General features: G+C 42.4%; 53 protein-coding genes and 1 other RNA gene (1 of these 54 only partly in view). 46 read left to right on the top strand and 8 right to left on the bottom strand.

Translation table 11 applies throughout. The features are described from left to right. Together DW005_RS05620 and DW005_RS05615 are read left to right on the top strand one after the other, a co-directional pair. A protein-coding gene (locus DW005_RS05620; protein WP_117478514.1) for a histidine phosphatase family protein crosses the window boundary here: on the top strand, positions 1 to 5 show its final stretch. It extends 544 nt beyond the left edge of the window; 5 of the gene's 549 nt are visible here — the last part of the coding sequence; the start codon falls outside the window, past its left edge; the stop codon is at positions 3 to 5. A 117-nt stretch (positions 6 to 122) separates the two neighbouring features. After that, the gene (locus tag DW005_RS05615) at positions 123 to 1052 is read left to right on the top strand and encodes an acyl-CoA thioester hydrolase/BAAT C-terminal domain-containing protein (protein WP_117478513.1); all 930 of its coding nucleotides are present in this window, start codon (positions 123 to 125) and stop codon (positions 1050 to 1052) included. 396 nt (positions 1053 to 1448) lie between these two features. Here the strand turns inward: DW005_RS05615 and DW005_RS05610 are convergent, their stop codons facing one another. Continuing rightward, entirely contained in the window at positions 1449 to 1709 is a 261-nt protein-coding gene (locus DW005_RS05610) for an AbrB/MazE/SpoVT family DNA-binding domain-containing protein (RefSeq protein ID WP_022377665.1), read from the bottom strand. 222 nt (positions 1710 to 1931) lie between these two features. On the opposite strand from DW005_RS05610, the gene DW005_RS05605 reads away from it, so the two are divergent. Genes DW005_RS05605 through DW005_RS05575 form a run of 7 tightly spaced genes read left to right on the top strand, consistent with a single transcriptional unit; the run spans position 1932 to position 6645 of the window. Beyond that, positions 1932 to 2837, top strand: a complete 906-nt coding sequence (locus DW005_RS05605) for a transglutaminase-like domain-containing protein (RefSeq protein ID WP_117478512.1) — start codon at positions 1932 to 1934, stop codon at positions 2835 to 2837. Positions 2838 to 2852: 15 nt separating this feature from the next. Then, positions 2853 to 3899, top strand: a complete 1047-nt coding sequence (locus DW005_RS05600) for a type II secretion system F family protein (protein WP_117478511.1) — start codon at positions 2853 to 2855, stop codon at positions 3897 to 3899. Between the two features lie 11 nt (positions 3900 to 3910). Next, the gene (locus DW005_RS05595) at positions 3911 to 4237 is read left to right on the top strand and encodes a hypothetical protein (protein WP_117478510.1); all 327 of its coding nucleotides are present in this window, start codon (positions 3911 to 3913) and stop codon (positions 4235 to 4237) included. Between the two features lie 2 nt (positions 4238 to 4239). Next, positions 4240 to 4752, top strand: coding sequence for a DUF4860 domain-containing protein (locus DW005_RS05590; RefSeq protein WP_022377661.1), 513 nt, complete (start codon positions 4240 to 4242; stop codon positions 4750 to 4752). Continuing rightward, entirely contained in the window at positions 4749 to 5150 is a 402-nt protein-coding gene (locus DW005_RS05585) for a hypothetical protein (RefSeq protein ID WP_117478509.1), read from the top strand. Before DW005_RS05590 ends, DW005_RS05585 begins: the two co-directional genes overlap by 4 nt. Further along, complete coding sequence (locus tag DW005_RS05580; protein ID WP_117478508.1) at positions 5147 to 5560, top strand: hypothetical protein; 414 nt, start codon at positions 5147 to 5149, stop codon at positions 5558 to 5560. Before DW005_RS05585 ends, DW005_RS05580 begins: the two co-directional genes overlap by 4 nt. A 17-nt stretch (positions 5561 to 5577) precedes the next feature. Next, positions 5578 to 6645, top strand: coding sequence for a PilT/PilU family type 4a pilus ATPase (locus tag DW005_RS05575; RefSeq protein ID WP_117478507.1), 1068 nt, complete (start codon positions 5578 to 5580; stop codon positions 6643 to 6645). On the opposite strand, the gene DW005_RS05570 is transcribed toward DW005_RS05575, so the two are convergent. The 3 genes from DW005_RS05570 to DW005_RS05560 are packed head-to-tail and all read right to left on the bottom strand — an operon-like array spanning position 6646 to position 10789. Beyond that, positions 6646 to 8547: a GHKL domain-containing protein gene (locus tag DW005_RS05570; RefSeq protein ID WP_117478506.1), complete on the bottom strand. Its 1902-nt coding sequence runs from the start codon at positions 8545 to 8547 to the stop codon at positions 6646 to 6648. It abuts the gene before it with no gap. 1 nt (position 8548) lies between these two features. Beyond that, positions 8549 to 10057, bottom strand: a complete 1509-nt coding sequence (locus DW005_RS05565) for a hypothetical protein (protein ID WP_117478505.1) — start codon at positions 10055 to 10057, stop codon at positions 8549 to 8551. A gap of 18 nt (positions 10058 to 10075) precedes the next feature. Then, complete coding sequence (locus DW005_RS05560) at positions 10076 to 10789, bottom strand: LytTR family DNA-binding domain-containing protein (protein ID WP_117478504.1); 714 nt, start codon at positions 10787 to 10789, stop codon at positions 10076 to 10078. Positions 10790 to 10956: 167 nt separating this feature from the next. Between DW005_RS05560 and DW005_RS05555 the strand changes: the two genes are divergently transcribed. The 4 genes from DW005_RS05555 (at position 10957) to DW005_RS05540 (ending at position 15928) form a co-directional block, all read left to right on the top strand. After that, positions 10957 to 12882 carry a clostripain-related cysteine peptidase gene (locus DW005_RS05555; RefSeq protein WP_117478503.1) on the top strand — a complete coding sequence of 642 codons (1926 nt, stop codon included), beginning with the start codon at positions 10957 to 10959 and terminating at the stop codon, positions 12880 to 12882. Between the two features lie 128 nt (positions 12883 to 13010). Next, positions 13011 to 13718 carry a response regulator transcription factor gene (locus DW005_RS05550; RefSeq protein WP_117478502.1) on the top strand — a complete coding sequence of 236 codons (708 nt, stop codon included), beginning with the start codon at positions 13011 to 13013 and terminating at the stop codon, positions 13716 to 13718. 30 nt (positions 13719 to 13748) lie between these two features. Continuing rightward, the gene (locus DW005_RS05545) at positions 13749 to 14222 is read left to right on the top strand and encodes a hypothetical protein (protein ID WP_117478501.1); all 474 of its coding nucleotides are present in this window, start codon (positions 13749 to 13751) and stop codon (positions 14220 to 14222) included. A gap of 5 nt (positions 14223 to 14227) precedes the next feature. Further along, complete coding sequence (locus tag DW005_RS05540) at positions 14228 to 15928, top strand: O-antigen ligase family protein (protein WP_117478500.1); 1701 nt, start codon at positions 14228 to 14230, stop codon at positions 15926 to 15928. Between the two features lie 117 nt (positions 15929 to 16045). Here DW005_RS05540 and gltA read toward each other — a convergent pair whose 3' ends face one another. Together gltA and DW005_RS05530 are read right to left on the bottom strand one after the other, a co-directional pair. After that, the gene (gene gltA / locus DW005_RS05535) at positions 16046 to 17437 is read right to left on the bottom strand and encodes an NADPH-dependent glutamate synthase (RefSeq protein WP_022376538.1); all 1392 of its coding nucleotides are present in this window, start codon (positions 17435 to 17437) and stop codon (positions 16046 to 16048) included. Between the two features lie 2 nt (positions 17438 to 17439). Continuing rightward, the gene (locus DW005_RS05530) at positions 17440 to 18282 is read right to left on the bottom strand and encodes a sulfide/dihydroorotate dehydrogenase-like FAD/NAD-binding protein (RefSeq protein WP_117478499.1); all 843 of its coding nucleotides are present in this window, start codon (positions 18280 to 18282) and stop codon (positions 17440 to 17442) included. A 234-nt stretch (positions 18283 to 18516) separates the two neighbouring features. Here DW005_RS05530 and DW005_RS05525 point away from each other — a divergent pair, with 234 nt between their 5' ends. The 7 genes from DW005_RS05525 to DW005_RS05495 all read left to right on the top strand — a co-directional run bounded on the left by DW005_RS05525 (position 18517) and on the right by DW005_RS05495 (position 26115). Next, positions 18517 to 20205, top strand: a complete 1689-nt coding sequence (locus tag DW005_RS05525) for an AMP-binding protein (protein ID WP_022376536.1) — start codon at positions 18517 to 18519, stop codon at positions 20203 to 20205. Further along, complete coding sequence (gene fabF, locus DW005_RS05520; RefSeq protein ID WP_242989372.1) at positions 20183 to 21433, top strand: beta-ketoacyl-ACP synthase II; 1251 nt, start codon at positions 20183 to 20185, stop codon at positions 21431 to 21433. The genes DW005_RS05525 and fabF overlap by 23 nt, the downstream gene beginning before the upstream one ends. 652 nt (positions 21434 to 22085) lie before the next feature. Next, positions 22086 to 22556 carry a YwmB family TATA-box binding protein gene (locus tag DW005_RS05515; protein ID WP_117478498.1) on the top strand — a complete coding sequence of 157 codons (471 nt, stop codon included), beginning with the start codon at positions 22086 to 22088 and terminating at the stop codon, positions 22554 to 22556. Positions 22557 to 22613: 57 nt separating this feature from the next. After that, positions 22614 to 23207 (top strand): nucleoside recognition domain-containing protein, encoded by a 594-nt coding sequence (locus DW005_RS05510; RefSeq protein ID WP_022376533.1) that lies wholly within the window; start codon positions 22614 to 22616, stop codon positions 23205 to 23207. Continuing rightward, the gene (locus DW005_RS05505; protein WP_022376532.1) at positions 23208 to 23732 is read left to right on the top strand and encodes a nucleoside recognition domain-containing protein; all 525 of its coding nucleotides are present in this window, start codon (positions 23208 to 23210) and stop codon (positions 23730 to 23732) included. 102 nt (positions 23733 to 23834) lie between these two features. After that, positions 23835 to 24902: a leucine-rich repeat domain-containing protein gene (locus DW005_RS05500; protein WP_181974955.1), complete on the top strand. Its 1068-nt coding sequence runs from the start codon at positions 23835 to 23837 to the stop codon at positions 24900 to 24902. Positions 24903 to 24915: 13 nt separating this feature from the next. Then, positions 24916 to 26115, top strand: coding sequence for a hypothetical protein (locus DW005_RS05495; RefSeq protein ID WP_117478496.1), 1200 nt, complete (start codon positions 24916 to 24918; stop codon positions 26113 to 26115). Between the two features lie 176 nt (positions 26116 to 26291). Here DW005_RS05495 and DW005_RS05490 read toward each other — a convergent pair whose 3' ends face one another. Further along, positions 26292 to 27551, bottom strand: a complete 1260-nt coding sequence (locus DW005_RS05490; protein ID WP_117478495.1) for an IS110 family transposase — start codon at positions 27549 to 27551, stop codon at positions 26292 to 26294. Positions 27552 to 27884: 333 nt separating this feature from the next. On the opposite strand from DW005_RS05490, the gene DW005_RS05485 reads away from it, so the two are divergent. Further along, complete coding sequence (locus DW005_RS05485) at positions 27885 to 28436, top strand: biotin transporter BioY (RefSeq protein ID WP_022377393.1); 552 nt, start codon at positions 27885 to 27887, stop codon at positions 28434 to 28436. Positions 28437 to 28548: 112 nt separating this feature from the next. Here the strand turns inward: DW005_RS05485 and trpS are convergent, their stop codons facing one another. Next, on the bottom strand, positions 28549 to 29592 hold the full coding sequence (trpS, locus tag DW005_RS05480; protein WP_117478494.1) for a tryptophan--tRNA ligase: 1044 nt from the start codon (positions 29590 to 29592) through the stop codon (positions 28549 to 28551). Positions 29593 to 30449: 857 nt separating this feature from the next. Between trpS and DW005_RS05475 the strand changes: the two genes are divergently transcribed. The 25 genes from DW005_RS05475 to DW005_RS05350 all read left to right on the top strand — a co-directional run bounded on the left by DW005_RS05475 (position 30450) and on the right by DW005_RS05350 (position 57262). Next, on the top strand, positions 30450 to 31613 hold the full coding sequence (locus tag DW005_RS05475; RefSeq protein WP_117478493.1) for an endo-1,4-beta-xylanase: 1164 nt from the start codon (positions 30450 to 30452) through the stop codon (positions 31611 to 31613). Between the two features lie 53 nt (positions 31614 to 31666). Further along, positions 31667 to 32098, top strand: a complete 432-nt coding sequence (locus DW005_RS05470; protein ID WP_117478492.1) for a hypothetical protein — start codon at positions 31667 to 31669, stop codon at positions 32096 to 32098. A 32-nt stretch (positions 32099 to 32130) separates the two neighbouring features. After that, positions 32131 to 32595: a tRNA adenosine(34) deaminase TadA gene (gene tadA, locus DW005_RS05465; RefSeq protein WP_117478491.1), complete on the top strand. Its 465-nt coding sequence runs from the start codon at positions 32131 to 32133 to the stop codon at positions 32593 to 32595. A gap of 97 nt (positions 32596 to 32692) precedes the next feature. Beyond that, positions 32693 to 32955: signal recognition particle sRNA large type (ffs, locus tag DW005_RS05460), an RNA gene on the top strand. A 40-nt stretch (positions 32956 to 32995) separates the two neighbouring features. Continuing rightward, entirely contained in the window at positions 32996 to 35308 is a 2313-nt protein-coding gene (locus DW005_RS05455; RefSeq protein WP_147324418.1) for a hypothetical protein, read from the top strand. Between the two features lie 2 nt (positions 35309 to 35310). Next, positions 35311 to 36633 carry a hypothetical protein gene (locus DW005_RS05450; protein WP_117478489.1) on the top strand — a complete coding sequence of 441 codons (1323 nt, stop codon included), beginning with the start codon at positions 35311 to 35313 and terminating at the stop codon, positions 36631 to 36633. 98 nt (positions 36634 to 36731) lie between these two features. Further along, entirely contained in the window at positions 36732 to 37298 is a 567-nt protein-coding gene (locus tag DW005_RS05445; RefSeq protein ID WP_117478488.1) for a flavin reductase family protein, read from the top strand. A gap of 71 nt (positions 37299 to 37369) precedes the next feature. Then, positions 37370 to 38668: a UDP-N-acetylglucosamine 1-carboxyvinyltransferase gene (locus tag DW005_RS05440; protein WP_117478487.1), complete on the top strand. Its 1299-nt coding sequence runs from the start codon at positions 37370 to 37372 to the stop codon at positions 38666 to 38668. Positions 38669 to 38748: 80 nt separating this feature from the next. After that, complete coding sequence (locus tag DW005_RS05435; protein WP_022376975.1) at positions 38749 to 39675, top strand: MoxR family ATPase; 927 nt, start codon at positions 38749 to 38751, stop codon at positions 39673 to 39675. A 33-nt stretch (positions 39676 to 39708) separates the two neighbouring features. Further along, positions 39709 to 40836, top strand: a complete 1128-nt coding sequence (locus DW005_RS05430; RefSeq protein WP_117478486.1) for a DUF58 domain-containing protein — start codon at positions 39709 to 39711, stop codon at positions 40834 to 40836. Further along, positions 40820 to 43258 carry a transglutaminase domain-containing protein gene (locus tag DW005_RS05425; RefSeq protein ID WP_117478485.1) on the top strand — a complete coding sequence of 813 codons (2439 nt, stop codon included), beginning with the start codon at positions 40820 to 40822 and terminating at the stop codon, positions 43256 to 43258. The genes DW005_RS05430 and DW005_RS05425 overlap by 17 nt, the downstream gene beginning before the upstream one ends. Before the next feature lie 13 nt (positions 43259 to 43271). Continuing rightward, a complete protein-coding gene (locus DW005_RS05420) occupies positions 43272 to 43883 on the top strand; it encodes a type IV toxin-antitoxin system AbiEi family antitoxin domain-containing protein (RefSeq protein WP_117478484.1) in 612 nt (203 codons plus the stop codon). 5 nt (positions 43884 to 43888) lie between these two features. Continuing rightward, positions 43889 to 44581, top strand: coding sequence for a GTP pyrophosphokinase family protein (locus DW005_RS05415; protein ID WP_022376979.1), 693 nt, complete (start codon positions 43889 to 43891; stop codon positions 44579 to 44581). 93 nt (positions 44582 to 44674) lie between these two features. Then, positions 44675 to 45220, top strand: a complete 546-nt coding sequence (gene spoVT / locus DW005_RS05410) for a stage V sporulation protein T (protein WP_117478483.1) — start codon at positions 44675 to 44677, stop codon at positions 45218 to 45220. A gap of 119 nt (positions 45221 to 45339) precedes the next feature. Then, a complete protein-coding gene (locus tag DW005_RS05405) occupies positions 45340 to 45615 on the top strand; it encodes an HU family DNA-binding protein (RefSeq protein ID WP_022376981.1) in 276 nt (91 codons plus the stop codon). Between the two features lie 132 nt (positions 45616 to 45747). Further along, positions 45748 to 45987, top strand: a complete 240-nt coding sequence (locus tag DW005_RS05400) for an RNA-binding S4 domain-containing protein (protein WP_022376982.1) — start codon at positions 45748 to 45750, stop codon at positions 45985 to 45987. Positions 45988 to 46044: 57 nt separating this feature from the next. Continuing rightward, on the top strand, positions 46045 to 46332 hold the full coding sequence (gene yabP, locus DW005_RS05395) for a sporulation protein YabP (RefSeq protein ID WP_117478482.1): 288 nt from the start codon (positions 46045 to 46047) through the stop codon (positions 46330 to 46332). A gap of 454 nt (positions 46333 to 46786) precedes the next feature. After that, positions 46787 to 47074: a septum formation initiator family protein gene (locus DW005_RS05385; RefSeq protein WP_022376985.1), complete on the top strand. Its 288-nt coding sequence runs from the start codon at positions 46787 to 46789 to the stop codon at positions 47072 to 47074. Positions 47075 to 47210: 136 nt separating this feature from the next. Beyond that, positions 47211 to 49538: a serine/threonine-protein phosphatase gene (locus tag DW005_RS05380; protein WP_117478480.1), complete on the top strand. Its 2328-nt coding sequence runs from the start codon at positions 47211 to 47213 to the stop codon at positions 49536 to 49538. Positions 49539 to 49582: 44 nt separating this feature from the next. Next, positions 49583 to 51001: a tRNA lysidine(34) synthetase TilS gene (tilS, locus tag DW005_RS05375; RefSeq protein WP_147324417.1), complete on the top strand. Its 1419-nt coding sequence runs from the start codon at positions 49583 to 49585 to the stop codon at positions 50999 to 51001. After that, positions 50973 to 51521, top strand: coding sequence for a hypoxanthine phosphoribosyltransferase (gene hpt, locus DW005_RS05370; protein ID WP_117478478.1), 549 nt, complete (start codon positions 50973 to 50975; stop codon positions 51519 to 51521). The genes tilS and hpt overlap by 29 nt, the downstream gene beginning before the upstream one ends. A gap of 4 nt (positions 51522 to 51525) precedes the next feature. After that, a complete protein-coding gene (gene ftsH / locus DW005_RS05365) occupies positions 51526 to 53367 on the top strand; it encodes an ATP-dependent zinc metalloprotease FtsH (protein WP_117478477.1) in 1842 nt (613 codons plus the stop codon). A gap of 293 nt (positions 53368 to 53660) precedes the next feature. After that, a complete protein-coding gene (locus tag DW005_RS05360) occupies positions 53661 to 55712 on the top strand; it encodes a glycoside hydrolase family 13 protein (protein WP_117478476.1) in 2052 nt (683 codons plus the stop codon). Positions 55713 to 55723: 11 nt separating this feature from the next. After that, positions 55724 to 56590: a cation diffusion facilitator family transporter gene (locus DW005_RS05355; RefSeq protein ID WP_117478475.1), complete on the top strand. Its 867-nt coding sequence runs from the start codon at positions 55724 to 55726 to the stop codon at positions 56588 to 56590. A gap of 15 nt (positions 56591 to 56605) precedes the next feature. Beyond that, positions 56606 to 57262, top strand: coding sequence for a hypothetical protein (locus DW005_RS05350; RefSeq protein WP_117478474.1), 657 nt, complete (start codon positions 56606 to 56608; stop codon positions 57260 to 57262). Positions 57263 to 57671 lie beyond the last annotated feature (409 nt).

The raw sequence follows: 57671 nt of genomic DNA, 5'->3' as shown, positions 1-57671 counted from the left end.
TGTAAATTAAGAGAAATCAGGAAGCCGGAATTAAAAGTTGACAATGTGGTTAGTCTATACTAACTTTGAGCTGACAGAAAAGAGTGGGATTATCATTCGAATAAGATACTGGAGGAAGAGCAATGAAAAAGTTATTTTTTGAAACCGAAAAAGATGGTTTTTATGGAACTTATTATGTAAATCCCAAAGGTTCAGACTGTGCGGTTATTGGATTGTTTGGAGATGACCCCAATGATTATATGGCGAAGTGCGGGGCAAAATGGCTTCATAAAAATGGTGTCAATGTTCTTTGTATGTCGCCGGGAAAGAAAAATTACAGTCATGTAAATTTCCCACTCGAACGTATTGAGACGGCAATCCAGTGGCTGAAAAATAATGGAAATCAAAAAATCGGAATTATGGGAATGAGTACAGCGGGTATGGATGCTCTTGTTGCAGCTTCTTTATTTTCAGATATTACGCTGACATTTGCTCTTACTCCTAGTGATTTTGTATGGCAGGGATTTGAACAGGGAGAAAAGGATGGATGCAAAGAATGGCCGATTCCGGGAGCGTCCACTCTTTCCTGGAAGGGAGAGCCGCTTGCCTATATGCCGTTTATATATGAGCATCCGGTATATTGGCAGAAAATTCAGGAAGAAACAAAAGGTTCCGGTGATATTGAACGCAGCACCTGCCTGTTTATTGACTCTGAAAATGCAAGAGAACATAACGAAGAGGAAATGATTCCGGTTGAGAATATAAAGGGCAGACTGTTTCTTGTAGGAGCTGAGGATGATTCCTTCTGGGAAACAGGAAAATACATCCGCCGCATGGATGAACGGTTAAAAGAGCGCCCGCATACCTGTGAGTATGTGCCGCTCGTGTATGAACACGGAACTCACTTTGTACTGCCGGAATCCCTGCTTCGCAAGGCTTTGCCGGTGGGACTTAAATTTGTGATGCGATTTATTTTCAAAGCGGCAAAAGAATATCCAAATGAGTGTGAAAAAACGCGAAAAGATATTGACAGAAGACTTTCTTCTGCCCTAAAAGAGTGGCGGGAAGAGTAGATTATGAAACTTTTGCAGAAGATATTTGCAGTTAGTTGACCTGATTTGTCAAAAGCATAAATCCAGTCAACCACTTTATAGACAAAAGTTGACTTAAAAATCGCTTTTTGCCAAATAGGTCATCAAAAATGACTCAAGTGAATGACTGGATTTAAGATAATGCAAATTTAGGTCAACAAATATATTGTAAAAGTTGACTTAATTAGAGAAAAAGTAGAAAAAAGTCAAATGGAAGCCGAATTTTGGTTGACCGTTGTTGTAATTTTTATAAAACAGGTCAACGCAGCGTTTACATTTCTTTTTTATCATACGACGGTGCAGCTAAATTACATAATACATAAAAAAAGACGCCCGAAGTCTGGGAAAACTTCGGGCAAACACTAAAGGGATATATGATTAAATTAAACCAGCAAGCTTTGATAATTCGCGGATTGATTCTTTGGAAACTAATTTTCCTTTGTACTCAATCAAATCCTCCTCAGAACCAGTAAAGATATCCTGTTTCTGTCTTTCACATTTTCTTAAAATAATTTTGTCATCTTCAGTATATATTTCCAATAATTCGCGGTCTTTAAATCCTAAAGACTTGCGAAGTTCTTTTGGCAGAGTAATACGTCCGACTGCATCTAATTGTCTTGCAATACCTGTTTCAATCATAGGTTTACTCCTTTGAAAACTTTTTTTAACGTAGTCAACTATAGTACGTTTTTGACATTTTGTCAAGTGATTCGACGATTAAAAGAGTATAAAAAAACAATGAAAAAGAATAGACCTTTTTTATGACACACGGATGCATATAATAATAAGAAAAGGATGCTTTATTTTTTGTCCTAAAAGTGATAAAATGAAAATAATTAATCCGTGAAAGGAGTGTATTTCATGAAAAAAAGTAAAAGGGGATTATGGATTCTTGGATTTTTGTGTGTGATGGTTTCGGGGATTGTGCTGTCAAACAGCAAAAGCCGGGCAAAAATAGTTATCTATCCGACTGTTGCAAGTGGGGAACAAGTTAAGGAAAGTAATAATTGTGTGATTGACTATTCCAACACGGCAGACGGCTATGTGATGGTGAAATTTAAGAAGGCACTGGGACCTACGCTGAAATGCGTCGTTACGACTGGGGGACAGGCGCTGAATGATGGTTACAAATATACACTTTCCGTGAATAAGTATCAGGTTATTCCATTGACGGAAGGAAATACTGCCTATACGATTTATCTGCTTTATGAAGTGGGTGGTCGTTATGCGATGGAGATGACATTGAAAGTAAATGTCGAAATGACCGACCAGTTTGGACCGTATCTGCGTCCGAACCAGTTTGTAAATTACACGAAAAGCACGAAAGTTGTGAAGAAAGCAGCCTCGATTACAAAAAATTGTAAAAACGATTTGGCAAAGGTTAAAAAGGTATACAACTATGTCATTAAAAATTACAAATATGACAAAAAACTTGCCAAGACGGTAAAGCCGGGTTATGTGCCAAATCTGAATAAGATTTATAAGAAGAAAAAAGGAATCTGTTTTGATTATGCGGCTGTTATGACAGCGATGCTGCGCAGCCAGGGAGTTCCGACAAAACTTGTTGTCGGCTATACCGGAAATGCCTATCATGCATGGATTAACGTGTATTCCAAGAAAAAAGGGCGCATTTCCAAAATGATTTACTTTAACGGTAAGAAATGGAAACTGATGGACCCAACATTTGCTTCGACCAGTAAATCGAGTAAGTCCATTATGAAATACATAGGAAATGGTAGAAATTACAAAGAAAAATTGAGTTACTAATCAGGGGAGTGTGTCATGAGTAAGCAAACAGTAAGTAATGAGTATGTTTCTGCTTTTTGTCTGGAAATGTCGCTTTTACTGCATGCCGGCATTGGAATCGAAGATGGATTGTATCTTTTAATTGAGGACGAAAAGGACAAAAAAAGCAAAAAAATGCTGGAGCAGTTAGCGGATTTGGTGACGGAAGGTAAACCGTTTTCCGAAGCAGTTCGGGAGGTTGGTACGTTTCCGAAGTACGTCGGCGATATGATTGAAACCGGTGAGGAGACAGGGCGGTTGGAGCAGTCCTTTCAGGCACTGGCAGATTATTACGACAGGCAGCAGCAGTTGATGTCGCAGATTCGCAGTGCCCTTCTGTATCCGTTTATATTGATGATTTTGATGTTAGTAATTTTAGTTGTGCTGCTTGTCAAGGTGCTGCCGATTTTCAATCAGGTCTATGAGCAGCTTGGCGGTACGATGGGCGGCACGGCGAAGCTTTTACTGCGGTTTGGCGACTGGCTCGGAAGTATCATGCCGGTGTTGTGCGGTATCATATTTGTCATTGTTTTAGTGGCAGCAGTGATTGCCTGCAGCAAGAGGGCAAGAGGCTTTTTTGTGAAACTGTATAAAAAAGTTTTCGGCGGACACGGAATTGTGCGCCGGATGGGTGAAGCAAGATTTGCGTCAGCGATGGCGATGGGAATGATGAGTGGATTAAATACCGAAGATGCATTCCGTACAGCGATGCTTTTTCAGGACGTAAATCAAAAGACGAAGAAGCGTTATGAGAAATGCCTTGGGATGCTGGAAGTGGGCGAGCCAATGGCGAAGTCATTCCGAGAAAATGAAGTGTTGGAAGCGTCATTTTGCCGGATTTTAGATTTGGGTGCCAAAAGTGGTACATCTGATACGGCAATGGCAGAAATTTCACGGCGTATGGACGACAGAGTGCAGTTGGAAATTGCACGAAAAGTTGGAAAGATTGAGCCTACGATTGTCATTATTACTTCAATTCTTGTAGGAATTGTTTTGATAACCGTGATGTTACCGTTGATTCATATCATGTCTTCGATTGGATAGGATGGATGAAAATGATGAAGCAGAGAAGTTTTTTAATTATAAAAATTGTATTGCTGACAGCGGTGATTGGCGGACTGCTTTATGCGATGAACGCGGGGGCGGCAAGGCTGAATCAGGGGCAGGAGGCAGAGAGCATGAAACAACTCGAAAACTCCATTCGTAAGGCAACAATGACCTGCTATGCGACAGAAGGTGTATATCCGCCTACCCTTGAATATTTAAAGAAAAATTACGGAATCCAGATTGATGAAAGCCGTTTTACCGTCTTTTATGAAGTATTTGCCAAAAATTTGATGCCGGAAATTACAGTAATGGAAAATCAGGAGCGGGTCGATTAGCAATGAAGAGAAGCAGCCAGAGACATAGTATTGAAAATGTATTTGTTCTTGTATTGTTTGCTATCTTTGCCATGACAATTGTGGCAGTTCTAGCATTGGGAGCAAATCAATATAAAAGTTTGGTCGAGCGTGATAATAATGCATACAACAAAAGAATTATCACGTCTTATGTGTCTGCCCAGATTCGTGGTTATGACAGAGCAGATGCCGTAAAAGTGGGCGGATTTGCTTCGCCGGATGTGGATGATGAGGTAAATACGCTGCATCTTTTGGAAACAATCGATGGCATTCGGTATGATTTGAAAATTTATTATTATCAGGGTAAGGTGTATGAGTTGTTTGCCGCTGAGGAATCCGAGATGAAGCCGGAAGATGGTGTGGCGATTATGGATGCGAAAGATTTGCATTTTGAAAAGAAAGGAAGTCTCATACGAATTACATCCAAAGATAGCGAAGGACGTGAGAATGAGACAACCGTTTCTCTGCGAAGTGAAGAAAGCGGGGTGGCATTGTGAATTATGAAAGAAGCAAAGCTCCGTTAGCGCTGATGGAGCAGATTATTATGATTTTAGTGTTTGCGCTGGCGGCAGCCGTGTGTTTGCAGGCATTTGTCTATGCAAATGGGTTGTCTGGGCGTGGTGAAAAAGAAAATATTGCGGCAGCCCATGCACAGGAAGTAATAGAGATGTGCAAAGCGTGTGCCGGCGACTGGCAGAAAGTAGTAGGGGAGATGCCCGGTCAGATTGAGGGAGATACTCTGGAAATTCCTTTTGAGCAGGACCATATGACGGTCCAAATGATAAAGACGGATACAGATGAGTATTTGACAAATGCAAAGGTTACCGTTTTTGATGAAGATAAGGAAGAAATTTATCATGTTGCGGCGGCTTGGCAGAGAGGGGGCACATCATGAAAAAACGAAAGCTCTCATTCACAAGCGTTGGCGGCAGTTCGATTCTGACGATTTTTGCCGTGTTATGTTTTTTGGTATTTGCGCTTTTGTCACTGTCGACGGCAAAAGCAAACTATAACCTGTCGGAAAAATCCGTAAAAGCGGTGAGTAATTACTATGCGGCAGATACGAAAGCAGAAGAGATATATTCACAGATTCGGGCAGGTAATATGCCGGATGGTGTGAAACAGAAAGGAAATACTTATACGTACACTTGTATAATTGATGATAAACAAAAATTGTTTATTGAAATCAAAAAACAAAAAGAAAAATTTCATGTAGTAAAGTGGGAGAAGCAGTATACCGGTGAGTGGAAACCGGACGATACCATCGATGTTTGGGATGGAATGGAACAAATGCTTCCAGACTAAAGAAAGAGAGAAAAGATATGGAACGTTTAGTGGAAATATTAAGAAAAGCGGTCTCTGACGGAGCATCGGATATTTTTATTGTTGCCGGTGGTGCATTGAGTTATAAGGTGGATGGCGAAATTCGTCCAATGGAAGCTTCGGCGGAGCGTCTGATGCCGGATGACACAAAGGTGCTTTTAGATGAAATCTATGAGTGCGCCAGCCGGGAGAAAACACATTTTTTAGAAGAGGGAGATGATGATTTTTCCTTTGCCATTGAGGACTTGGCGAGATTTCGTGTCAATTCATATTTCCAACGTGGCTCACAGGCGGCGGTTATCCGTGTTGTTTCGTTCCGGATTCCGGATTACAAGGACCTGGGAATTCCGGAAGAGGTAATTGCTCTGTCGAAACTACAGCACGGCATGATTATTATTTCAGGAACGGCTGGAAGCGGGAAATCGACGACACAAGCATGTATTATCGATGCGATTAACAAAGAGCGGGAAGCACATATTATTACGTTGGAAGACCCGATTGAGTATTTGCACCGAAACCAGAAATCGTTAATTAGCCAGCGTGAAATTGCAATTGATACCGAGAATTATCTAACCGGACTTCGTGCATGTCTGCGTCAGGCGCCGGATGTCATTCTGTTAGGGGAAATGCGCGATGCGGAAACGATTCGCACGGCGATGACAGCAGCGGAAACCGGACATCTTGTTATTGCAACACTGCACACCAAGGGAGCGGTAAATACGATTGATCGAATTGTGGACTCCTTCCCGGCAGATCAGCAGGATCAGATTAAAATCCAGTTATCACTTGTGTTAGACTGCATCGTTTCCCAGCAGCTACTGCAGAGAGAAGGCGGCGGCATGATTCCTGCGGTGGAAATTATGAAAATTGTGCCGGCGATTCAGAACATGATTCGAGACAGCAAAAACTATCAGATTGATAATGTCATTCAGACGTCCGGAGAATTGGGGATGGTTTCAATGGATCAGTACATTTTGAAACTGTACCGGAAAGGCGAAATCAGCGAAGAAACCGCACTTTTATCCGCCATTAATCCGGAACAGTTAAAGAGAAAATTAAGCCGGTAATTATTTTACAGTATTTGGAAGGACGAAACGTACTACAAAGATTTCGTCCTTTGGCTCAAAGGAAATAACACCCTTTGCCTTGTCAACGATGAGGCGGGCAGACTGGGTACCGATACCCATACCGGAATGTTTTGTTGAGAAGAACCGATTCGCTTTTTGGATTGGTTCTTTTTTGCAGCTATTTTCAATCATTGCAACAATGTTGTTTTTCTGTGGCTGAATCTGGACGCGGATATACGCATTTTCCGGTGTCTGGCTTGCGGCCTCCCATGCATTTTCCAAAAGATTACCAAACAAAATCGAAAAGTCAGTGTCGGGAATCGACAGTGTTTGCGGAAGATTTGCCAGACATTCAAAAGCTACGTCGTTGTTTTTGCAGAGTGTTTGATAGTATTGTAAAATCGCATCCGCGAGCATATTACGGCATAATACGATACGTCCTTTCTGCTCCCTCTGCTCTGCGTATTGTGCCAAGTATTCCAGTGCTTTTTCGCGCTCATTATTTTGCAGATAGGTTGTGACAGTCTGCATATGGTGACGGTGGTCGTGGCGCAGGCGAATTGATTCGTCAATGCGTTCCGTAAGTTCCTGATAGTGCGCCTTCTGAATTTCAATCTGTTTTGCAAGATAATGAGTTTCTTCCTCCAACAAAAGTTTTGCGCGGTAGGTCTTCGATAAATCCTGCCACAATTCATAGCCGATAGAAATGACTAACAGAAAAGTGCCAATTTCCTGAAACCAGCCGCCGTAAATCGGTTCGTAGCCCGGATACATGCGGTCAGCAGTCAGGGAGGCGGCAAACAAAACCGTACCAATTAAGAGAATTGGTGACGTGTGTAATTCTTTCTGATACGAATAATATGCCTGAAATAAAAGCAAAAGGGCGCAGCCCGCTTTGTATAAAAACAAAAATTCAGAATATATTTTGGCAAAGTGTGTGCTGCCGTGTAAAAACAGAGTGAATACAAGCGACAAAACAACACAGCTGCCAAAGATAAGCGTTTCGTGCCGAATTAATTTCTTGGGGAGATTTAATATCGTTCCCTGCAGCAAAACCATGCATGGATACATGGCGGTTAAGCAGGCAATTTCCAGTGGATACCACGGAAAAACAGAATAACTGCCGTAAGAAAATAGAACCGGATACAAGGAGATAACAAAAAACAAACCACACAAAATAGTAAAAATCAGCGCATTTTTATGTTTTAGCCGGCAGAAAAAGAACAGTGAGCAGGCAGAAAAAAGAAAAATGGCTGCAAGCGTAATGCCAGAGATGAAAAGTCTTGTGGAAAGATATTTCTGGATGGCAGTAACTGTTCCAAAGGCCGGTGGATAGGTAATGCCACTGTAAATATGCGAATAATTGGTGGCAATAATTGTGATATGAACGGTTCCGGAGGCGGTAAAAGAAATTTCTTTATTGCCAATTAAATCTTTATAATGCGCCAGGTCTGGATTTCCCTGCGAGCAGACTTTTTCCTCGTTTAGGTAGAGTGTGTAAGCGGAAAAAATTTCCGGCAGATACAAAGAATATGTCCGTGCCGTGTCTGGGAGAGACAGTGTTAAGCGGTAGGTGGCAGTGCCATTCGATGCCTCGGAAGTACTGCCAAGACTGAAATTGCCAAATGAGCCAAGGGTTAAAAAAGTGCCTCCCGTTACTTTTTTTTCATTAAAATCGGAAGGCGTATATTGTTTGCCCGGGAAAAAATTCCACTGATGGGCAAGGAAAATTACGGAATCCCCGGATAAGTCGGAATCGGAACAAAACATGACACCGCCTATTGGGTAAACCGGATTATTTTCATATTTATTGTTGTAATAGAATAGAAAATGCGCAAGCAGCAGAAAGGAGGCAAAAGGAAGAAACAAAGCAAGAAATAGTTTGATAAAGCGAGGTTTCATCTTAATGTTTCCTTTCTTTTTTGTGGTAGACAAAGCAGCCGGTCGAAATCAGAACTAACATAATGGCGCCTATAATTACAAGACGAGGCACGCGGTTTCTTTTGACCGGAAGATTTTGTTTGGCAGAGCCCGGGGGCTTGTAAACGCCGGTTTTGTCAATGGTGCGCATTTTGTTCTCCTGCTTCCAGGTAAGCCGGCTGTTTGGAATATTCGTCAACACTTTACCTGCGGCACGAACTGCAAGAGTTACCTCTTTATCGGAACCGGGAACGATACTTACCATCAGTACTTCATTATCTTTAAGATTCAGTGATAAAAGATAATTCGTCGGAATTTCAAGCGTAATATTATCATAAGTAAACGGAACATAGTTTGGATTTGATTCCGCAATCAGACGAAGTCGTTTTCCGGATAGAGAAATACGGTTTGAGCCAACCTGTTCTATTGTCTTTTTCTCGCTGGCATGGGAAGTGGTGGCACTGTCTGCCGTATCTTTTTTCATTGATGTAGTTGTATTGGTATTTGAACCGGATTTTTCTGTACTGCTTGTAATGCCGGTAATCATTCCCTCTGATTTCTGGGCAGAGGAAGAATTCTTCTTTTTTTTCGTGCGCGTTGTTTCTTTTTTGGGAATGGAAGAAACAGACGTTGTTGGAATTATAATTGCCGCTGTGGCAGTTGGTTTTGGCACGGCTGTGTGGTGTGTAGTCTGCCCGCTGTCCGGTGTCGATACCGGTGAAGTAATTTCAAACGGGTCTTCCGAGGAAAAATCGCCACCGTCACGGTCACCCTCAATTGGTTTCGAGCGAACGAGTTCACCTTTCTGCTCCAGACAAAGAATATTGGAGGTAAGATTTTCGTTGGTTAATTTTATATATAAATAGCCATCTTCCTCAAAAAAAGCAGATGATAACATGACGCCATCCGGTGTTGTATTGAAATTTTCCGAAGATGTAATTGTTGTCCATTCGGCTTTGTTTAGTTGAGATTGAGTAAGGGCGGTTTTGGATTTTACATAGGCCCCTTCTATTGTGGAAAAATCCTTAAAATGATGCACAAAACTCAGCGTTGTGTGGTGGAACGATGTAAAGGTTGAAAAAATTTCAAACTTTTCCGGGTCAGAGATACAGACCGGAATGGTATAGGTTTCCGAATAGTTCTCTGCCAGTTGGAACATTTCTTTGTTATATTGCAAAGTCATAGTCATTTCATAGATGCCTTCTTTTTGCACATCAACCGAGTGAATGTCATAAGATGGTATCAGTTCCGTGCTCTCGTTTTCATCTTCACAGACGGCGTAGAGAGGGCAATTACTGTAAGTCTGAATGGTTTCCTGAAAATGGTGAGAGCCAACCGGAAACATGAGGGGAGCAGATGCAAGATCCAGATCATAAATTTCTGTAATAACTAATTTGTCCTGTGTGGATGCCCACGCAAAAGAGACATTCCCCAAAAGTGAACTGAGAATGCCAAGAATTAGTAAATAAACAACCATTTTCAATCTGCGCATAAAAAATATCCTTTCCCGCTACTGATTCAACGAAAAATCCAAAAAAGTCTTTTTTGCCTGCGATAGATTCCGCCGGCTAATTGGTACTTCCTCTCCATTATTGAGAACGAAGTGATCTTTTTCTAATTCACTCACATGCTGTAAATTCACGATAATGCCTTTGGAACAAAGGAAAAACCGGGAATCACTAAGGAGTGGAGCGACTGTTTTTTGAAAATTAATGGCGGAAGACTGTTTTAGCACCTTTTTTTCTAAATGAACTTCTGTCTGGCGCATCACCGATGATAAATAGTACAAATCCGAATAAGGAATGTACAGCGGTGTCCGCTCTACCATAAGTGGAAGCTTCCTTGCTTCCCCACGAAATTTGCGTAAAAAGGGATTTAATGTATCTTCCAACTTGTCGTAAGTAAGTGGCTTAAGCAAATAACGAAAAGCCCCTACTTCGTATCCTTCGAGTGCATATTCGCGGCTGGACGTTAAAAAAATAATTGTGCAGTCGCAGCCTGCTTCTAATAATTTGTGTGCCGCGTCCATACCGGTAATCTCATCCATGAAAATATCGAGAAAGACAAGGTCAAAGGAATGGTGAGAAAGCCCTGCCAAAAAAAGTTCACCCGACTGAAACGGGTAAATCGTAATACTGATTCCGCTTATATCGAAATAACGTATTAGCAATTCCTGTAGTAATTGGCGGTCGCTTTCTGAGTCATCTACAATTGCGATATTCATTGCTGCCTCCTATCATTTTGCGACATTTACCTATATAAAATTTTAACAAATTCATAAGGAAGGGTCAAGCAATTTTTCACCCTTTGCCCACAATTCTGCAAGGTTTGTTGCAGGATTTAGAAAGAGCCGATACAATGAAGAAATGAGCAGAAAGGAGAAATTTTAAGATGGAGATAAAAAAATATCAAAAATGGACGGCGCTTGTTCTGGTTTTGTGTATGTTATTTTCAATGACCGGCTGCGCGGACGAAGAGAAAGAAGCGAAACAGAGTTTCAGTAAGGAGGATACTTGGGTTGTTTATTGGTATCTGTGTGGTAGCGATTTGGAGAGCAATTACGGTGCAGCAACAGCAGATCTAAATGAAATGATGCAGGTTAAGCTTCCGGAAAACGTAAAAGTGGTAATTCAGACGGGTGGTGCGTCAAAGTGGCAGAATGATCAGGTAAAAACCGACCGGATTCAGCGTTATGAGTACAGTGGAGATACACTTACTTTAAAAGATGAAACTGAGCAGGCAAGCATGGGTGATCCGGAGACGTTAAAGGGATTCCTCAATTATGCAGAGGAAAACTATCCGGCAGACCATAAGATGTTGTTGTTCTGGAATCATGGTGGTGGAAGTGTAAGCGGTGTATCTTTTGATGAAAATTATGAAATGGATTCGTTGGTATTAGACGAACTTTCCGCTGTTATGAAAGATGTCTACGGTGACAAAAAGCCGTTTGAGGTTGTTGGTTTTGATACCTGCCTGATGGCAACGGTAGATACAGCGAATGTATTCCAGAATTATGCGTCCTACATGGTAGCGTCTGAGGAGACAGAGCCGGGAAATGGATGGCTGTACAGCGGATGGCTTTCTAAACTTGCAAAAAATCCGGCTATGAACGGTGCCGAACTTGGTAAAGAAATCTGCGACAGTTTTAAACAAGGTTGTAAACAAGCAGGAACGGATGCGGAAATTACACTTTCCGTAACCGATTTGTCCAAGACACCGGCAATAATTGAGGCCCTGCAGAATATGGGTAAGGTCGTTTTGAAAAAAGCAGAAAAAGATTCTTCTGTATGCGCGGAATTTGCCAGAAGTGCCACGAAGGCAGAAAATTATGGTGGTAACAATGACAAAGAAGGATACACAAACATGGTTGACTTAGGGCATTTGGCACAGAATGCAGAAGGGTTGATTGGTGAGAGCAAAGCGCAGATTGAAAAAGCACTTTCCGATGCGATTGTTTATAAAATAAATGGAGACTACCGCCGTCATGCAAGCGGACTTTCGGTTTATTATTCCTATGACGGCGACCAGGAATCAGCAGCCCGTTACCAGCAGATTGCCGCAGAGAATATTTATTCTTCCTTTGTCAATTATTCCATCGGTGCCAATATATCCGATGAGGCATTGAGCGAAAGTGGTGTCGGCGAAGTACAGGAAGTAAGCGGATTTGACGGTGACCTTGAGATGTCAATTAATGAAAATGATTACATCCAGTTGAACATTGACCCGGCAAAATTAGATAGTATTCAGAGCATTGCTTTCAATTTTGCTTATATCAGTGACGACGGAAAAGCAATTGTCTTTTTGGGAAAAGATAACGACTTAGAGTGCGACTGGGAAAAAGGTGTATTCCAGGATAACTTCCGTGGTGTCTGGGGCTCCATCAATGACAGAGAATGTTACATGGAGTTAGTTTATGAGGGCGATGATTATAATTTGTATACAGTTCCGATTAAATTAAATGGAGAAGACAGTTATTTAAGTGTTGCCTATGATTATGAGGCAAAAGACTTCTATATTCTTGGTGCGACTTCCGGTGTGGATGAGTCCGGACAGGCGGGAAAAGATATGCGGCCATTGGAAAAGGGCGATAAAGTAGCTATTGTCTATTACGCACAGAGCATGGAAGGAAATGATGAGGTTCAGGAAATGCCGGATGAGGAATTTAGCTGGAAAGAAAGTTACCAGTTTAAGGAAAAAGATTTGCCGGATGGAAAATATGCCTTTACTTATGAAGTAACGGATATTACCGGTAAGAGCACGATGTCGGACGTTGCCTTCCTGAATTTGAAAAATGGCGAGATTAAGCCGGAGTTATAAAAGAAATTTATAAAAAATGCAGAGACTTTACCGTTTCTGCATTTTTTTTACCGTTTTGACAGAAAGCGTAGGATTTATCCGCAAAGTATGATATTTTGGGAGCACGGAATCTTTTGAGGAGGGGTTTTATGCGAATTTATTTATGTGATGAATCCGCAAAAGAGCGGTCAGCGATAAAAAAGTGCGTAGATAAATATCTGCGTGGCAATTATCAGGTAAGCATAAAGGAATTCAGCTCGGTCGAAAATATGTTATCCGAACTTCCGATAAACAAACCGAGTCTTATGATTGTGAACCTTCCGGAGCAAAAGATAAAAGACCCTGTGATTGTACAAAAACTTCAGGGGAGAAAGAGTAATCAGAAGATGATTATGACAGCAGCATCTGAATGCTATGCAATGGATGCCTTTTCCGTATATGCCGATGGCTTTTTGATAAAGCCGTTTGTGCAGCAGCAGGTTGATTGTGCGCTGAACCGTTTTCAGAATATGTTTTATCAAATGAAAAAAAACATATCATTTATGGTAGACCGCACAATGAAAAGATTTTGCTTAGACGAAATCATTTACATGGAAACATGTGGGCATGCGACGATGATACATACGCTGCATGGGGATTTTCGGACAAATTGTTCGCTCACGAGGGCAAAAGAAAAAATGCCGGATGGCGGTGATTTTGTTACCTGCGGGAAAAGTTATTACATCAATGCGGGCTATATTAAAGATGTTACCAAAACAGAAATTATTTTACGGGGAGGTGAACAAATCTTTATTCCGATACGATTACAAAAGGAATTATGCTTGTTGTGGCAAATGAAAGTAAATAACAATATTTAATAAAAAATTAAAATTTGGAGGATTTAGAAAATGAAAAAGATTGTATCAGCAGTATTAGTATTTGTAATGATGTTAAGTTTGGCAGGATGTGGTATTTCTTATGACGACATCAAAGGTGATTGGACAGCAAAGACAATCAATGGTATGACGATTGATGAATATGCAGCATCCCTTGGCGTTGACCCTAGTCAGGCAACTGTAAATGTAAATATTACAGAAGATGATAAAATGACAATGGTAACTGCAAACGGTGAGACAAAATTTGATTATGAGAGACGTTCTGACGGAATTGAAGTTAAAATGGAAGGTAAAGATGAAATTTACATGTCCATGGCATATGACAAAGACAAGAAGACGCTCACATACAAATTAGATTTGGGAAATGGACAGACAATGGAAGTTGTTTTGGAAAAGGGAAAAGCTGATATGACACCTGTTCAGCAGGACGCTCAGACTCAGACTGACGGAGCTGTTGAAGAAGGAGCTACTGAAGCTGCACAGTAGGGAATATGATGAAAAAATGGGACAAATGGATAACGTTAGCACCAATTGCTTTGGTGCTTGCGTTTCTGCCCCTTGTTGTAGGCAGGATAAACAGTAAAACATACACAGAGAATGAACCGTGGCTTCCCGCAAATGCGGTTGAGTCAGATTTCTTTTTGTATGGTAAATTGTTTGTCCTGTTTTTTTGCTGCCTTTTTATGATTGTGATTTTGGCTCGTATGCGCTTTTGGTGGCAGATTCACGAGATGCCAAAATATCTTCTTCTACCTATATTATATGGTGGTTTTGCAATTGCATCTTCTCTGCATGCAAATCATCTTTTTCTGAGTGTGCGGGGGATGACCGGCAATATGCAGGGGCTTTTCGTAATACTTTCGTATCTGGTTGTGTTCTTTTACAGTTTTTTTTGGGTGAAAAAAACAGGGAATATTTCTATATTGATAAAAATCCTTGGTGTCTCAATTGGAATCCTTGGCGTGATTGGCATTTCGCAGTTCTTTGGATTTGATTTATTGTCAATGGGCTTTGTGAAAGAGTTTCTAGGTGGGAGAAAGGCGAGAGTTTCACATTTTATATATTTAACTTTGTACCATTGGAACTATGTGGGGAGCTATGTAGCGCTTCTTCTGCCGGTGACGGTGGCAATGATTGTTTATTTCCATGAGGCGGGTAAAAAGCGGGAGAGAACCTTTTGGTTCGTGCTTTTTTATCTGCTGATTTTCTGCCTTTTTGGTTCCCAGTCGCGGACCGGCACGCTTGCGGTACTGGTTTCGTTTTGTATTGGCGGCGTAAAATATCGGAATAAAGTCTGTCAGTACAAAAGGACAATTCTATGCGTCTTTGTTTCTGTGCTTGCAATTTTATTTTTCTGCAACTGGTACATCACAGGGGATATTTTTGGAAAATGGCAGCAGGTTCGGTTTTCTACCAAGGGAAGTAAAAAGTTATCTTATATTGAAACGAAGGATGACCATGTGAAAATCCGCTATAAAAAGAAAAATTATTCTTTTGTCATAGAGGGAAGCGGTGAAAATATCACGCTTAAAAAGACACCGGATAGAAAGTGGAAAGCATTTTCATTTGAAAAGAAAGCATTTGCGGACGGTGAAAAGACCGTTTATGGCTATGAAATGAAGTACAAAAAGAGTGTCTGGCGGTTTACCAATCAGCGTGGGGATGGGAAGTATTATTATCTCAATGCAAACGGAAAATGGGATTTGTGTATTCGCGCCGAAACGGCACTGCCATCGTGGATGAATGAGGTGGCATCGCTTCGAGGTTTTGTGTGGTCAAGAACGATACCGCTGTTAAAAGATTATGTGCTGCTTGGCGCGGGGCCCGACCAGTTTGGTTTTGTGTTCCCGCATAATGATTATGTTGCCAGATATCAGTATGATTTGTTGACAACTTATTATAAGAAGCCACATAATTATTATCTTCAGATGGGAATTGAGACAGGGTGCCTCTCGCTTGTTCTGATGCTTGCATTTTTTGTGATTTTTTTAAAGCGTGGCTTTGCGGCAGCCAAAGGAAAGTGCCATACGCAAAAAGAGTATTTTATACGGGCAATTTTGATTTCTGTATTAGGATATCTCTTTGCCGGGATGTTTAATGATTCTATGGTAGTAACAGCGCCTGTGTTTTGGTGTCTGTTAGGACTGGGAGCGGGTGGAATGGGTGATAGAGTTAGGAATACAATAAGTTAGACTTACCTAAAAAAGGAAAAACCACAAACCAGCGAGAAACATAATTCGTGAAGCGAATTCTCTGTTTCGAGTCGGTTTGCAGTTTTTCCTTTTTTATCGTAAGAATAGCCGTATTATTTATCCTCTCAGCGCCTCATCAATTGCCTTAGCGGCAGCTTTTCCTGCACCCATGGCAAGGATTACGGTTGCGGCACCTGTTACGGCGTCACCACCGGCGTATACATTATCACGGGTTGTTAAACCGGATTCATCCTTTGTGATTAAGCATCCGCGGTTATTTGCTTCCAGACCAGGAGTTGTGGAGCGAATCAATGGGTTTGGACTTGTACCAATGGACATGATTACGCTGTCAACATCAAGAACAAATTCGCTGTCAGGTTTTTCAACCGGACGACGGCGTCCGCTTTCATCCGGTTCGCCAAGTTCCATCTCAACACATTTCATGCCACATACCATACCCTCGTCATTGCCAAGGATTTCAACCGGGTTATTTAATGTCTTAAAGATGATTCCCTCTTCTTCTGCATGTTCAACTTCTTCTTTACGGGCAGGAAGTTCTTCCATACCACGGCGGTATACAATGTAAACTTCTTCTGCACCAAGACGTTTTGCACTGCGGGCAGCATCCATAGCTACGTTACCGCCACCGACAACAGCGACTTTCTTTGCGTGCTGGATTGGTGTTTTGCTTCCGTCGCGGTAAGCTTTCATCAAGTTGATACGAGTCAGGAATTCGTTTGCAGAATAAACACCTTTCAAACTTTCACCTGGGATGTTCATAAAACGAGGAAGTCCTGCACCGGAACCAACGAAGATTGCTTCGTTACCCATTTCGAAAATTTCATCGATGGTTAATACTTTACCAATTACCATATTGGTTTCTACATCAACACCGATTGCTTTTAAGTTATCAATTTCCTTCTGCACAATTGCTTTTGGAAGACGGAATTCCGGAATACCATAAACCAAAACGCCGCCGGCAAGGTGAAGTGCTTCAAAAATTGTTACTTTGTATCCTAATTTAGCCAAATCACCGGCAACGGTAAGACCACTTGGGCCGGCACCGATAACAGCAACTTTGTGACCGTTTGGCTCCGGTTTAACCGGTGCGTCTGTGCAGTGCTCTCTGTGGTAGTCAGCAACGAAACGCTCCAATCGTCCGATACCAACCGGCTCGCCTTTGATGCCGCGGACACATTTGCCTTCGCACTGATTTTCCTGTGGGCATACACGGCCGCAGACAGCAGGAAGGGAAGTGGATTCCGAAAGAATCGCAAAAGCACCTTCAATATCTTCATTTGCTACGCGCTCAATAAATGCCGGAATGTTAATCTGAACCGGGCAGGCGCTGACGCAAGGTTTGTTTTTACAGTTTAAGCAGCGACGAGCTTCGTTTACTGCCATATCATAGGTGTAGCCAAGAGCTACTTCGTCAAAGTTTTTATTACGGACATCCGGGTCTTGTACCGGCATTGGGCATTTATTCATATCCATATTTCTCTCTGCCATGATTAATTTTCCCCTTTCTTGAGTAGATTGCAATATTCATCGCGGGCGTGTGTCTCAAATTCTTTGTACATTGTTCCACGATGCATTGCTTCATCGAAATCAACGAGGTGTCCATCGAAATCCGGACCGTCTACGCAAGCAAATTTGGTTTCGCCGCCAACTGTCAGACGACAGCCGCCGCACATACCGGTTCCGTCAATCATAATCGGGTTCATGCTGACAACGGTTTTGATGTCATATTTTTTAGTTGTCAGGCATACAAATTTCATCATAATCAATGGTCCGATGGCAATGACTTCATCGTATTCATTTCCATCCTGAATTAATTTTTCCAATGCGTCTGTTACCAGACCTTTTTCGCCATAACTTCCGTCATCGGTCATCATGACGAGTTTGTCACTGGCTGCTTTGAATTCGTCTTCGAGAATTACTAAGTCTTGATTACGGAATCCAACGATGGCGTGAACTTCAGCGCCCATCTGGTGCAGTTTCTTTGTAATCGGGTAAGCAATGGCACAGCCAACACCACCGCCGACAACTGCTACTTTTTTCAATCCTTCTGTGTGTGTAGGAACACCAAGCGGGCCTACAAAGTCGTGAATGTATTCACCTTCTTTTAAGGTGTCTAATTCCATTGTACCGGCACCAACAATCTGATAAATAATGGTAACGGTTCCAGCCTCGCGGTCAAAATCCGCGATTGTCAAAGGAATTCTCTCGCTATCTTCTTTTGCGCGGAAGATAATAAACTGTCCCGGCTCTGCTTTTTTTGCAATTAATGGAGCCTCTACTGTGATTTTACTGACAGTAGGATTCAGGGACTTTTTTTCAACAATTTTGAACATAAACAAAATCCTCCATTCATCTGTGTACATAAGTCAACATAATTCTATCATATTATAAGGGTAAATTCAAACGGATTCTTCTGGAAGTGTAAAAAATATATTAAATATCACGATTTTGCGTTGTTTTTCTTGACAATAGAGAAAGCGTGATGTATTGTTTACAATATGATGTGGTTTTGAAAACTACATGGAACATAAAAACAATTTGCAGGATTTGATATAGGAGGAACGCAAATGGCATTTTCAAAAGGCGATATTGCAGCACCATTTATTCAGGTTAAGGAAGATGAAAACGGTGTTTTGCAGGACATTAAATTTGTAAATGATGATAATTTTAACTTTGCTTATGATGTGGTAGATAAGATGGCAAAGAAAGATCCGGACAAAGTAGCAATGCTTCACATTTCAAAGGATGGAAAGGAACGCTCCTTTACCTTTTATGATATGGCACGTTATTCTTCTAAGGTAGCAAACTATCTTCAGTTTTTAGGAATTAAAAAAGGCGACCGCGTAATGCTCGTTTTAAAACGCCACTACCAGTTCTGGTTTGCGATTTTGGCACTGCACAAGATTGGTGCAGTAGCAATTCCGGCAACAAATCTTTTACTGAAATCCGATTTTGAATATCGTTTTAAAGCCGGTAATGTAGATGCGATTCTTTGTACGGCAGACGGCCCGGTTTCACGCGAAGTGGATAAGGCGTGCCGCAGCTACAAAAATCTGAAAGTGAAAATCATGGTTGGTGCCAGCCGCAAAGGATGGCGCAGCTTTAACAAGGAAGTAAAATATTTTTCAAGTCATTTCCGCAGACCACATGGTGAGAATGCAATCCATGGTGATGACCCATCGATTATGTTCTTTACTTCCGGTACGACTTCGTATCCGAAAATTACAACCCATAACTTTAAGTATCCTTTGGGACACTATGTGACAGCGAAATACTGGCATCAGGTTGACCCGGACGGCATCCATTTTGCTATTTCCGATACCGGCTGGGGAAAAGCTTTGTGGGGTAAAATTTATGGTCAGTGGCTGTGCGAGGCATGTATTTTTACCTATGATTTTGATAATTTCGATGCAAAAGAAATTCTTCATATGATTGAGAAATACAAAATTACAACATTCTGTGCACCGCCAACGGTTTACCGTGTAATGGTACATTTGAAATTAGACCAGTACGATTTGTCTTCTTTGCAGAATGTAACAACAGCAGGCGAAGCACTGAATCCGGAAATCTTTGAGAAATTTAAGGCAAAAACCGGACTTACACTGATGGAGGGATTTGGACAGACCGAGACAACATTGACAATTGGTAACCTTGTTGGTACAACACCGAAACCGGGTTCCATGGGTGTGCCGACACCACAGTATGATGTACAGATTATGCTGCCGGATGGAACACTTGCCGGTCCGGAAGAAGAGGGTGAAATTGTTATCTGCACAGAAGATGGTGCGCCAAATGGTTTGTTTATGGAATATTACGGTGACGAGGAAAAAACACAGAATGCATGGCATGATGGTTATTATCACACAGGTGACACGGCTTACTTTGATGAGGATGGTTATCTGTGGTATGTTGGCCGTACCGATGATGTAATTAAGTCCAGCGGCTATCGTATCGGACCATTTGAAATTGAGAATGAAATTATGAAACTTCCATACGTTTTGGAGTGTGCCGTTACTTCCGTGCCGGACCCAATCCGCGGTCAGGCAATCAAGGCAAGTATCGTTCTTGCCAACGGTGAAGAGGGAACGGATAAACTGCGGAGTGAGATTATGAAATCCTTGAAAAAGAATATTGCGTCATATAAATGGCCAAAAATACTTGACTTTACGAAGGAATTGCCTAAAACTATAAGTGGTAAGATTCGTAGAAAAGAAATCAAGGAGAATGACTGGAATGAAAATGAAGACAACGAATAGTCGGCTTGTCATCACCGGAATGGGTGCTGTGACACCGATTGGAATTGGCGTAGAGAATTATTGGAAAAATCTTGTGGCCGGAAAATGCGGTGTGGAAGCGATTACCCGCTTTGACACTGAAGAACTGCCGGTAAAAATTGCGGCTGAAGTCAAAGATTTTAATGCGGAAGACTTTATGCCAAAGAAACTGACGCGTGAAATGGACGTGTTTATGCAGTATGGTTATGCAGCAGCGATGGAAGCAATCGCGGATGCCGGAGAGGAAATTACTGTACCGGAGCGCATGGGTATTGTTGTTGGTACGGCACTTGGCGGTATCTCTCCGATTGCAGAGGTGCAGGATGGATTAAGCAAGGGAGAGCATAAAAAAGTCAGCCCGCGCTTTGTGCCGAAAATTATCGGCAATGAGGCAGCAGCCCAGGTGGCAATTGCAAAAGGCTATCGTGGTCCAAGTCTGACGGTGAGCACAGCATGTTCTTCCGGTGGTGACGCAATCAGTACCGCCTGCATGTTAATCATGTCCGGACAGGCAGACGCCGTTCTTGCGATGGGAACGGAATCCGCATTATCCCCATTGTTTATTCAGGGATTGGCTTCGGCACATGCGTTGTCCACCAATAACGAGAATCCGCAGCAGGCGAGCCGCCCGTTTGATAAAGACCGTGATGGTTTTGTCATTGGAGAAGGCGGCGGTGCGCTGATTATTGAAACGGAAGAAAATGCAAAAAAACGCGGCGCTAAAATTTATGCAGAACTTGCAGGATTTTCCAACTGCACCGACGGCTACCATGTAACGAGCCCGCATCCGGAAGGAATTGGTGCGGTATTCTGCATGGAAAAAGCAATCGAGCATGCAGGTATTACAAAAGAATCCGTAGATTATATTAATACACATGGAACTTCCACCGGTATGGGTGACCCAATTGAAACGAATGCGATTGCAGAACTTTTTTCAGAGCATGCTGGCGAAATGGCAGTGACTTCCACAAAAGGTGCAACCGGACATATGATGGGTGCCGGCGGTATTACCGAGGCGATTACATGTATCCAGTGTATTCGCACCGGCGTCGTTCCACCAACATTAAATCTGGATGAATTGGATGAAAAATGTGCTTCATTGAATTATGTGCCACATAAAGCAATTGAAAAAGAGGTTCGTGTGGCAATGAGTAATTCGTTTGGATTTGGCGGACAGAATTCAAGTGTGATTTTTTGCCGCTACGAGTGATGTAGTACAATTAAGTTATTATAAAAGGCAAAAATATAAATCGACTCAAAACAGGGAATTCGCATACGCGAATAATGTTTTTTGTCGATTTATATTTTTGCTTTTTAAATTACTTAGTTGACTACACTTGTAATTTGCTAAAGACAACGCAAACAGGCTGAAAATCTTGAAAGGGTTGCTTATCTGTAAAGACATGGCGGGGAAAGGGCAACCATGAATGGGATAAATTGATAAAAGAGTTGTTTTTGACCTTGACGCCACCTAAAAAAGGAATATTTTGGGGAAAAAGACAAGCTAAAAAACAACGCTTAGCACGATTTTTTGAAAAAAGCGTTGTCGAGAATGTCAGGCATTATTTTGTTTGTATTAACGGTTACTTATCTTTTTTTGTTTGCAATAATCAAGCGGAATCTTTTGTGAATCGTGGGTTTTGAGCGCGTCAGCAGGAGGCATTGGTAGTTTCAATGCCCCTGCTGTTACGCAGCTCAATGAGCGAAAACGCCCATGATGCGCAAAAGATTCCGCTTGATTATTGCAATTAAAAAACATTGTAACAGATAAAAAAACAACTGAAATTTTTGCATATTTTTCAAAAAATCGGAAATCCTATAAGAAAGTCACAAGTGGATGACTTTGGAAAGGATGATTTTATTTGGGCAAGAAGAAATTTTTTGCAGCGGCTTTTGCGGCATTCGTTCTGTGGGCTATTGTGATTTTGCAGACTGTATTAACCAGATGGTATGTTTCGCAGACTGCTTTTGAACAGGCATTTGCAAAAAGTGACATTATGAAAGCATCAACTCAGGAGGCGGCTGCTGATACAAGAAATATAAATAGTGACAATCGTGTGATGGAAGGTGTGGTAAATGGCAGGCTGAATGCATCGGAGCAGCAAACAATGGCGGACAAACTTTTTCGTCAGTTTGGCGGTGGAGAAGTAATGAACAGCAATTCCGATAGCAGTTCGGATTACTATGTCGCATACGGCTATACAAGCGGATTTGAAAGTTCCAAAAAGGTAAATGGCAGACGCATAAATATGATGGCTGCATTTTCCTATGATGAAAAAGAAGATGTTACAAAAGTTGTGTTTGGAACACCACTCATTAACAGTGATTTTTGATTTTGTGGGAATGTTTATTTTCCTGCCGCATACAATAAAAGAAAAAGGCGTGTGCGTATGCTCAATAAACTTTGGGGATTTATGATTCTCATTGGGATTTTGTTTGCGGCGGCAACCGGCAAAATCGGAGAAATCGGAACAGCAGCACTGGATTCGTCAAAAGAAGCAGTGACTTTATGTATTACGATGCTTGGCATCATGTCCATGTGGACAGGACTTATGAATATTGCAAAAAAGGCAGGAATTATCGATGCGCTTACAAAAGCACTTCGACCGGTTCTTGCCTTTTTATTTCCGGGCGTGCCAAAAGAGCATAAGGCAAATGAATATATGGCCGCCAATATGATTAGTAATGTTCTTGGACTTGGATGGGCGGCTACGCCGGTTGGCTTAAAGGCAATGGAAGAATTGAAAAAATTAAATCATGGAAGCCACATTGCCAGTGCGGATATGTGTACTTTTTTGATTATCAATATTTCTTCTCTGCAATTGATTCCGGTTAATATTATAGCGTATCGAAGCCAGTATGGTTCTGCCTCGCCTGCTTCCATTCTTGGCATGGGGCTGGTGGCTACAATTGTGTCGACGGCAGCCGGTGTTATTTTTTCTGTAATAGCAAGAAAAGTATCAAAGAAAAAGGGGGAGCGGTAAATGGAAGTCCTTTATTATATTTCAGATTGCATGATACCATTCGTGATTCTCTATCTTGTCGGCTATGGCATGTGCAAAAAAGTGGATATTTTTGATTCGTTTATTGAGGGAGCCAAAGATGGATTTTTGACGGTCTATAAAATTCTGCCGACGTTAATTGGTTTGATGATTGGTGTAGGAATTTTGCGGCAGTCCGGTTTTATGGAGTGGCTCGCCGGTATATTTGCACCGGTTGTAAATATCCTTCATTTCCCGGGCGAACTGCTTCCACTTTTTATCGTGAAAATGTTCTCATCCTCGGCGGCAACCGGTCTTTTGCTTGATATATATAAAACATATGGGACCGATTCGTATCTTGGTACATTAGCGTCAGTTCTTATGAGTTGTTCGGAAACCATTTTCTATACCATGAGCGTTTATTTTATGACGGCGCGCGTGACCAAAACGCGTTATACACTTACCGGTGCATTGGTGGCAACTTTTGCCGGGGCGATGGTGGCGGTTTTGCTGGTGGGAATGTCGTAAAAAAATTCCTTACTTTTGCAACATTTTCCAGTTATCATTCGTTATATAAGTACAAGGTACATGATTAATGGACGTGTAAATGAAAGTAAGGAGAGTGATTTTATGAAAATGAAAAAGATTTTGGTGTCGATGTTTTTGCTGTTTTTTGCATTGTGCTTGAAAGCAAATGTTTCAAATGCAGCGGAGATTTCTGCGATGGAGCGGTTGGATTACTGGGATGTTTCTAAGGAATATACGATTACCAATCAGGATGCAACCTATCACGCATATTTATCGAAAGATAAAAAAGAGAGCTGGATTTTTACGGTGGATTTATTGGACAAAAAGAAAATGCTAGATATCATAATTCCTCAAAAAATTGAAAATGCGCCGGTTGTGAGATTGGGATATAGTGCAGATTTATATCAGGGGGAAGAAGCTGCGTGGCCACAAAACTTATTTGGTGTGACAATGTTTGATTATTGTGATGCCGACAGCCGACCGACTTTGGAAATACTTAATGTTAAATCCGTTGTGATGCCTGATACAATTCGCGAGATGGGATCTTGTACTTTTGGTGCAATGGGAAACTTAAAATATATTCATTTGTCAGACAAACTTACAAGTTTGAAAAATGGAACATTTTTCGGAAGCAAAGATATTAAGAAAATTGATTTTCCGGCAAAATTTAGAGTGGAGGCTGCGAATGTTTTTGGCTACTGTGATGGGCTGCCGGGGCTTGCACATGAAACTAAATATTTAAAAAATGACACACTTACATTTTCTGGCAATATGGTTATCAATCAAACCGAAAAAACTTTGATTCAGGTAATGCCGGATACAAAGAAAATTACAATACCAAAGAGCGTGAAATGGATTGAGCCGACGGCGTTAAAAAACACCAGCCTAAAAACGGTAAAAGTGTCGAAGAAAAACAAGTATTTTGCGGTTCATAAAAGATGTTTGTATCGGAAGGCAGAAAAAGAACTTGTTTATGTGTTTGGCAAGGGAAGCACGTTGACATTGTCGAAAAAAATAAAACAGATTAGTGAAGACGTGGTTGTAACCAAAGCTAAACTGAAAAAGCTAATCATTTCGCATAAAGTAAAACGGTATAACAATTGGAAAAAGCCATTTGTTAAAAATAATAAAAAGATAAAGATTTATTACCGTGGGAAAAGAGTGAAGTAGGGAGGTTTTGCTTATGAGAAAAGAAATTTTGCTGGCGTGTGCGTGTGTACTTTGTTTATCAGCATGTGGGACTGGCACAAAGGAACAGTCAAAAAATCCGCAGAAGGCGTTGGAGGTAGGAGCAGAAACAACGCCAAAAAGTGTTGAAGCAACGAGCAGTCCTATGGTACAAAAAATAAAAAACACAAGCGGGAAAAGGGAAAATCCAAAAGATTTGAAACAAATAAAATTATCCGTTGAGCGCTGGGATACGAAGCAAAAAGATTTTTCTATTCAGGCAGTCAGATTTGGCACTGGCAGTGGCTGTGTTTCGGAATTTGGCCAGAATTGGGAGTTTATTTCTTATAAAGAAAATCTCAAAACGGTCCAAAAGAAAAATCCGTCGTATTTTGTGGGATTAACTGATTATCTGGATGAAAATCACAAAAAATATAAGGCGGCGCATTATTTTAAGAATAACAATTCTTATGTCCTTTATGAAAGAAGTGAGAAAGGGAAGAAACATAAGTATTTGTGTCTGGAAAACCAAATGCTTACTTTGGAGTATCCGAAATATATGAATGAGAATCAAAAGTATATTTCTTTTCCTTATCCGTCATGTAAGAGTCTTTCTGATTTTAAAATTGAAGAGTCTTGGGAGAAAAATGAAGACTTTTACGAAAAGGAATTTTGGCAGTTATATTCATATGCGGATTTAAAAGTATTTTATCAGAATTTTGAAAAAGGTACTGCCGAATGTTCTGATAAAACGCAGACTATTCTTGTGAAAGCAATGGAACACGATTATGATAATAAAACAAGTGATGCAAGTGTTTTGCTTGATTTTAAAAATCATAATTTTATTGTGAAGAACCCGCAGGGTAAAAAGATTTTTGATAAAAATGACGTATGGAAAGCGTATGAAAAGCAGTATACAAGTGCCGGAAAATTTGGCAGTAAAGAGTTTTTCTATAATAAAAGCAGTGTGAATATTTTATGTGTGGAAAAAGGAAAAAGAACGGTATGCATTGAGAATCAGGATGAGAGAGATACCCTGTTTGAGGATTTGGGCTGGAACTGTGTAGGAACAAGTATGGATATGAAAGTTTCGCCAAAATCAAATTCTAAAAATATATATTTAGATGTCACGCTCCATATGGAGGAGGATGGCAAGTGGGATAATCATGCGGTGCTTAAACTTGACAAAGATGGAAAATTTGTGGAATGTAAATAAAGGTTGACAATTCCGATTTTCAAATGTATACTATGACAAGATAAAAGGTTTACATTTGAAAAACGGAGGATGAAAGTTTGAAAAAAAGAAATTTTAGACAACCAAGAAACAAAGGACATAGCAAATAAACCACCTAAACAGCTGGTTTAAAAAGTAAATATAGACGCAACACCTAATCAGGTAACAGGACCCACATCATCCTTGATAATGTAGCCTCGTTGTTTGATCAGATTAAGTGCCTGTGAAATGGTCAGAACTTTTTCTTTATTCACAGGACGTGATTCAAGAAAACCTTCCGGTGTATAAGGCTTTAAATCTGTAAGTATGTGCCAGATAGCGGTCAGGATCATACGACAGATGGCAATGATAGCTTTCTTGTGACCACGGCGTGCTTTTATACGACGATATCGTGTGGTAAATTCAGGATGTTTCTTCGATTTGATTAAAGCATTTGCAATTTGCACCAAAACTGGTTTAAAATAAGAACCAGCACGGGAAATCCTAGTGGACTTGATCTTGCGACTGCTCTGGTCGTTACGGGGACAGCATCCTGCCCATGAAACGAGGTTTTTGGCAGTGGGGAAGACAGACATATCCGCCCCGATTTCAGAAAGCACCTGGATAGCAGTCAATGGATTTTTATCGAATCCTGGTATGGTTCGAATAAGATCAAGGACACTTTCGTACTTTTGGCTGAGACGAAAGATTTCCCGTTCTATTTCTGCTTTGTGCATTTCTAATTCATCGATGTGTTTAAGGCACTGTCTAAGTTTTACAGCCTGTTCGTGAGAGATGGCACCATCAACAGCAGCCTGTATTTCCTCGATAGGAGTTTTGCATCTGCTATCCACAAAAGGTGCTACATCAAAAACTTCCCCCGGGTGTTGTAAGATCTGTTCCGTAATGGAACGAGATGATTTGCCAAATATATCAGAAAAGACATCATCCAATTTTAAGTTTGATACAGTAAGACAGTTATGAGCACGGTTCTTCTCACCGGTAATCATACAAGTGAGTTTGAAACGGTATCTTACTAAATCTCTTAATTGACGGATGTCAGCAGGTGGAATAAAGGAAGGTTTTACCATTCCACACATATATAGATCACAGATCCACTTGGCATCCTTGCAATCCGTCTTGTTGCCTTTTTGAGGCTTGGTATATTTGGGGTGAGAAAGAGTAACAAAGATGTTATTTTTCTCTAAGACATTAAAAACAGGGATCCAATACTTACCGGTAGATTCCATACAAACATCAATACAATTGTATTTAGCAAGCCAAAGACACAATTCCTGCAATCCTTTGGTAAAGGAAGAGAAGCGGGCTTGTTTATACTCTGTACGTTTAAAGGAATCCGTAATGCCGATACAGGCATAGATCCAGGTTTTGTGGACATCAAGTCCGCAGCAGTTATTTTTAAGAATTTTAAACGACAATAAAAGTACCTCCTGATGATTTATAGTTATAAGATTGACAGTGACTGGTCATCCGGCAAAATCGAGTCGACTTTGGAAGAGATAAGTTTACGGGCTACTGTTATGCGCCATTCATTGATGCCTTAACGGATGACCGACAACATATAACAATACGAGGTCGCCGCTATACAGCCCCGCCACTCACCTCCACGTGTTCTGTAGTGTGTCAGTCTTATAAAAGAATTATATCAAATATCAAGAGGAAGGGAAAATAGAAACGAGCGTAGCGAGAGAAACTAATATTTTCATGATTCTATTGGTGACTTTCGCGAAGCAGAAAGGCGGATTATAACAATGAAAGAAAAAAACTTTTTTAACCTGAAAGATATGGTGTTAATGGCGTTATTTGCAGCGCTTACCTGTGTACTTGCACCGCTTGCTGTGCCGATTGGTCCGGTGCCGATTTCGCTGACAAACTTAGTGATTTACTTTAGTTTATATGTACTTGGCTGGCAGCGGGCAACCATCACATATATTGTATACCTGCTGCTTGGTCTGGTTGGACTTCCGGTATTCTCCGGATTTGAAGGCGGGGTTGGTAAAGTTGCCGGTCCTACTGGCGGTTACTTAATTGGATTTATTTTCATGGCAATTGTATGTGGTCTTTTGATGCAGGTTAAGAAGGATAAGAAGATTGTAAATATTGTTTTCTGCGTTGTCGGAATGCTTATTGGTACCGCGATTGCATATGCATTTGGTACGATGTGGTTCTGCTATTCGACAGGAACAGGACTTGGCGCAGCAATGGCGCTTTGTGTAATTCCATTTATTCCGGGCGATTTGATTAAAATTGCGATTGCAGCAGTTGTTGCACCGACAGTTGCAAACCAGATAAAACGAATTTAAGAAATAAGAAAAGATTCAAAATAAAAAGGAGCAGCTCTCCATGTAACACCGTGTTTACACGTAAGAGACATGGATAACTGCTCCTTTTGTTTTATTCGTTATGCAGGAAACATTAATCAAAGTAATCAATTTTCATTGCATGTTTTACTTCGCTCAAAGTACCCGCGGCAACTTCTTTTGCCTTAATACTTCCTTTGTGCAAAATTTCCATAACGGCTGGAATATCTTTTTCAAGCTCTTTTCTTCTTGCCTGAATTGGAGAAAGTTCCTCCATAATAACAGAGTACAAAAATTTCTTAACCTTCACGTCACCCAGACCTCCACGAGTGTAGTGGTCTTTCAATTCTTGTAAACAACTGTAATCCGGCAGGTATTCTGCAAACAATTCATCCTTGCAGAAAGCATCCAAATAAGTAAATACCGTGTTCCCTTCCAATTTTCCCGGATCTTCAATGCGGATGTGGTCCGGATCGGTGTACATACTCATGATTTTTTTGCGGATATCTTCCGGCTCATCGGACAGATAAATACAGTTGCCAAGGGATTTGCTCATTTTTGCCTTGCCGTCGGTACCCGGCAGACGGCTGCAAATTTCATTTTCCGGCAAAAGTGCTTTCGGCTCAACCAAAACCTCATCGTAAGTAGTGTTAAAACTGCGGACAATTTCACGTGCCTGCTCAAGCATTGGCAGCTGATCTTCGCCAACCGGTACGGTCGTTGCTTTAAAGGCGGTGATGTCAGCGGCCTGGCTGATTGGGTAAGTAAAGAAACCAACCGGAATACTTGCATTAAAGCCACGCATCTGAATTTCTGATTTGACCGTAGGATTTCGTTTCAATCTTGAAACTGTAACTAAGTTGCTGTAATAAAAAGTAAGTTCTGTAAGTTCGGAGACATACGACTGAACGAAGAGGTTCGATTTCTCCGGGTCAAGTCCACAGGACAAATAATCCAGAGCAACTTCCGAAATGTTTTTACGAACTTTTTCCGGGTTATCTGCATTATCCGTTAAAGCCTGTGCATCTGCAATCATAATGTAAATATCATCATATTCGCCGGAATTCTGTAATTCTACACGGCGTTTCAAGGAGCCTACATAGTGACCGACGTGAAGTTTGCCGGTAGGACGGTCTCCTGTCAAAATAGTCTTCTTCATTTCTTCCTCCAATCCGGAGCCTTGCGTTTTATCAAATCTCCGTTGCAATTTTCATAAGAACAATTTTAATAGGTATTGTATCAAAAGTCAATGTCGGGATAGAAACAGTTTTGGGGGAAGTGTTCGTTGGTACTTTTTGTTTTCCGTAATTTCGTAGAAAAGCTTTGCGTCTCGTGGTTCTACGTTCCACTCCGGTCCGCGCAGGTCAGAGGTTCCCCGAACCTCTTGCGCCGCTTCCGCTTAACAAACGCGTAAGGGTATAATTTTTCAATTCACCAAATAATTGAGAGCAGCTTTTGTAAAATAGACCTGCGGTTCCAATGCAACTCTTTTCCCTTGATTTGTCCCATAGGGATGCATTTATCAAGTTTCATCTGGAGAAATTAGATGATAAAACAACTCTTTCTGTTAATTTTCGCCTTTTAGGTTGCAATTTCTTCATAAATTTTCTTGATTAGCTTTGAATGCGACGCAAAAATGCAACCCTACAGAGTATTTTAAGCAAAAAGCGTTGTTTTGAAAACACAAGAAGCTGCTCTCAACTAGCTGGTTAGTGGTTAGCGTCAAGTGCTCGTATCTTTTTAGTTTCCAGTAAATGAGCAAGAATAGTTTGTGAAGAGTGGGTACAAACACGTGGGTATCAGGCATGTGTTGTTTACATGCCGATACCCTTACGCGTTTGTTTAGCGAAAGCGCCCACTCTTCGCAAACTATTCTTGCTTATTTACGGAAACTCAAAAAACTTCAACCAACATTTGACACAGCCCCCAATCTAAAATATAATTTTCATATTGAGTAAGTAGGGGTGCGGTAAAAGGATTTTAATATAGCAAAGCAGCAAAGAAAGGAAAAGCAGGATGAAAAAAGCAGGCAGATTAGCAGCGGCAGTGTTCGCGGCTATGTTACTGGTAACCGGTTGTGGTGCTCCGGCGGAGAAAAAAGCCGTGGAGACAACACCGGAACAAAGTTCAAAAATTGAACAGAAAGAAGAGGCAAAAAATTTGAAGGACGCATTTAAAAAGGATTTTAAAGTTGGGGTTGCAATTAATCCGTATCAGTTGAAGGACGAGGAAACAAAGAAAATCATTCTTGAAAATTTCAACAGTATTACGATGGAAAATGGCATGAAGCCGGAGGCAATTTTAGACCAGCGGGCGTCGGAAAACAGCAAAGACGGCATGCCGGCGATTAATGAGGAAAATTTGGCGGAGTGTCTTTCACTGGCAAAAGACAACGGGCTTGTGCTTCGCGGTCACTGCCTTGTCTGGCACAATCAGACGCCGGAATGGTTTTTCTGTGAAAAATACGATGCAGGAAATGCCAAAGTGAATAAAGAAACGATGAAAAAAAGAATGGAAAGTTACATCAAAAAAGTTCTGAGTTTCTGCCAGGAAAAATATCCGGGCGTTGTCTATGCGTGGGATGTGGTAAATGAAGCGTGTGACGACGGCGGCGGATACCGCACTTCCAGTTTGTGGTATGAAATTTACGGCGATGAATCATACATTGAGGATGCGTTTACATTTGCTAGAAAATACGCAGATAAAGATGTGAAATTATTTTATAATGACTACAATGAGTATATGCCAAGCAAAGTAAGTACCATTGCAGAACTTGTGAAAAAATTGTATGATAAGAAATTGATTGACGGTGTGGGATTCCAGAGTCACTGGGATATGAATTATCCGGATACCGGCATGATTTCTGACGCGATGCAAAAGTACAGTGAGATTGGTGACTTGGAGATTCAATTTACCGAAGTGGATATGCATAATACCGATGATTCGGAGGAAGGTTTGAAGAAACTGGCAGACCGTTATAAAGAATTTTTTGAGATGATTGTGAAAGCGGACCGCGAAGGAAAGGCGAATGTGACGAGCGTTACATTCTGGGGGCTTTCGGATGATGTAACGTGGCTGACATCCTTTAAAGGCGAAGACAGTTACCCGCTTTTGTTCGATGAAAGTCACAAGAAAAAGGCGTGCTACGACAGTGTGTTAGCAGTCGGAAACGAAAAGTAATACGCATAATGAAACAAGCATATAGTGTAAAAAATGACTGGGAGGCAGTGATTATGTCGGACTATATGCGGAAAGTGTTTTATGTGAGAAAACGGGAAGAAAATCCGGATTGCTCTGTGACAGCCGGTTATGTAAAAGCAGAGCGGAGAAAACAGGTATTAACGCTGACGATTTTTTTGGACATACAGGATTTACCGGAGGAATGTCCGGTATGTGCCGTTTACTGCACAGGCAGAGAGTGGCAGTGTTTCTCCTGCGGATGGGTCACTTTTGACAAAAACGGAACTACCGTCTGTAACTTGTTTTTGCCGGACGATGAGACAATTGCCCACGCGGATGCTGTGGTAGGAATCGGAATTGGCAGAAATGGCGCTTACTGGGCAGGACAATTGCCGTGCTTTTATGAATGTCAGGCAGGGGAGCAGTGCAGGCGCATGACTGCACTTAGAAAATGCGGCGGTGCGATGTGCGGCTGCCAGTGTTAGAGGAAACTTTGCCGGGATCAGGAGGAATCACGATGACAAGCGATGAGTCGTTTATGAAACAGGCAGTGAAACAGGCGGAAAAGGCGTATGACAAACTGGAAACGCCGATTGGCTGTGTGATTGTGCATGAGGATAAAATCATTGCCAGAGGATATAATAAAAGAAATATAAAGAAAAATACGCTTGCTCATGCGGAAATTCTAGCCATTAATAAAGCGAGTAAGGTGCTTGGCGACTGGCGGCTTGAAGACTGTACGATGTATGTTACATTAGAGCCGTGTCCGATGTGTGCCGGAGCGATTGTGCAGGCACGGATTCCACGCGTGGTGATTGGCAGCATGAATCCAAAAGCCGGATGTGCAGGTTCCGTTTTGAATCTTTTGCAGCAGGATGGATTGAACCATCAGGTGGAGATAACAAAAGGTGTACTTGCGGAGGAATGCAGTGGATTGATGACGAGTTTTTTCAGAGAACTGCGAAAAAAGAAAAAAGCGTAATGGTATTTGACATACCGTGAAAAAACAGATATAATTGTTGTGATATTGTTTATAACGGATTTGTTTCCCCTATTGGGAGGCAGACCGTTTCAAATTTCCGTGCAGCCGGGGAGATAGCGGTGCCCTGTACCTGCAATCCGCTATAGCAGGGGTGTTGTCCCATCGAGGGTCTTTTGACGGAGAGCTGCCCAAAGTAAGTGGCGTTGACACTTGGGTCTTGCGCAACAGGAACTTGTGAACCGTGTCAGGTCAGGAATGAAGCAGCACTAAGCAATCCTTCCTGTGTGACGCGAGGGTGCCTGAGCCTAGCTAACTGCTTTGGTAACGTCTTCTGATTTTGATTCGACATGGGATGCACGGATTTTATATTATGCAGCTTTTTTGCGAGGAGTTGTTACATATGGCAGAGAGTTTGGTCTTGAATGGAAACAGTTCCATTACAAAAGGAACGGTTATATTTGAAAAGGGACAGCCGTTGCAGTCGACGGCATTAATACTTAAGGGACGAGTGATTGTACAGGGCGAGGGCGTCCGGATGACAATCGGCTCAGGAAATTTTTTGGGAATGTGCGATGTTTGGAAAAAGGAACATTCCTTTACTTATGTTGCACTTGATGATTTGGTTTTGTTTGGGTTGCCGATGGAAAATGAAAAGCAGGCAGCTCTTTTGCTGGAGCAGAAGCCACAGTACCGGGGACTTTTAGTGACTTCGCTGAATTTCTTTTATCATGATGTGTTCCGTGTGTTTGGAAAATTGAAAACTGAGACAGAGAAGGTGGCTGAGTTTGTGCATCAGACCTATTCACGTTATCAAAAACTTGCGGAAGGTGCGGGTCTGACGGCAGAAAAAATTGCGGCGATGGAACGTCTTTTAAACCAGCGGATGGAGAATTATTCGTTGTCGGAAAAAATCACGTATTTTATTCAGTGCAGTAAAATTCCAATTGAAGCACAGAAAAATTATTATGGCGCCAGTGCTTATGTGGCGCAGAAACAGTTTGAGGAACAGTGTGCGGTGCTTCCACAGTTAGTAGCGGGATGCCGTTACTACAGCGATTGGCTGACACGGTATTTCCGTATTATGATTACGGATGAAAAAAATCTGTTTTCGCTGGTAGGGCGTATGGCACTCGGCGTAAGACGCTCCGGACAAAATGACAGCGAATTAAGCGTTATGCTTGACCATATTTTGGAGCAGATTAATAATACTGAAACTTTGTTATTGGAGTACGCCGGTGTAAATCTTCATCTTGACAGACAGCGCATGGAAGAAACCTATTTTGCGTTGTTGTCAGACGATACCGGAAGCTTAGATGCGTTTGACCAGGAAGATTTAAAAGTGTTAGACCATTCGGTACAGCAGATTCTCGATTACGCAGAAGTTTCTGATGAGACGGCTGAAAAATTTGCATCGGCTGTTGAAGCATTTTTGGCGTGTGTGGACAAGTTTGCAAGAACGCCGGAAGCAACGGCGCTTCGCAAAGAATTAGTGAAATATTTCTTTGAAATCTATGAGCGTGCCTGCAAAAAAAGTTTTCAGGATGCAAAACCGCCGCTTGCAGTGAAATTATTTTTACGATATGGCTATGTCAGCGAAGAACTTTTGACGGAGGAAGAACTCCGCACTCTTTTGACACTGCCGGATTCGAGAGAAGAAGAAACTACCTGCCGCGTTTATACAATGAGCGAGTGGCTGCGTGAAATTTATGAGGGAAGAAAAAATCCATCAAAAGATGAGTTTGATACGGATTATGAAGAGACAATTCGCAAGCAAGTGCATGAGAAAAAACTGACAAAAACCGAGGGCGATGATGCGTTTCACGACGCGGCCAAACGCCTTCATTTTGAAGTGGAAAATCTGCTTAGTTATGCCGACCGTATTCTGAGTGGAAATATTTCTACATTTGTACCGGTTATGTGTTCAGAGGGCATTTATACAAAATTGGAAAGTGCAGTAGTAACGTCTGCTATTATTAATAAAATTGTAAACCGCGTGGAAAAAATTGATTATTCCATTTTCTACCGCGAGCGTATGGTGGCATATGAAGAAGTTGGACTTAATCGTTTTACCGTGACGGGGCGTTACACGCCGGAATTTATCATATTCCCGGTATATGGGCGCAAAGGTTTGATGTGGCAGGATATTGAAGGACGTAAAAAAGAGACACACGGAAGAATTCTTCTGCCATCATTTATGGAGCAGAATTTAGAGGCAGAGCTTTTGAAAATGCTTGCTTATTTCCGTTGGGAAAAATGCCGTACGGAAATGGGAGCGCAGTGGAACAATTACCGCTATCCATCGCTTACCGCAGAGTATACGGATTATTTGCAGTTCTTCAAAAAGAACAATGACTTATCACCGGAAAAACGTGAAAAAGTAAAGGCGCAGCTTACACAGTGCGGAAACCGTCACAAGGATGTGTTTGCAAAAGATTATGCAGACTGGGTGCTGCGTGAGGCGACCGGCGCCATGAAACTGAATCGTGTGGCGCGTGAAATTCTATTTACCTATTGTCCGCTGGCTCCGCAGATTGCGGAGGGGCTGCTTGCACAGAATGCGTATCGGGATGCGGCACGCCGTTATATGATTGAAAAAGGAAAACGGGAAAAAGAGATTAATCAGGTACTGCACCGCTTTGAAAAAGCAGGTATGGATTTGCCGGAAGAAGTAGAGCAGACCAGACGTTTTGTGTTAGATTTACAAGGAGCATAAAAATGAGTAGAAAACGAGAGAATGTGCGTCAGTGCAAGGTAATACGCCAGTTGATTGATGACAATAAATACACAAAAGCACTCGAACTAATTGATGCGATTCCTTTAGAAGAAGTTGGTTCATTAGATGATTTGTATCGTTATGCCGAATTGTATGAGAAGGCAGAGCGGATGGATAAAAAGAAAGAAATTTTTTATCATATTTACCACCGTACCCATTCCCGTTATATGTTAAATCGTCTGCTGCGTTTGACAATTCGCATGGGGGACATGGAAGAAGCGAGAGAACTGTATTTTGCCTATGAAGTGGCAGGTCCGATTACGTTAGATACTTTTGAACTCCGTTATCTTTTAGCAAAAGCAGAGGGAGAGCCGCCGGAGCGTCTGATTCAGATTCTGGAGGAATTAAAGAAGGAAGAATATACCGAAGAGTGGGGCTTTCGACTTGCTTGTTTGTATGAAAAGACCGGGCAGATTGACAAATGTATTCAGGAATGTAAAGATTTGAAACTTTGGTTTGGCGAGGGTAAAATTGTGGACCGGGCAATGCAGTTATTGGAGCATTGTGAAAACCCGGCGGTTGCAGAACCGGAGGAACTGGAAGAGACGATTGAAAAGGAAATGCCGGAGCGAAGAGAAGAATATGAGTCTTCGGAAACCGAAGAAATAGAAGAAGAGCCGCAGGAAAATGAAGATGTGGATGAGGCTTCGGAGTCTTATGGGGAAATTGTGCGGGAACCGGAGACTGAATCGGAGGAGGAAGAGGAAGTCTTGGATCCGGAGGCTCCTTTAATAGAATCTGTGGGTGAAGTTAAAGTTGTGGCAAAACGAAAAAAAGAAAAGCCACTTCAAAAACCGGAAAATGTAGAAGAACTGCTTGAGGAAAAAGAAGAAGATATTTCCGACCATGGAATTTTATACCGCACGCTGAAAAGTGCGATGAACCACGTCCGTTATGGAGATAAGATGCCTCATTTTGTATTTGCTGGCGGCGAGGAGCGCATTGTGCTTGCGGTCGCAAAGCGCGTGGCGAAAGAACTGAACAAAGTAGGCTATGTTTCCGTGCGGAGCATTGTGAAAATTACGGCTGAAAAATTAAATCAGATTGATTTGTCGGAACAGGCAGGTAAAATTGCCGGTGGCTGTATGCTAGTCACAGATGCGTCCGAACTGACGAGAGAATCCGTAGAAAAACTAAAGACAGTGATGGAGCAGGAGGACGAAAAAGTCGTTGTCATGTTAGCCGGACCATTTGATGAGATGGACTGCTTTTTAGACATCTATCCGGATTTGGCAGAAAAGCTCGTATATAAAGTGCGTATGTGAGGAGGCACCGTTATGGACGAAGTCCATAATTAAAATCGGCGCCGACGACGTGCCGCCGAGCGGAGGCGAGGGGGCGAAACATTTGAGGAGGCACCGTTATGGACGAAAAACAAGTATGGAAACCGGGCAACATGCTTTACCCGGTGCCGGCGGTGATGGTGAGCTGCGGCAATAAAAATGGAGAGAAAAATATTATTACGATTGCGTGGGCGGGCACAATCTGCTCCGACCCTGCGATGGTGTCGATTTCGGTGCGCCCGGAGAGATATTCCTATTCGATGATTCGGGAGACCGGTGAGTTTGTAATAAATCTTACGACAAAGGAACTTACTTATGCGACCGACTGGTGCGGTGTGAAGTCCGGACGGGATGTGGATAAGTTCAAAGAGATGAACTTGACGGCAATGCCCGGTGAAAAACTTACCTATGCACCGGTTATTGCCGAAAGCCCGGTGAATTTAGAGTGCCGTGTGCAGAAAGAGATTCCGCTTGGCAGCCACAATATGTTTTTGGCAAAAATAGAAGATGTCATGATTAGTGAGAAATACATGAACGAAAACGGAAAATTTGAACTCAATCAGACCGGACTTGTGACATATTCCCATGGCGAGTATTTTGTCCTTGGTGAGAAAATTGGGAAATTTGGCTATTCCGTAAAAAAATGATTTTCTGTTTTACAAATGTCAAAAGTGTGTTATACTAGTAAAATAAAATGTTTCAATCAGTGGAGGTTGCGATGAAACAGTACATTATAAAAGGTGGAACGCCACTTTCAGGGGAAGTTACCATTGGCGGTGCGAAAAATGCAGCGCTGGGTATTATCGTGGCGGCTATTATGGCGGATGAGCCAGTTACAATTGATAATTTACCGGACGTTGATGACGTCCGGGTTTTGCTGGATGCAATAGAAAGTATAGGTGCGATTGTGGAGCGTATAGATTCTCATACGGTCCGTATTAATGGTGCCTGTATTAATGATGTAAGTATTGATGAGGATGCAATTCGTAAAATTCGCGGTTCTTACTATTTAGTAGGAGCTTTGCTTGGAAAATATAAAAAAGCTTTAGTTGCGCTGCCGGGAGGATGCCAGATTGGTAGCCGCCCGATTGACCAGCATATTAAGGGCTTTGAGCAGCTTGGTGCTAAGGTAAGTATCCACCATGGTAAAATTGACGCTCAGGCGGAAAATCTTGTTGGTACGCATATTTACCTTGATTGTCCGAGTGTCGGTGCGACCATTAATATTATGATGGCGGCATGTATGGCAGAAGGAAAGACAATTATTGAGAATCCGGCGAAAGAACCACATATCGTTGATGTGGCAAACTTCTTAAATAGTATGGGAGCAAACATCAAAGGTGCCGGAACCGATGCTATCCGAATCCGTGGGGTAGAAGCATTGCACGGAGCGGAGTATTCGATTATTCCGGATCAAATTGAAGCCGGAACATATATGCTTGCCGTAGCGGCAACCGGCGGTGATGTGATGATTAAAAACGTCATTCCGAAGCATTTGGAAGCAATTACCGCAAAATTAGTTGAGATTGGTGCAATTGTTGAAGAGTTTGATGACTGTGTTCGTGTCTGTGCTGACCATCGTTTGTCTTATGCAAATGTTAAGACGATGCCGTATCCGGGATTCCCGACGGATATGCAGCCACAGATTACAACGCTGCTTGCTCTGTCTGAGGGAACCAGTATTGTCACAGAGACAATTTTTGAGACGCGGTTTAAGTATATCAGCGAACTGCGCCGTATGGGAGCGAATATTTCCGTAGAGGGAAATGCCGCTTTTGTAACCGGTGTGGAAGGATTTACCGGAGCGCGTGTGAGTGCACCGGATTTGCGTGCGGGTGCAGCACTTGTGATGGCAGGACTTGTTGCAGAAGGATATACTTATGTGGACGATATTCAATATATTGAGCGTGGGTATGAAAATTTTGCAGAAAAAATCCGTGGGCTTGGCGGTCACATGGAAAAAATAGATGCGGAAGATGAACGTGCCGTAAGGAAATTTAAAATGAAAGTTTCATAAGAAAGACGATAGAAGAGGGAACGCCGAGGGTATCCGGCGTTTTCTGCTATTATCCGATGAGTGAGAAAGGAGAATCATAAGTGAACGATAAAGTACAAGAGATTCTGAATGAGGTTGGTAAAGTAATTCGTGGTAAGGACGAAGCAATTGAGCTCGTGATGACAGCGATGTTAGCCAAGGGACATATTCTCGTAGAGGATGTTCCGGGGGTTGGTAAAACAACACTGGCGGTTGCTTTTTCCCGTGCGATGGAGTTGACAGAGCGCCGTCTGCAGTTTACACCGGACGTACTTCCGAGTGATGTAGTCGGTTTTAATATGATTGGTGCCGATGGTGAGTTTCAGTACAAGCCGGGTGCGATTTTGTGTAACCTTCTGCTTGCGGATGAGATTAACCGTACCTCAACGAAAACACAGTCTGCTCTTTTGGAGGTCATGGAAGAGGGGCAGGTAACGGTCGATGGTGTGACACGCCAGCTGCCAAATCCGTTTATCGTAGTGGCAACACAGAACCCGGTTGGTTCTGCCGGAACACAGATGCTGCCGGAATCCCAGCTTGACCGTTTTATGATTCGTATTTCGATGGGATATCCGACGATGGAAGAAGAAGTTCGTCTGATTAAAGAGCGTCAGGACATTAACCCACTTGATTTTATCCAGGAAATTATTTCAAAACGGGAACTGCTTGAGATGCAGGATCAGGTAAAACAGATTTATGTCGATGATAAAGTGCTTACTTATTTATCGAAAATTGTGGATGCAACGAGAAATCATTCCATGATTACGCTCGGCGTGAGTCCGCGTGGAACGCTTGCCCTTATGGATATGTCAAAGGCGCATGCGTTCGTTCAGGGACGTACCTTCGTTTTGCCGGAGGATATCAAACGTGTTTCCAAAGCGGTGCTTGCCCACCGCCTTTTGTTAAACGGTAAGGCGCGTATGAGCCACACGACAGAAGAAGATGTCGTTGAGGAAATTGTAGGGAAGATTCAAGTCCCTAAATTATAAGTAACAAGTGATACGATTCGGAAGGAGGAAATTATGACATTAGGAACTATCCTATACATTTTCCTTTTCTTTGTGAGTGTTTTCATTTCCATTATGTACTTGGAATTTGGTGCGATGGCACTGATGGGGCTGATGGTGACGATACCGGTCTGCATGTTTCTTTTTCTGCTTGTTTTGCGAAAGAGAGTCAGCGTGTCAGTCGATTCAAAAAATCCCCTGGCAGAAAAAGATGCCATTGATAAGCCGGCGAGAGCAGCCATTACGCTGTCGGTAGAAAACAAAAGCCATCTGCTTCCGGTGACGAAAGGAATTGCCAAGGTTCGTTATGAAAATCCGTTTTCCGGCGATAAAGGGAAGATGAAAATTCGTTTTTCCGTGGATACCGGGAAAAAGAGAGACCGTAGAATCCCGGTTGTTATGGACAACTGTGGAAATGTTTCCATCACGGTAGAGAAGGTACGAATCTATGATTATTTGAATATATTTGCGTGGACAATCGGGAAACATTTTGAGACGCAGGATGTTCTCGTCCTGCCGCCGACGAAAGAGATGTATCTTGGAAAAGACAAGTGGTACAACGAGACGAGTGCGGACAGTGACCGTTTTTCCACTTATAAAAAGGGAGATGATCCCTCTGAAATTTTTGACATCCGTGAGTATGCAGACGGAGATAAGATTCAGAGAATTCACTGGAAGTTAAGTAGTAAAACCGGTGATTTGATGGTGAAAGAGGGAAGCCTTCCTCTGATGAAAGAAATTCATATTTTTATTGATTTATGCGCGACCGGTACAAAGCAGGAAAGAAATGATAAAATCAACCGGTTGATTCAGGGTGTGTATTCCATTGCGATGTTTATGATTGAAAGTGGAATCCCACAGGCATATATTTGGTACGACAAGGTAAATGGTGTGATTCAGGAATATTCGGTAGAGCAGGAGGAAGAACTGTACTGGATGTTTCAGGAATTATTCCGCAGTAAAACAACGACCGAGGAGAGTGAGCTGATGGAGGCTTACGTCGACTGGGGCAAAGGCAGACTTTTAGAATCGGCACTGTATCTGACAGTGGCTGACCATGAATCCTTGGATTCCGGGAATTTGGTGCGCGACCGATTGGAAGTAATGGACTTACGAGGTGACGTAATTGAGGATCAGGAATAATAAACTGATTAATTTCATATTGGAATTCAGCCAGATTATGCTCGTATTTCTTGGTGTATATTCTGCGCTGATGTGTACGGCGTCGAGTCTGGATATGATTTATGACGGTAAATTGTGTTTACTCTTACTGTTTGCCGCCTCGATTGTATTTTATGGACTATTTACAGTGCTAGAGACATTCCGCAAGGGAAAACTTTACGGCTTAATCGGCATTACGATGTTCTTTTTGGCATTAGTGATTCGATTTAAGGGCGCACTGTTAAAGGGAATTGTGAGTGCGGCAAATAGTTTTTTGAAAGAATTTATGAACTATACCGGCACGAATGTATCTTTGTTGTCCTATGCGGATACGGAGAGTGCAAGCGCAAAATTCTGTACGACGCTTTTGTTGATTTTGATTGGTGTGTATTTTGTAGCACTGATTAGTGCATTTTTCTACCGCAGAAGACGTTCTGTGGTCTTTTTGGCAGGTACGATACCGTTTGTTGTTCTGCCGCTTGTGGCGGGAAGAATCGGACGTTATTTATATTTTTTCACCTATTTGGTTGTGGCGGTAACGATTATCGGAACGAGACATTTGCGAACCGATGCCACAGACCGAAGGATGCGCCAGAAACTGGCATTGATTTTGATGACAACCTGTTTGGTTTGCGGTGGCATTTTTTATTTATTTATTCCGCCTTCGAGATACGACAGGAATGTGGATAAGTTGTCTCAGGCAAAGAACAGTCTGGTGGCACTTTCGACATGGGACGGTGAGGATATAATGACCTGGCTGAAAGCATACTTTAACGGGGATGCGATTTCCTATGGTAAAATCGGAAAGAAAAGCGAAGTCAGTTATACCGGTGAAACAATGCTGAAAATATCCGGAGACATCAATTCCGACCATGGACTTTATCTCAAAGGCTATGTCGGTGATGTCTATGAGAATAACAAGTGGTCATCCATTCGCTCGGATGAAAACTTTAAAAAAGACTGGAAGGCGCTCGATGCGACCGGCGTCACAACAGAAAACTGGCATACGCAGTTAAGAAATGAACTGGGTGACGAGGAGCGGAGTGGCGAAGAAGAGGTTTGGAAGACCGGAACATTAAGGATTCGCAATCTTGCGTTTGGATATGGCAACTTTTTGGTGCCATGCCTTCCGGCCGGGGCATATAAGAGCCTTACAAACGGACGCTCAACGGTGGATAAACCGGGAATTGATTACTCGGTAGAATATTATTTGCACTATCCTGCAATTTTGCGCACGGATGTTTTACTTGGTGAATCCCGTATGGCAACAGCCGACTTTTGGAGTTCAAATGAGGTTGAGCGGAGGAATTTAAGTGATTTTGCAAAAAAATATTATTTGCAGATTCCGGATTCCATGAAATCGGTTTGTGAAGATTTTAAAAAAGATTGCAAATCTGCCGGTTTGACGAAGACGTCTGACATTATTCTTGAAGCAAAGAGTTATATTACAAAAGATACGACGTATTCCTTATCGCCGGGCAAAACTCCTTCCGGTAAGGAATCCATTGAATACTTTTTAAAGGAAAATAAAAAAGGATATTGTACCTATTATGCGACGGCAGCCGTTATGCTGTTGCGCAGCATGGGAATCCCGGCACGTTACGTCGAGGGTATGTATGTCAGTAAAGATGAACTGGCAGCTGTCAAAAAAGGTAAAGAATTTGAAGTGCCGGATGAAGACGCTCATGCATGGGTTGAAGTCTTTGATGAAAAATATGGATTTGTAACCGTTGAAGTGACGCCGGGCAAAGGTGAGGATGATATGGCAGGAAGTGATTCTTCCAATGAAAACACCAATCCGAACCAGACTTCGAACGGAGCACAGACAGATTCCGAAAATCCATCACAGGAAGACGCTCCGAATGTTGCAACACCGACCCCTTCGGTGACACAGGAACCGGAAGAGAGCATGGTATTTGATGATATCAAGCAAAACGACAAAAAATCCGGTGACAGTGGAAATGCAAACGGCACATCCAAAGGACGGATATGGTTTGTGATTTTAGATATTGTGATTGTGTTACTGCTCATTGCTGCGGCAATGGAAGCACAGCGGAGGATACGAGCTTACATGTTTAGAAAGAATATGAAGCAGAAGAAAGCAAAAAGGCGGATTCGTATGGTATATCTGCATTTGCTCCCGGTATTCCACCGCTACAAGCTTGCTTACCGCGGACAGTCGATGGCGCAGTTTAGCAGGGAAATCAGCAGGGAGATGGAACTTCCTTTTGAGGATGTGCTTGAATTTGTGACTTTGATTTTCCACGCAAGATTTGGTCCGGACACGATTACGGAAGACCAATTAAGAGAGTTCAAACGGGTTTATCACGAAATCCGCGCGAAAGCGTATCGTGATGCAAAGCCGATGCGAAAACTATATTATATGTATATCATGGTATTATAAGGAGGACAAGAACATGCTGAAAAAAACGTATGATAAAGTGTGTGAATTATTTGAGGAGGGAAATGGTTATCTGCCGACACGTACATTGCTTAACAACAAAATTACGACGATTCAGATTCGTACGATGCTGCAGGAAGGCAAGATTGAAAAAGTGTCTCACGGTAATTACTGGAACTTAATGAGTGGCAGAAAAAAACCAAAACATTACAAAATGTTAGAAGCCTGTATGACAAACAAAAAGGCAGTTATCTGCTCCTTGAGCGCATGCTATTATCACGGACTGATTAAGGAAGAGCCGGAAGCTTTGTATGTGGCAACAGCTCGTACCGACCGCGGAAATATGAAGTTAAACTTTCCGGTATCCCGTCACTATTTCTCTGTTACAACATTTGAAGATGATGTTTTGAATGTCAAAACAGGTGGCGGAAATATCCGCATTTACGATGTAGACCGCAGTGTATGTGATTGCATTCGTCTGGAGAAAGAAATCGGAAAAGAAACCGTACAGCTTGTGGTTGAAAACTATAAGAAGAGCAATAAAAAAAGAATGAATCACCTTTTACAGTATGCGGACCAGATGCGTTATGGCAAAATTGTCCGCGAATACCTCGGAACGGATGAGTGATGTAGATGGAAAAAGACGAAAAGAAAAAAGGTGCGATGCTTGACGAGGCTTTTCTGCAGAACTTAATGCAGAATGAGCAGGTTGAGCAGATTTTAGAAGAAGGCGAGGCGTTTCAGACATTGATGGCGTACTATCGGTGTGCCATTATGGAAGTAGAGACCAAATTTAAAGTGCTCAATACTGAATTTAGTCTCCGCTATGACAGAAACCCGATTGAGACGATAAAAACAAGACTCAAATCGCCGGAGAGCATCATTGAAAAACTTCACCGCAAAAAGATTCCGTTTTCTGCGGAAATGATTGAACAAAAATTGCATGATATAGCCGGAGTGCGCGTTATCTGTGCATTTCCGGAAGATATTTATGAGATTAGTGAATGTTTTTTGGCTCAGGATGATATTCGTTTGATTGAGAAAAAGGATTACATCAAAAACCCAAAACCAAACGGGTATAGGAGCCTTCATTTGATTGTGGAAATTCCTATCTTTTTGCATAACGAAAAACGAATGATGAAAGCGGAAGTACAGTTCCGTACAATTGCCATGGATTTCTGGGCAAGTTTAGAACACCGTATTTATTATAAAAAAGGACAGAATAACGAGACGCTGCGCAATGAGTTAAGGCAATGCGCGGAAGTGAGTGCCGCATTGGATTTACGTATGCAGAGTATCCGAAAGGAACTCGATGTGGACGATTGATCTCAAAAAATGCATAATTTCCTCTGTTTTCCACATACTACCCATACAGTATAAATATGGAAAAGCATGTAGAAAACAGGAGGAAAATTTTTTATGAAGGCAACAGGAATTGTACGAAGAATCGATGATTTAGGACGTGTGGTCGTGCCGAAAGAAATCCGGAGAACACTTAGAATTCGCGAGGGTGAACCGCTTGAAATATTTACAAACCGCGAAGGAGGCATTGTATTAAAGAAGTATTCACCCATAGGAGAACTTGCCGCATTTGCCAAAGAATATGTGGAGGCGGTTGCGCAAGTGGCGAAATGCACCGTGTGTGTGACAGACAGAGACCGGATTGTGGCGGTGGCAGGACCGGGAAAAAAGGACTATGCCGGAAAATCCATTCACCGTGAATTGTTGGAAGCAATTGAGGACAGACGGACGATTCTGGCAACGGATGCCGAACCGGACTTTAGCCAGGTAACAGAGGACGAGACAGAAGTATTTTCCGAAGCAGCGGCAACGATTTTAGCAGAAGGTGACGCTATCGGAATGGTACTTTTACTGTCTCGTGACACAGAACGCATATTTGGCGACTTTGAGCAAAAAATGGCGATTTGCGGGGCAAACTTTTTAGGACGGCAGATGGAACCCTGATAGGCAAAATTTTAAGGTGATAACGCAGAAAAACCTTGACAATTACTACCAAAAAGGTTATATATAGATGTATAGGTTGTACAAATCTAGCAAATAATTTATTGAGGAGGATATAATCCATGAATAAGACTGAATTAGTAGCAGCTATGGCTGAGAAAGCAGAATTGTCTAAGAAAGACGCTGAGAGTGCATTGAAAGCATTCGTAGATGTTGTTACAGATGAATTGAAAAAAGGTGAAAAAGTACAGTTGGTTGGTTTCGGTTCTTTCGAAGTTGCTGAGAGAGCAGCAAGAGAAGGTATCAACCCATTGACAAAACAGCCGATGAGCATTCCTGCTTCTAAAGCTCCTAAATTCAAAGCCGGCAGAGGTTTGAAGGACGCTGTGAACGCATAATCTTGCGATTGTTATTATGGATTTTTGGAGCACTTTGCTATCGCATATAGCAGAGTGCTCTTTGTTATGCTTTGCCTAATGACGGATGAAACCGTGTGAGGCAGGACTTGACAGAAGAAGGGAGATTTTTTTATGAGACTGGATAAGTACTTAAAGGTATCCCGCCTGATTAAGCGCCGTACGGTGGCGAATGAGGCGTGCGACGCCGGACGAATTTTAGTGAATGATAAGGTGGCAAAAGCATCTTTAAATGTTAAGCCCGGTGACATCATCGAGATTCAGTTCGGAAACCGGAATACAAAAGTAGAAGTATTGAGCATAAACGAAACATACAAAAAGGATGAAGCCAAAGAACTTTACCGATACGTGTAATAAAACCCCCTGTGACAGCATATAGTGAGATAGATATGATGCCAGGGGGCTTTTATTATGTTGCAGGAATCTTCCCGGCCGGTGACGGCACATAAATTGGAGATGCAGAATCGTAACCACGTGGATTTGACCGGAATTACGGAAGTGGTTTCTTTTGACAATAAAGAAATTGAACTTGAGACCGTAGAAGGTGCTGTGCGCTTTGCGGGTGAGGATTTGCATGTAAAGCGTCTTACACTCGAAAAGGGCGAGGTGGAATTGGAAGGAAGGATTTGTGAGATTATCTATCATGAGTCGAGAAAGGAGAAGACGGCAGGGGGTGTTCTTAGCCGTTTGTTTGGCTGATGGAAATGATACAGGGGCAGCTTATGTATGTTGCCGCCTCCTTTGTGGAGGGTGTTTTCTTAATGTTTTTGTATGACTTTATACGAGCGTTCCGCATGAAAGTGAAACATGGCAGAGTGTGGATTCTGATTGAAGACTGGCTGTTCTGGTTATTGGCAGCTTTCTTTGTATTCCCCATGATTTTTACGCTCAATCACGGTTTGATCCGCAGTTTTTTTGTAATTGCTTTGACTTTGGGTGTTTTTTTATACCGAACCTTGGTAAAAACGCATGTACAAAGAGTAATTTATGAATTTTTTAGACTTATTTTTCGACCATATGTTTGGATTTTTAAAAAAATAAAAGGAATACAGAAAAAACACTTGAAATCGTGAAAGTCAGCGTCTATAATGGATTTATTAGTACTACAAGTATAGAAAATACAATTGTAGAATAATGTCGAGGGGATGGAGCCGTGAGAAGAAGAAAAAGAAGAAACCGCACCGGGATTTATCTGGTTATGCTGGTGGCAGCCTTGTTTGTTGGCACATTAGCGGTTCATGGTTATTCACTGCGTGCAAACTGTCAGAAACTTGCGACAGAGCAGCAGAACTTAAAAGATAAGAAAAAGAGTTTGAAAAAAGAACAGGAACAGATTAAAGAACAAAAAGAGTATCGTAAAACAGACCAGTATGTGGAAGATGTAGCGCGTGAAAAATTTGGACTGGTATATGATAATGAAATTGTGTTTAAGGCAGAATAAGAACGAAGACCATTGCTTAGGCAGTGGTCTTTTTTTGTCGAAAATTTCTTGAAAATACCCTTCCGATTTTGACATTTTTCTCTGTATGCTCTCTTTATACTGAGAGTGTTTAGAGAAAGACAAGGGGGCACGGATTTTGAAAGACAAGAAACAAAAAATATCTTTTGACAAACGATATTTGTTATTGTTAGTGGCAGGATTTTTGACCGGGCGCGTGTGGCTGTATGGAATTAATCCTTTTGGTGTGGCATTGTTTGCTGCGGTGGCAGCGGAGCGAAAGGGCAGGAAACTTTTGGCTCTTTTTGTTTTGGCAGGCATGTTTAGCAGCACAGAAGGACTTTCGCTTATTAAGTATCTCACGCTCTTTCTGCTTGTTCTGTCACTCGAAAAAATACAGGAAAAGTGGACAAGCCATACCGGACAGGCGGTGTATTTAGCACTTCTTACAGGCGGTTTAAATATGGCGGCAGGTATTTTAAACAGTATTCTTGCCGTAAATACATGGGAAGTATTCTGGCTCAGTATCCTTGAGAGTGTCATGGTATTTGCGCTTGCCAATGTGTATCAATGGGGTGTGCATTTTATTTTGTATGAAGAGTGGAATCAATTATTTAACAATGAGGAATTGATTAGCCTTCTTATCCTTGCGGTGACAGCACTGTATGGGCTGCCGAGGCAGGCGGATATGATTTTTTCCATTTCCGGAACACTTTCGTATTTCATGATTTTGTTTATGGGATACCGGTATGGGGCGTCGACCGGCGCCATTGCTGGGGCGGCGGGAGGAATTTTACTGGCACTTACCGGGGAAAATATGGTGGTTGTCGGCATATGCTGTCTGCTCGGTGTGTGCGCGGGGACGCTGCGTAAAATGGGACGTTTTGTAAGTGGCGGGCTGTATCTTCTTGTCGGTGTGCTGCTTGCTGTGTATTCATTAAAGGACTTGTATGGCATTATTGAACTGCGGGCAATGCTGTCGGCGGTTATTTTGTTCTTTGCCATTCCAAGGCGGGTCATTCACTGCGTGGAAGAAGACATACCCGAACGGGAAGAGGATTCTTTTGCCAAAGAGGATGTACGCGCACTTGCCAACCATCAGCTGGAAGACTTTTCAGATGCCTTTCGCCGGCTGTCCAAGAGTTTTGAAAATGAGATGGAAGAAAAAGGGTTGTCGGAAGAACGGCTAGAGGATATTTTTGCACAGTTATCTCGTGATACGTGCAACGAATGTATCAATTGCAAATATTGCTGGAACCGCCATTATGAGGAGACCAATGAAAGTCTGCGACAGATTTTGTGGCAGGTGGGGCAGGACGGAAGTGTAACGATGTCACAGATTAGTCCGGATTTTCAAAGACGCTGTATGCATCTAGATGAGTATGTGCATCAGGTCGAGGAGAGGATTGCCGGGGAAAATGTGAGACTTGGCTGGCATAACCGGATGTCAGAAAACCGCCGCGTGATGGCAGAGCAGATGAAAGAAATTGCAGTGGCGTTAAAATCGTTTACCATCAATTTGGGCGAGACAGAGGAACTTCCCAAAGAGCGAAAACGAAGAATTTTAGAAGAATTAAAAAAAGAGGGTATCAAGGTAGCACGTTTATCGGTGAAAAAAAGGGGCGGATATCTGGAAGTAATGTTTACCGGTGCCTGCCATGGCAATCATTGTTTGACAAAGACCGATGTTGCTCAGGCGCTGTACCGTGCGACAGGCATTATGATGTGTCCGGCAAGAGAGACAAGAAATGTGCTTTCTTCCACAACGGATACGATGTTTTTCAGACAGGACACGGTATATAAGGCGCTTACGGGGCTTGCCAGAGTTGCCAAAAGCGGTGAGAGTGTGTCTGGTGACAATTATTCGTTTTTGGAACTTTCGGGAACCGGTGAGCTTCTCATGGTTTTAACGGACGGCATGGGAAGTGGTGAAATGGCGGACCGCGACAGCAGCAATCTGATTGAGGCACTGGAATATCTGATGGAGGCGGGGTTTGAAAAAAAATCGGCACTCAGGCTTTTGAATACGCTGTTTGTTGCAAATTATGAGGGAAAATCATTTGCAACACTTGATATGGCGGCGATTAACCTTCATACCGGCATTTGTGAAATTATGAAAAATGGAGCGGCAACTACTTTTGTAAAGCGGGAAGGCGGAGTGGAGATGATTGCTTCCAGTGCGCTTCCGGTCGGTGTGGATTTGCAGGCGGAGCCGGATGTTGCCGTCGTACAATTGCAGGAAGGCGATATGGTTATTATGGTTTCGGACGGCGTGCTTGACAGTTTTTATGAGAGAAATATAGAGAGCGACAGTCAGGAGGAGATGGCGACACTCATTGACAGGCTTTACTGCAAAAATGCGAATGACATGGCAAACCAGATTTTGATGAACACACTGGCACACAGTACAAAAGAGGCGTCTGACGACATGAGCGTTTTGGTGGCCGGAATTTGGAATAAAGTTTGACGAAAAAAACGAAAACCGTTACAATAAATGCGGAGGATGAAGCCGTGAGAGAAGAAATGATTCGATATAGCGAAACGCACCACTTGTTTTCACCGGGCGACAAGATTATTGTGGGGGTGTCGGGTGGCGCTGATTCGGTATGCCTTTTGTATTTATTAAATAGTTTACGGAAAGAAATGAATTTGTCTCTATTCGTTCTGCATGTCAAACATGGCATCCGGGGAGACGATGCCGACCGGGACGCACAATTTGTGAGAGAGCTTTCAGACAAGTGGGAACTTCCGTGTTTTGAGGTTTTCGAAGATGTACCGGCGTATGCAAAAAAGTGGGGGATGAGTGAGGAGGAGGCTGGACGTGCATGCCGCTATGAGCAGTTTGAAAAATTGCGCAGGGAAAAAAATGCGGACTGTATTGCAGTGGCGCACCACAAAGAGGATCAGGCAGAGACATTTTTGTTTCGGCTGATACGTGGGAGTTCTGCCAGAGGCTTGGCGGCGATGTTGCCGAAAAGAGATTTTATTATACGACCGCTTCTGTTTGCCGAAAAGGGAGACATTCTTGCGTTTTTAGAGGAGAAAAAGATACCGTGGCGGGAGGATATTACGAATCAGGATACAGCGTATCAGAGAAACTGGATTCGGAAGGAGTTACTGCCACTGTTAAAAGAGAACTTAAATCCGGGTGCGGTAAGGCATATTGCGGATGCGGCGGATGACATTGGCAAGTGGCGTAAGTATATCCGCGAGCAGGCAGAGTGCGAGGCGGAACATGTAATTTTCCGTGAGGGAAAAGAAGTTCTGTTAAGGCGGGATGTGTGCCGGGGACTTCCGGAGGTTTTGCAAAAGGAGATTTTGTCGCTCTTTTTAGAGCAGGGAATCTCTGGCGTAAAAGATGTCACGAGAGCGCATTATGAGGCATTATATGAAAAAATTGCAGAGAAAGGAAACGGCACGTTTTCTCTGCCAGACGGCAATTTTGTCGTCTGTGATTATGAGCATTTCAGGCTTACGAAAAATAAGCAAAAAAAGCAGGAAAACGTTTGTGTGGAATGCGACATGGCATCCGGGAATATAGTGGAAATGGATGGTGTGTATTACCGCTTTCGTTTTGAGGTGGTGGCACGTGAAAAACTGGATTCAGAAATTCCACAAAAAGACTATACGAAATGGTTTGATTATGATAAGATAAATAGTAAACTGACGATTCGCAATCCGAGACCGGGAGATTTTTTTGTGCTTGATGACAAGGGGCATAAAAAGAAATTATCCCGCTACTATATGGACGAAAAGATTGCGAAAGAGCGTCGGGACAGGCAGCTTGTGCTGGCGGATGGCGCCCATGTGATATGGGCGATTCCAAATCGAATCAGTGCAGCCTGCAAAATAAATCAAAATACAAAATATGTTTTGGTTGTGACCAAAGAAAGGATACGTCATGAAAGAAGAAATCAACGTCTTGATTAAAGAAGATGAAATTGTAGCAAGAGTGAAGGAACTTGCTGAGCAGATTAACCGTGATTACGAAGGAAAAACACTTCATTTGATTTGCATTTTGAAAGGAAGTGTATTTTTTACCTGCGAACTGGCAAAATATATTACAGTGCCGGTTACGATTGATTTTATGAGTGTATCAAGTTATGGAAATGGTATGACCAGCAGCGGAAGTATTACGATTAGTCAGGATTTGATTATGAGTTTGGAAAACCGTGAAGTGCTGATTATTGAAGATATTGTGGACAGCGGACGCACACTTTCGTATCTTGCCCATATGTTAGAAAAACGTGGACCGAAAAGTTTGCGCATTTGTACGCTTTTAGATAAACCGGCATGTCGCGTAAAACCGGCATGTCGCGTATCAGAAGTGGATGTGGCGTATACCGGTTTTGAAATTGATGATTTATTTGTGGTTGGATTTGGACTTGATTATGCCCAGAAATACCGCAATTTGCCTTATATCGGAGAGCTGAAAATAAAGGAGGATTAATCCGATGAGAAAATGGAAAGGTTATGGCTTTTTTGTCGCGATGGCGGCAATAATTTTGATTGCCATGATTTCGAGCGATTTTATGTCCGGATGGACAGAGGAGAATTATACTTATACACAGTTTAAGGACGATTTGTCGAATCATAAAATACAGTCCGTTGTGGTGGGACAAAATGAGCAGGTTCCGACCGGTGAAATCCGTGTGACAATGAAAGACAGTAAAAAACATTCTTTCTATGCACCGGATGTGAATGTAGTTATTGAAAAATTAGACGATGCACATTTTACAAATGTAGTTGTCTCGGATGTTGAGACAACACCGTGGTATTTGGAGATTTTGCCATATGCAATAGGATTCGTCCTGATTTTTGTTTTGTTTACAATGATGACGAGCCAGGCGCAGGGCGGAGGCGGCGGAAATGCCAAAATGATGAATTTTGGAAAGAGCCGTGCGAGAATGACCGCACCGGATGAAAAATCAAAGACATTTGCAGATGTTGCCGGTCTGGTCGAGGAAAAAGAACAGTTAGAAGAAATTGTAGACTTTTTGGAGGCACCGCAGAAATATACGAATTTAGGTGCCAGAATCCCGAAAGGCGTGATTATGGTGGGCCCTCCGGGAACCGGTAAGACATTGCTTGCCAAAGCAGTTGCCGGTGAAGCGGGTGTTCCGTTCTTTAGTATTTCCGGTTCTGATTTTGTGGAAATGTTTGTCGGTGTCGGTGCTTCCCGTGTCCGTGACTTGTTTGCGGAAGCAAAGAAAAATGCACCGTGTATTGTTTTTATTGACGAGATTGATGCCGTGGCAAGAAGACGAGGAAGTGGTCTTGGCGGCGGACATGATGAGCGTGAGCAGACGTTAAATCAGATGCTTGTTGAAATGGACGGCTTTGGAATCAATGAGGGAATTATCGTGATGGCGGCAACCAACCGTGTAGATATTCTAGATCCGGCAATTCTCAGGCCGGGACGTTTTGACCGAAGAATCCACGTGGGTCTTCCGGATGTGAGAGGCCGTGAGGAAATTTTGAAAGTCCATGCGAAAAATAAACCGTTATCGGATGATGTAAATTTGGAAGAAATTGCACGTACAACGGCAGGATTTGCCGGTGCGGATTTGGAAAATCTTTTGAACGAGGCTGCCATTTGTGCCGCAAGAGAAAACCGCCCGTATTTGATGGACGAAGATATTCGCAAGTCCTTTATCAAAGTGGGAATTGGTGCAGAGAAAAAGAGCCGTATTATTTCTGAAAAGGATAAACGGGTTACGGCATATCACGAAGCCGGACACGCAATTTTGTTCCATGTTTTGCCGGATGTCGGACCGGTTTATACGGTTTCTGTAATTCCGACCGGACAGGGTGCCGGTGGTTATACGATGCCATTGCCGGAAAAAGATGAGATGTATCTGACCAAAGGTAAGATGTTGCAGGATATTGTTGTATGTCTTGGCGGGCGTATCGCAGAAAGTCTTGTCTTTGATGATGTGACAACGGGGGCTGTGCAGGATATCCGTCAGGCAACGGAGCGCGCTCGCGATATGGTTACAAAGTATGGTTTCTCGGATGAACTTGGTATGATTAACTACAGCACGTCAGATGATGAAGTCTTTATCGGCCGTGAGATTGGGCACGCAAAGAACTTCAGTGAAGGAACCGCTGCTGTGATTGACCAGGAAGTAAAACGAATTATCGAGAGCTGCCGTGAGAAGGCTACTAAGATTTTGAAAGAAAACCGCAAGGTTTTGGATAAATTGGCAGAGCTTCTGATTGAAAAAGAGAGAATCGGGCAGCAGGAGTTTGAAGCTCTCTTTGAGCAGAATGACGAGACAATCGAAGAAATGTAAAGATTCTTTGTGCAAATGTGCAAATGGGAGAAAAGTATTGGGCAAAACTAACAAAAGAATGGTGGAAAAAATGTAAACTTTGTGCACACTGTTTTTTGGTAACGTGTTATAGTAATACGCGTAAACCCCAATACATTATATAGTTTTTGCTACACCCCATAAGTAACAAAAATACCTTCTCCCAAAAGGACAGCATCGTAAGCTGTCCTTTTGACTTATCTAAAACAAGGATTCACGGCTTTTTAGCCGTGAATTTTTACAAATAGAAATAATTATGTTCGGAGGACAAAGCAATGGCTGACGGAACCCTTAATAAGAAAGCAATATTTAGTGATGGTACGGCTGATTTTGTTTCGCCATGTGAACCGCGTGTGTATGAGACCGTTACGATTCGGTGCCGCGTTGGGAAAGATGAGGCAGAATATGTGAAGGCAATGGTGGATGAAGTGCCTTATATTATGCATTTAGAAAAGTCAACGGAGTATTTTGATATTTATGCCGTATCATTTCTATTGGAAGATCATCCGATAAGTTATTACTTTAGGGTAGAAACGGCGAAAGAGACGTTGATTTGCAACCGTCAAGGAGTGGTTTCAGATGTCAATCCATATTTCAATTTCTGTCTGATTCCGGGATTTCATACACCGGACTGGGCAAAAGGTGCCGTGATGTACCAGATTTTTGTGGATCGTTTTTATAATGGGGATAAGACAAATGATGTTGTTGACGATGAATATACATATATTGATGAGCATGTGACGCAGGTGCGTGACTGGAATAAAATGCCGGCATCGATGGGCGTGCGTGAGTTTTATGGCGGCGATTTGCAGGGTGTCATGGATAAACTGGACTATTTGCAGGATCTTGGCGTGGAAGTTTTGTATTTGAATCCGATTTTTGTATCGCCTTCAAATCATAAATATGATACGCAGGACTATGATTATATTGATCCCCATTACGGCGTAATTGTCGAGGATGGCGGTGACGTGCTGGCGGCAGACGACAAGGAAAATGCACATGCTGAAAAATACATTAAGCGCGTTGTTAATATGAAAAATTTAGAGGCGAGTAATGCATTCTTTGCAAAATTTGTCGAAGAAGTACACCGTCGTGGCATGAAAGTGATTCTGGATGGTGTATTTAACCACTGCGGATCCTTTAACAAGTGGCTTGACCGCGAGAAGATTTACGATAAAGATGAGTCTTATGAAAAAGGTGCTTTTCTGCAGGAAGACAGTCCCTATCACGACTTCTTCTATTTTTACCCGGATGGAAGCTGGCCGGACAATACGCATTACGATTCGTGGTGGGGCAACGACACTCTGCCAAAACTAAATTATGAGGGATCGGAGCGCTTAGAACAATACATTCACGGAGTTGCGAGAAAATGGGTGGCTTCACCGTATTGCATTGATGGATGGCGTCTGGATGTGGCGGCTGATTTGGGACACACACCGGAGTACAATCACAAATTCTGGAAAGGATTCCGTGAGGCGGTCAAGAGAGAAAATCCGGAGGCAATTATTCTCGCGGAGCATTATGGAGACCCTTCTGCATGGTTAGATGGAACCCAGTGGGATACGGTGATGAACTATGATGCTTTTATGGAGCCAATCAGTTGGTTTTTGACCGGTATGGAGAAACACAGCGATGCGCGTCGCAGTGATTTGCGTGGGAATGCGGCGGCTTTCTTTGGCTCGATGACTGATTATGGGGCAAGATTTACGACGCCAAGTGCTTTGGTAGCGATGAATGAGCTGTCGAATCACGACCATTCCCGCTTTTTAACCCGTACGAATCATGTAGTTGGAAGAACCGCGTTTACCGGTCCTCAGGCAGCGAACTACGGCGTAAATCTGGCGGTTATGCGCCAGGCGGTACTGATGCAGATGACATGGGTCGGTGCTCCGACGATTTACTACGGTGATGAGGCTGGTGTGTGCGGCTGGACAGACCCGGATAACAGACGTTCTTATCCGTGGGGCAAAGAAGATCATGAGTTGATTCGTTTCCACAAGGAGATGATTCGAATTCATAAAGATTACGAAGTGTTTTCTACCGGAAGTTTGTTGTATCTTCATGCAGAGAATAATCTCATTGGATACGGAAGATTCAGTGAAAAGGAACAAGCTTTTGTTCTTGTTCAGGTGGAAGGCGAAGAACGCGAAGTGGAAGTAGATGTATGGCGTCTTGGTGTGGCGAATGGCAGCCGGATGGCGTGCATGATGTATACCTGTGAAGAAGGTTTTGACATGGCAGCGAGAATGTGCCGTGTTGAAAATGGAAAGGTAAAAGTTGAGATTGGTAAAAATGGAGCGGTGTTGTGGAAAACGCTCTCTATGTAGGGGGATTTGAAATGGAACAGAAAACAGCAATGAAAATATCGATGGTTAGTATTGTGGGCAATATTTTACTGTCACTGTTTAAGGCGTTGGCAGGAATTGTGGCGAATTCGGGTGCAATGATTAGTGATGCGATTCATTCAGCATCGGATGTGTTTAGTACAATTGTTGTGATTATTGGAATTCGGCTATCAGGAAAAGAGTCGGACAAAGAGCACCCATATGGACATGAACGCATGGAGTGCGTGGCGGCGATTCTTTTGGCAACGATTCTTGCAGCTACCGGTCTTTTTATCGGCTGGTCAGCGGTAGAAAAAATCACGGTACAGGATGATTCTGCACTTGCGGTTCCCGGTATACTTGCCCTTGTTGCGGCGGTTGTTTCGATTGCCGTAAAAGAGGCGATGTTCTGGTACACAAGAGCAGGGGCAAAAAAGATTGATTCCGGGGCACTTATGGCGGATGCATGGCACCACCGTTCAGATGCGCTGTCATCGATTGGCGCACTTGTCGGTATTGCGGGAGCGAGAATGGGTTATCCGATTTTGGATGCAATTGCGAGCCTTGTTATCTGTATTTTTATCGAAAAAGCGGCAATTGACATTTTCAAGGATGCGATAAATAAAATGGTAGATAAAGCGTGTGACGACGAGACGGAACACGAAATGTATGAGTGTGTTATGAAAAATGAAAGTGTTCGTGGTGTGGATTTGCTCAGGACGCGGACATTTGGTAATAAAATATATGTTGATATTGAAATCCGTGTGGATGGCAAACTGACTTTGTGGGAGGCACATGCGATTGCAGAATCCGTGCACGACTCGGTGGAAACAGAGTTTTCAAAGGTAAAACATATTATGGTTCATGTGAACCCGTGCTAGAATGACAAGAATCCGGTGAGCGGACTGGATGTGATTACTTACAGTGATGAAACGACAGACAAAACGGCGACAGTAAATGCGCTGGTTGAAAATAATACGGAAACTTTGGAAACGTCGTTCGACCAGATTGCTTTGTCTTCGAGAAAAATTATTATCACGGCAGGAAATGGTGTGCGCGTGTGCAAAGTGAAAGCGTATGTGGATGACATGACGAATCTGCAAAAACTATACGCACTTGCCAATTATATTAACAATACAACGCACTATCCGGGAGCCGGCTGCACCAAAAAGGATATTAACCCTACGTTCTATAATGACTTTTCCGTTGATGGCATTGGATTGTTTTACTATTTGTTCCCGATGCCGACATTAAACCGTGTGATGGATTTGCAGGGCGGAATAACCACATGTATCGGTGTGACAGTTGTGCAGAGAGCGGCAACGGAAGATTTGAAGCTGCCATATCTTTATGACTCATCGACCAAAACAGTTGCCGATGGAGAGGGCGTATGGCTTGCCGTTGGTTCAGCCAGCAGTAACCCAAGTGTCGGTTCCCATTATTCGGTTATTTACAAAGACGCAAACGAGCACAAATCTTTTGTCGGCTGTCAGGGCTTAATAGCGGACACAACCTGCGAGCAACATGGATGCCGGGCAAAAGTGATTCAGTAAAAAATTTTTTGATGGTATTTCACGAAAATAAGTTTAATTGTGAAATAATGCAAACTAGGTTTTTGGTAATTGGAGAGTGATAAGTTATTGGAACAACTCTTTTTGCTTGATTTTGCCTAAAAGGTTGTATTTTCACCTTATTATCCAGCTTTATTCGGACAAATCACATGATAAATGCAACGTTTTCCGTTAATTTGATGCGTTTAAGTTGTTTTCGGCTGCGACTTCTTAAAATTCATGCAACTCTTTTTGATTTTTTTGAAGAATAAGGTTGCATATGTGTCTTATCCCAATTTGAAGAATTACTTTGTATCAAGGGTTTGGTGTAAATTTCATCGGATTCCAGTAAATCATCAAGAAAAGATTTGTGGAGAGTGGGTACAAACACGTGGGTATCAGGCATGCGTAT

This window comes from Clostridium sp. AF36-4 (genome assembly GCF_003435975.1).
Taxonomy (GTDB): domain Bacteria; phylum Bacillota; class Clostridia; order Lachnospirales; family Lachnospiraceae; genus Eubacterium_F.
This window is presented reverse-complemented; position numbering and strand designations above follow the sequence as displayed.

What these genes read in the sequence shown, in the direction of transcription:
- DW005_RS05610 (WP_022377665.1), bottom strand. Translation starts at nt 1,709, where the DNA reads ATGATTGAAACAGGTATTGCAAGACAATTAGATGCAGTCGGACGTATT.
- DW005_RS05530 (WP_117478499.1), bottom strand. Translation starts at nt 18,282, where the DNA reads ATGTTCAAAATTGTTGAAAAAAAGTCCCTGAATCCTACTGTCAGTAAA.
- DW005_RS05355 (WP_117478475.1), top strand. Translation starts at nt 55,724, where the DNA reads ATGGAACAGAAAACAGCAATGAAAATATCGATGGTTAGTATTGTGGGC.
- DW005_RS05545 (WP_117478501.1), top strand. Translation starts at nt 13,749, where the DNA reads ATGAAAAAGATTGTATCAGCAGTATTAGTATTTGTAATGATGTTAAGT.
- tadA (WP_117478491.1), top strand. Translation starts at nt 32,131, where the DNA reads ATGACAAGCGATGAGTCGTTTATGAAACAGGCAGTGAAACAGGCGGAA.
- DW005_RS05575 (WP_117478507.1), top strand. Translation starts at nt 5,578, where the DNA reads ATGGAACGTTTAGTGGAAATATTAAGAAAAGCGGTCTCTGACGGAGCA.
- DW005_RS05550 (WP_117478502.1), top strand. Translation starts at nt 13,011, where the DNA reads ATGCGAATTTATTTATGTGATGAATCCGCAAAAGAGCGGTCAGCGATA.
- DW005_RS05570 (WP_117478506.1), bottom strand. Translation starts at nt 8,547, where the DNA reads ATGAAACCTCGCTTTATCAAACTATTTCTTGCTTTGTTTCTTCCTTTT.
- DW005_RS05525 (WP_022376536.1), top strand. Translation starts at nt 18,517, where the DNA reads ATGGCATTTTCAAAAGGCGATATTGCAGCACCATTTATTCAGGTTAAG.
- DW005_RS05510 (WP_022376533.1), top strand. Translation starts at nt 22,614, where the DNA reads ATGCTCAATAAACTTTGGGGATTTATGATTCTCATTGGGATTTTGTTT.
- DW005_RS05560 (WP_117478504.1), bottom strand. Translation starts at nt 10,789, where the DNA reads ATGAATATCGCAATTGTAGATGACTCAGAAAGCGACCGCCAATTACTA.
- spoVT (WP_117478483.1), top strand. Translation starts at nt 44,675, where the DNA reads ATGAAGGCAACAGGAATTGTACGAAGAATCGATGATTTAGGACGTGTG.
- DW005_RS05580 (WP_117478508.1), top strand. Translation starts at nt 5,147, where the DNA reads ATGAAAAAACGAAAGCTCTCATTCACAAGCGTTGGCGGCAGTTCGATT.
- DW005_RS05455 (WP_147324418.1), top strand. Translation starts at nt 32,996, where the DNA reads ATGGCAGAGAGTTTGGTCTTGAATGGAAACAGTTCCATTACAAAAGGA.
- DW005_RS05590 (WP_022377661.1), top strand. Translation starts at nt 4,240, where the DNA reads ATGAAGAGAAGCAGCCAGAGACATAGTATTGAAAATGTATTTGTTCTT.
- DW005_RS05565 (WP_117478505.1), bottom strand. Translation starts at nt 10,057, where the DNA reads ATGCGCAGATTGAAAATGGTTGTTTATTTACTAATTCTTGGCATTCTC.
- DW005_RS05500 (WP_181974955.1), top strand. Translation starts at nt 23,835, where the DNA reads ATGAAAATGAAAAAGATTTTGGTGTCGATGTTTTTGCTGTTTTTTGCA.
- DW005_RS05605 (WP_117478512.1), top strand. Translation starts at nt 1,932, where the DNA reads ATGAAAAAAAGTAAAAGGGGATTATGGATTCTTGGATTTTTGTGTGTG.
- DW005_RS05540 (WP_117478500.1), top strand. Translation starts at nt 14,228, where the DNA reads ATGATGAAAAAATGGGACAAATGGATAACGTTAGCACCAATTGCTTTG.
- ftsH (WP_117478477.1), top strand. Translation starts at nt 51,526, where the DNA reads ATGAGAAAATGGAAAGGTTATGGCTTTTTTGTCGCGATGGCGGCAATA.
- DW005_RS05445 (WP_117478488.1), top strand. Translation starts at nt 36,732, where the DNA reads ATGGACGAAAAACAAGTATGGAAACCGGGCAACATGCTTTACCCGGTG.
- DW005_RS05600 (WP_117478511.1), top strand. Translation starts at nt 2,853, where the DNA reads ATGAGTAAGCAAACAGTAAGTAATGAGTATGTTTCTGCTTTTTGTCTG.
- DW005_RS05475 (WP_117478493.1), top strand. Translation starts at nt 30,450, where the DNA reads ATGAAAAAAGCAGGCAGATTAGCAGCGGCAGTGTTCGCGGCTATGTTA.
- DW005_RS05505 (WP_022376532.1), top strand. Translation starts at nt 23,208, where the DNA reads ATGGAAGTCCTTTATTATATTTCAGATTGCATGATACCATTCGTGATT.
- DW005_RS05420 (WP_117478484.1), top strand. Translation starts at nt 43,272, where the DNA reads ATGCTGAAAAAAACGTATGATAAAGTGTGTGAATTATTTGAGGAGGGA.
- yabP (WP_117478482.1), top strand. Translation starts at nt 46,045, where the DNA reads ATGTTGCAGGAATCTTCCCGGCCGGTGACGGCACATAAATTGGAGATG.
- DW005_RS05450 (WP_117478489.1), top strand. Translation starts at nt 35,311, where the DNA reads ATGAGTAGAAAACGAGAGAATGTGCGTCAGTGCAAGGTAATACGCCAG.
- DW005_RS05495 (WP_117478496.1), top strand. Translation starts at nt 24,916, where the DNA reads ATGAGAAAAGAAATTTTGCTGGCGTGTGCGTGTGTACTTTGTTTATCA.
- DW005_RS05485 (WP_022377393.1), top strand. Translation starts at nt 27,885, where the DNA reads ATGAAAGAAAAAAACTTTTTTAACCTGAAAGATATGGTGTTAATGGCG.
- DW005_RS05405 (WP_022376981.1), top strand. Translation starts at nt 45,340, where the DNA reads ATGAATAAGACTGAATTAGTAGCAGCTATGGCTGAGAAAGCAGAATTG.
- DW005_RS05595 (WP_117478510.1), top strand. Translation starts at nt 3,911, where the DNA reads ATGATGAAGCAGAGAAGTTTTTTAATTATAAAAATTGTATTGCTGACA.
- DW005_RS05555 (WP_117478503.1), top strand. Translation starts at nt 10,957, where the DNA reads ATGGAGATAAAAAAATATCAAAAATGGACGGCGCTTGTTCTGGTTTTG.
- DW005_RS05470 (WP_117478492.1), top strand. Translation starts at nt 31,667, where the DNA reads ATGTCGGACTATATGCGGAAAGTGTTTTATGTGAGAAAACGGGAAGAA.
- fabF (WP_242989372.1), top strand. Translation starts at nt 20,183, where the DNA reads ATGAAAATGAAGACAACGAATAGTCGGCTTGTCATCACCGGAATGGGT.
- hpt (WP_117478478.1), top strand. Translation starts at nt 50,973, where the DNA reads ATGAAAGAAGAAATCAACGTCTTGATTAAAGAAGATGAAATTGTAGCA.
- DW005_RS05400 (WP_022376982.1), top strand. Translation starts at nt 45,748, where the DNA reads ATGAGACTGGATAAGTACTTAAAGGTATCCCGCCTGATTAAGCGCCGT.
- DW005_RS05415 (WP_022376979.1), top strand. Translation starts at nt 43,889, where the DNA reads ATGGAAAAAGACGAAAAGAAAAAAGGTGCGATGCTTGACGAGGCTTTT.
- DW005_RS05440 (WP_117478487.1), top strand. Translation starts at nt 37,370, where the DNA reads ATGAAACAGTACATTATAAAAGGTGGAACGCCACTTTCAGGGGAAGTT.
- DW005_RS05360 (WP_117478476.1), top strand. Translation starts at nt 53,661, where the DNA reads ATGGCTGACGGAACCCTTAATAAGAAAGCAATATTTAGTGATGGTACG.
- DW005_RS05615 (WP_117478513.1), top strand. Translation starts at nt 123, where the DNA reads ATGAAAAAGTTATTTTTTGAAACCGAAAAAGATGGTTTTTATGGAACT.
- trpS (WP_117478494.1), bottom strand. Translation starts at nt 29,592, where the DNA reads ATGAAGAAGACTATTTTGACAGGAGACCGTCCTACCGGCAAACTTCAC.
- gltA (WP_022376538.1), bottom strand. Translation starts at nt 17,437, where the DNA reads ATGGCAGAGAGAAATATGGATATGAATAAATGCCCAATGCCGGTACAA.
- DW005_RS05430 (WP_117478486.1), top strand. Translation starts at nt 39,709, where the DNA reads ATGACATTAGGAACTATCCTATACATTTTCCTTTTCTTTGTGAGTGTT.